The sequence below is a fragment of the Streptomyces sp. NPDC088194 genome (assembly GCF_040702025.1).
In the GTDB taxonomy this organism is placed as follows: Bacteria; Actinomycetota; Actinomycetes; order Streptomycetales; family Streptomycetaceae; genus Actinacidiphila.
The window spans coordinates 1-49,875 of record NZ_JBFBIV010000066.1; the positions used below are offsets into that span (position 1 = coordinate 1).

Annotated in this window: 36 protein-coding genes; 13 read left to right on the forward strand and 23 right to left on the reverse strand. The window is 74.2% G+C overall.

Features of this window, described 5'->3' with window-relative positions; genetic code table 11:
* The coding region (locus tag AB0399_RS29065; RefSeq protein ID WP_366413365.1) for an alpha-galactosidase at positions 1-1,127 on the reverse strand (1,127 nt) is incomplete at its 3' end.
* Between the two features lie 346 nt (positions 1,128-1,473).
* Here AB0399_RS29065 and AB0399_RS29070 point away from each other — a divergent pair.
* Entirely contained in the window at positions 1,474-2,424 is a 951-nt protein-coding gene (locus AB0399_RS29070; RefSeq protein ID WP_366413366.1) for an SMP-30/gluconolactonase/LRE family protein, read from the forward strand.
* On the opposite strand, the gene AB0399_RS29075 is transcribed toward AB0399_RS29070, so the two are convergent.
* Positions 2,307-4,352 carry an ABC transporter ATP-binding protein gene (locus tag AB0399_RS29075; RefSeq protein WP_366413367.1) on the reverse strand — a complete coding sequence of 682 codons (2,046 nt, stop codon included), beginning with the start codon at positions 4,350-4,352 and terminating at the stop codon, positions 2,307-2,309. The two genes, AB0399_RS29070 and AB0399_RS29075, sit on opposite strands and share 118 nt — an antisense overlap.
* Positions 4,352-6,289: an ABC transporter ATP-binding protein gene (locus tag AB0399_RS29080; RefSeq protein WP_366413368.1), complete on the reverse strand. Its 1,938-nt coding sequence runs from the start codon at positions 6,287-6,289 to the stop codon at positions 4,352-4,354. Before AB0399_RS29080 ends, AB0399_RS29075 begins: the two co-directional genes overlap by 1 nt.
* A gap of 112 nt (positions 6,290-6,401) precedes the next feature.
* Between AB0399_RS29080 and AB0399_RS29085 the strand changes: the two genes are divergently transcribed.
* Together AB0399_RS29085 and AB0399_RS29090 are read left to right on the forward strand one after the other, a co-directional pair.
* Positions 6,402-6,638 carry a hypothetical protein gene (locus AB0399_RS29085; protein ID WP_366413369.1) on the forward strand — a complete coding sequence of 79 codons (237 nt, stop codon included), beginning with the start codon at positions 6,402-6,404 and terminating at the stop codon, positions 6,636-6,638.
* A gap of 170 nt (positions 6,639-6,808) precedes the next feature.
* Positions 6,809-7,576 (forward strand): dienelactone hydrolase family protein, encoded by a 768-nt coding sequence (locus AB0399_RS29090; protein WP_366413370.1) that lies wholly within the window; start codon positions 6,809-6,811, stop codon positions 7,574-7,576.
* Between the two features lie 58 nt (positions 7,577-7,634).
* Here AB0399_RS29090 and AB0399_RS29095 read toward each other — a convergent pair whose 3' ends face one another.
* The 3 genes from AB0399_RS29095 to AB0399_RS29105 form a co-directional block, all read right to left on the reverse strand.
* Complete coding sequence (locus AB0399_RS29095; RefSeq protein ID WP_329372359.1) at positions 7,635-8,645, reverse strand: LacI family DNA-binding transcriptional regulator; 1,011 nt, start codon at positions 8,643-8,645, stop codon at positions 7,635-7,637.
* A 137-nt stretch (positions 8,646-8,782) separates the two neighbouring features.
* Positions 8,783-11,971: a glycoside hydrolase family 2 TIM barrel-domain containing protein gene (locus AB0399_RS29100; protein WP_366413371.1), complete on the reverse strand. Its 3,189-nt coding sequence runs from the start codon at positions 11,969-11,971 to the stop codon at positions 8,783-8,785.
* A gap of 150 nt (positions 11,972-12,121) precedes the next feature.
* Positions 12,122-13,147, reverse strand: coding sequence for a LacI family DNA-binding transcriptional regulator (locus tag AB0399_RS29105; protein WP_329372356.1), 1,026 nt, complete (start codon positions 13,145-13,147; stop codon positions 12,122-12,124).
* Positions 13,148-13,345: 198 nt separating this feature from the next.
* On the opposite strand from AB0399_RS29105, the gene AB0399_RS29110 reads away from it, so the two are divergent.
* Both AB0399_RS29110 and AB0399_RS29115 read left to right on the forward strand, forming a co-directional pair.
* Positions 13,346-15,535, forward strand: a complete 2,190-nt coding sequence (locus tag AB0399_RS29110) for a hypothetical protein (protein ID WP_366413372.1) — start codon at positions 13,346-13,348, stop codon at positions 15,533-15,535.
* Positions 15,536-15,710: 175 nt separating this feature from the next.
* Positions 15,711-16,577, forward strand: a complete 867-nt coding sequence (locus AB0399_RS29115; RefSeq protein WP_366413373.1) for an alpha/beta fold hydrolase — start codon at positions 15,711-15,713, stop codon at positions 16,575-16,577.
* Here the strand turns inward: AB0399_RS29115 and AB0399_RS29120 are convergent.
* A complete protein-coding gene (locus AB0399_RS29120; RefSeq protein ID WP_329372351.1) occupies positions 16,574-18,187 on the reverse strand; it encodes an MFS transporter in 1,614 nt (537 codons plus the stop codon). The genes AB0399_RS29115 and AB0399_RS29120 overlap by 4 nt on opposite strands.
* 404 nt (positions 18,188-18,591) lie before the next feature.
* On the opposite strand from AB0399_RS29120, the gene AB0399_RS29125 reads away from it, so the two are divergent.
* The 6 genes from AB0399_RS29125 (at position 18,592) to meaB (ending at position 26,936) form a co-directional block, all read left to right on the forward strand.
* Positions 18,592-19,542: a catechol 2,3-dioxygenase gene (locus tag AB0399_RS29125; RefSeq protein ID WP_329372349.1), complete on the forward strand. Its 951-nt coding sequence runs from the start codon at positions 18,592-18,594 to the stop codon at positions 19,540-19,542.
* Between the two features lie 91 nt (positions 19,543-19,633).
* Positions 19,634-20,302, forward strand: coding sequence for a GntR family transcriptional regulator (locus AB0399_RS29130; RefSeq protein ID WP_366413374.1), 669 nt, complete (start codon positions 19,634-19,636; stop codon positions 20,300-20,302).
* Between the two features lie 227 nt (positions 20,303-20,529).
* The gene (locus AB0399_RS29135; RefSeq protein ID WP_366413375.1) at positions 20,530-21,390 is read left to right on the forward strand and encodes a M55 family metallopeptidase; all 861 of its coding nucleotides are present in this window, start codon (positions 20,530-20,532) and stop codon (positions 21,388-21,390) included.
* A 398-nt stretch (positions 21,391-21,788) separates the two neighbouring features.
* Positions 21,789-23,678, forward strand: coding sequence for a methylmalonyl-CoA mutase family protein (locus tag AB0399_RS29140; protein ID WP_366413376.1), 1,890 nt, complete (start codon positions 21,789-21,791; stop codon positions 23,676-23,678).
* Positions 23,678-25,918 (forward strand): methylmalonyl-CoA mutase, encoded by a 2,241-nt coding sequence (scpA, locus tag AB0399_RS29145; protein WP_366413391.1) that lies wholly within the window; start codon positions 23,678-23,680, stop codon positions 25,916-25,918. The genes AB0399_RS29140 and scpA overlap by 1 nt, the downstream gene beginning before the upstream one ends.
* Before the next feature lie 7 nt (positions 25,919-25,925).
* Positions 25,926-26,936 (forward strand): methylmalonyl Co-A mutase-associated GTPase MeaB, encoded by a 1,011-nt coding sequence (gene meaB, locus AB0399_RS29150; protein WP_329372341.1) that lies wholly within the window; start codon positions 25,926-25,928, stop codon positions 26,934-26,936.
* 147 nt (positions 26,937-27,083) lie between these two features.
* On the opposite strand, the gene AB0399_RS29155 is transcribed toward meaB, so the two are convergent.
* The 11 genes from AB0399_RS29155 to AB0399_RS29205 form a co-directional block, all read right to left on the reverse strand.
* Positions 27,084-27,515 carry a heme-binding protein gene (locus tag AB0399_RS29155; protein ID WP_329372339.1) on the reverse strand — a complete coding sequence of 144 codons (432 nt, stop codon included), beginning with the start codon at positions 27,513-27,515 and terminating at the stop codon, positions 27,084-27,086.
* Positions 27,516-27,638: 123 nt separating this feature from the next.
* Complete coding sequence (locus AB0399_RS29160; RefSeq protein WP_366413377.1) at positions 27,639-28,598, reverse strand: fumarylacetoacetate hydrolase family protein; 960 nt, start codon at positions 28,596-28,598, stop codon at positions 27,639-27,641.
* Positions 28,599-28,850: 252 nt separating this feature from the next.
* On the reverse strand, positions 28,851-29,699 hold the full coding sequence (locus AB0399_RS29165) for a hypothetical protein (protein WP_366413378.1): 849 nt from the start codon (positions 29,697-29,699) through the stop codon (positions 28,851-28,853).
* Positions 29,700-30,107: 408 nt separating this feature from the next.
* Positions 30,108-31,298 carry a 4-hydroxybenzoate 3-monooxygenase gene (locus AB0399_RS29170; RefSeq protein WP_366413379.1) on the reverse strand — a complete coding sequence of 397 codons (1,191 nt, stop codon included), beginning with the start codon at positions 31,296-31,298 and terminating at the stop codon, positions 30,108-30,110.
* Positions 31,299-31,303: 5 nt separating this feature from the next.
* Complete coding sequence (pcaD, locus tag AB0399_RS29175) at positions 31,304-32,506, reverse strand: 3-oxoadipate enol-lactonase (RefSeq protein WP_366413380.1); 1,203 nt, start codon at positions 32,504-32,506, stop codon at positions 31,304-31,306.
* Between the two features lie 391 nt (positions 32,507-32,897).
* Positions 32,898-34,313, reverse strand: coding sequence for a 3-carboxy-cis,cis-muconate cycloisomerase (pcaB, locus tag AB0399_RS29180; protein WP_366413392.1), 1,416 nt, complete (start codon positions 34,311-34,313; stop codon positions 32,898-32,900).
* A 109-nt stretch (positions 34,314-34,422) separates the two neighbouring features.
* Positions 34,423-35,004 (reverse strand): protocatechuate 3,4-dioxygenase subunit alpha, encoded by a 582-nt coding sequence (gene pcaG / locus AB0399_RS29185; protein WP_366413381.1) that lies wholly within the window; start codon positions 35,002-35,004, stop codon positions 34,423-34,425.
* The gene (gene pcaH, locus AB0399_RS29190; RefSeq protein ID WP_366413382.1) at positions 35,004-35,867 is read right to left on the reverse strand and encodes a protocatechuate 3,4-dioxygenase subunit beta; all 864 of its coding nucleotides are present in this window, start codon (positions 35,865-35,867) and stop codon (positions 35,004-35,006) included. The genes pcaG and pcaH overlap by 1 nt, the downstream gene beginning before the upstream one ends.
* Positions 35,868-35,878: 11 nt before the next feature.
* Complete coding sequence (locus AB0399_RS29195; protein ID WP_366413383.1) at positions 35,879-36,817, reverse strand: thiolase family protein; 939 nt, start codon at positions 36,815-36,817, stop codon at positions 35,879-35,881.
* Positions 36,814-37,461 carry a CoA transferase subunit B gene (locus tag AB0399_RS29200; protein WP_329372323.1) on the reverse strand — a complete coding sequence of 216 codons (648 nt, stop codon included), beginning with the start codon at positions 37,459-37,461 and terminating at the stop codon, positions 36,814-36,816. Before AB0399_RS29200 ends, AB0399_RS29195 begins: the two co-directional genes overlap by 4 nt.
* Entirely contained in the window at positions 37,461-38,231 is a 771-nt protein-coding gene (locus AB0399_RS29205; protein ID WP_329372321.1) for a CoA transferase subunit A, read from the reverse strand. Before AB0399_RS29205 ends, AB0399_RS29200 begins: the two co-directional genes overlap by 1 nt.
* Positions 38,232-38,473: 242 nt before the next feature.
* On the opposite strand from AB0399_RS29205, the gene AB0399_RS29210 reads away from it, so the two are divergent.
* A complete protein-coding gene (locus AB0399_RS29210) occupies positions 38,474-40,411 on the forward strand; it encodes an IclR family transcriptional regulator C-terminal domain-containing protein (RefSeq protein ID WP_366413384.1) in 1,938 nt (645 codons plus the stop codon).
* 82 nt (positions 40,412-40,493) lie between these two features.
* Here the strand turns inward: AB0399_RS29210 and AB0399_RS29215 are convergent, their stop codons facing one another.
* The 5 genes from AB0399_RS29215 to AB0399_RS29235 all read right to left on the reverse strand — a co-directional run bounded on the left by AB0399_RS29215 (position 40,494) and on the right by AB0399_RS29235 (position 47,933).
* Entirely contained in the window at positions 40,494-41,291 is a 798-nt protein-coding gene (locus tag AB0399_RS29215; protein ID WP_366413385.1) for a FadR/GntR family transcriptional regulator, read from the reverse strand.
* A 122-nt stretch (positions 41,292-41,413) separates the two neighbouring features.
* Positions 41,414-42,871 carry a benzaldehyde dehydrogenase gene (locus tag AB0399_RS29220; protein ID WP_366413386.1) on the reverse strand — a complete coding sequence of 486 codons (1,458 nt, stop codon included), beginning with the start codon at positions 42,869-42,871 and terminating at the stop codon, positions 41,414-41,416.
* A gap of 46 nt (positions 42,872-42,917) precedes the next feature.
* Positions 42,918-44,831, reverse strand: coding sequence for a thiamine pyrophosphate-dependent enzyme (locus tag AB0399_RS29225; protein ID WP_366413387.1), 1,914 nt, complete (start codon positions 44,829-44,831; stop codon positions 42,918-42,920).
* Positions 44,832-45,305: 474 nt separating this feature from the next.
* A complete protein-coding gene (locus AB0399_RS29230; protein ID WP_366413388.1) occupies positions 45,306-46,259 on the reverse strand; it encodes an NADP-dependent oxidoreductase in 954 nt (317 codons plus the stop codon).
* A 9-nt stretch (positions 46,260-46,268) separates the two neighbouring features.
* Entirely contained in the window at positions 46,269-47,933 is a 1,665-nt protein-coding gene (locus AB0399_RS29235) for an MFS transporter (protein WP_366413389.1), read from the reverse strand.
* Between the two features lie 470 nt (positions 47,934-48,403).
* Here AB0399_RS29235 and AB0399_RS29240 point away from each other — a divergent pair.
* Positions 48,404-49,875: right-handed parallel beta-helix repeat-containing protein (locus tag AB0399_RS29240; protein ID WP_366413390.1), on the forward strand; the 1,472-nt coding region annotated here is incomplete at its 3' end.

Genomic DNA, 49,875 nt, shown 5'->3' on the forward strand with positions numbered 1-49,875 from the left:
GTGCCGGCATCGGTGGCGACGCCGGTGCCGGCACCCATCCCGGCACGGAACCCGACGTCGCCACCGACGCCGTCATCGCGGCCGGCCCTCTCACCGTCCCGGCCCGCGTAGGCCGTCGCGAAGTCCAGGAAGTCGATCTTGAGTCCGTCGAGCCCGTAGCGGCGGACCAGCTCGACGCAGGAGTCGACGGCGAACCGCCGCGCCTCCGGCCGGCGCGGGTCCAGCACCCGGCAGCCGAGCCGCTCGATCGCGTGCGGCGCGACCTCGGCCATCTCCCGGTGGGCGGCGGTGCGTTCGCCGACGAGCAGCGGGGCGATCCACGCCACGTAGCGCAGCCCCATGCCCTGCACGGTCTTCACGTGCGCGGCGAAGTCCGGGAACTTCGCCGGGTCCGGGTGCCAGTCACCGCTGCCGGAGTAGCCGGCGCCCTCCGCGTGGAGCTGCCAGCCGTCGTCCAGCAGCAGCACCCCGCAGCCGGCCGCCGCGGCCCGCTCGGCCTCGGCCTCGACCCCCGCGGCGGTCACCTGGCGGTGCATCGCGTACCAGGTGGAGTACGCGGGGGTGCGGGCCGCGTCGGGGGTGGGCAGCGCGCCGAGGTCGGGCAGGGCGCGGGTCAGGGCCCGTACGGACTCCGCCCAGGGGCGGCCCGGCGCCTGGAGGCGTATCCGGCAGGACTCGCCCGCCCGCAGGTCCATCGCGAGCCAGACGCCGAAGCGGCCCGCCTCCTCGCCGACACCGAACCGGAGCCGGGTGGTGGCCGCGAGCCGGTCGGAGCCGAACGCCAGCAGCGTGCGGCCGGCCGCGTCGTACAGGCACCCCAGCGGCGCGGAGTCGACGAGGCCGACGGTGCGCCACGGGTTGGCCCAGTCCGCCACCAGGTGGCGGTCCCAGCCGGCCCCGGGGTGCCAGTAGCCCGAGGCGTCCCCGAGCGGAACGTCCAGGCGCAGCACGGTCGTTGCGGCCGTCCCGGCGCGGAGGTGCAGCACCGTCGCTCTCTCGGCGCCCTGCGCCCCGGCGTCCTCGATGCCCAGCCGCGCGCCGTCCGTCAGCAGGCTGACCACGGCGCCCCGTACGCGCAGCGCGTCGCCGTCGACCCACAGTCGCGCCGGATCGGCGAACTCGGCCATCACCACTCCCCTCCACGGTCGGGTCGCACCCGACCATCTGAGACAACGTTGGCTGAGATCCCGGACAGCGGGGATCGCAGGGGACACTCCAGGGATCGCAACGGGCACACGTCACGGCACGAGCCGTGCGCTCACCAGTAGTTGAGGTCTTCGTTCCTGGTCAGATGAGTCATGACACCTGTCGAATCGTCAACCACCGTACGGAGGGGGGAGGTTCGGGGCTGGCGTCCCGACCCGGTCGTCCCTCGCGTTCGGTCGTGCTGAACCATAGCCATCCGAGACAACGTTGCCTAGGGTTTTCACCCGAGTTACCGAGAAATCTCTTCGCCCGCACCGGAGGACACCCGTGTCACCAGCCACTTCTCTGCCCGCCCCGGAGATCTTCGTGCGCGGCCACGCCGTCGTCGGCGAGGGTCCGGTGATCGACCCGCGCACCAACGAGCTGCTCTGGGTGGACATTCCGGCCGGGGTGCTGTCGCGGACCCCGCTCGCCGCCGGGGGTTCCGCGACCGGGTCGGCAGACGGGTCGGCAGACGGGTCGGCGGACGGGTCGGCGCCGGGCTCCGCGTCCGTGGTGGCCCGGGTCGGCATGAGCCTGGGAGCGGTCGCGGTACGCGACCGCGGTGGGTATGTCGCCGCGGTGGGCGCGGGGTTGGGGGTGATCGGCGCGGCAGGCGACGGCGGCCCCGCCCTGACCGTCGTCCACCCGCTGCTGCCCGAGCCGGACCGGCGGATGAACGACGCCAAGTGCGACCCGGCCGGCCGCTTCTGGGCCGGCAGCACCACGCTCGGATTCCCCGCCGGCGGCGGCGCGTTGCACTGCTGGGACCCCGACGGCGGGGTGCGCACCGCGCTGCGCGGCCTCGACCTGCCCAACGGCCTGGGCTGGAGCCCGGACGGCAGCCGGTTCTACCTGGCCGACAGCGTGCGCCGCGTGGTGCTCACCGCGCCGTACGACCCGGCCGCCGGCCGGCTCGGGCCGCTCCGCGAACTGCTGCGCCACGACCGCCGCGACGGCATGCCGGACGGCCTGTGCGTCGACGAGGACGGCTGCCTGTGGATCGCGGTCTGGGGCGCGGGCGAGGTACGCCGCCACGACCCGCGCGGCCGCCTCCTGGCGGTCCTGCGGCTGCCCGTCTCGCAGCCGTCGTCCTGCGCGTTCGGGCCGGACGGCACGCTCTACGTCACCTCGGCGTCCGACGGGCTGCGACCTGGGGCGGAACCGCTCGCCGGGTCGGTGTTCGCGCTGCCGGGCACGGCCTTCCGCGGGGTCGCGGTGGGCACGTTCGCGGGGTGAGCGACCCGGCCGGAGAGCAGATCCTGGGGTGAAGGGCCGTACTCCGCCGCGAGTTCGGCCGGGGTGCGGTCGTCGACGATCCGGCCGCCGGACAGCACCAGCACGCGGTCGGCGATCCGGATCGTCGACATCCGGTGGGCGATGACGAGCGCTGTCCGCCCCTGGAACACCGCACGCATGGCGGTGCGCACCGCGCGTTCGCTCGGGATGTCGATGACCGAAGTGGCCTCGTCCAGCACGATGACGGACGGGTCCACCAGCAGGACCCTTGCCAGGGAGATCAGTTGCCGCTCACCGGACGACAAACGGCCGCCGCGCCCGCCGACTTGGGTCCGATATCCGTCGTGCAGCGCCGCGATGAACGGATGGGCACCGATCGCTTCGGCGGCGCGCCGGATCTCGTCGAAGGTGGCGTCGGGGCGCGCGAAGGCGATGTTCTCCGCGATGGTGCCGGAGAAGAGAAAACCCTCCTGGGGGACCATGACCACGCCGTTGCGCAGGTCGCTCGCCGCGAGGGAGCGCAGATCGATCCCGTCGAGGAGCACCCGGCCACCGGTCGGATCGTGCACCCGCGCCAGCAACCCGGCCAGCGTGGACTTCCCGCCGCCGGAGGGGCCGATCAGGGCGACCGTCTGGCCGGCGGGGATGTCGAGAGCGAAGCCGCGCAGCACGTCAGGCCCGTCGCGGTAGGCGAAGGTGACATCGTCGTACCTCACCCGCCGTCCGCCGGGTTGGCGGGCGGGCGCGGGCAGCGGCGCGGGGCGGGCGGGCTCTGCGACCGTCGGCTCGGTCGACAGCAGCACCGCGATCTTGCCCAGCGAAGCCGTGGCCGACTGGTAGGCGTCCAGGACGCCGCCCAGCCGGAGCGGCTTGTCGTAGAGATCCCGCAGATACAGCACGACACCTGCGTAGCTGCCCAGTTCCATCGCGCCGGACGCGACGCGATATCCGCCCCACAGCACCAGACCGGCAACGGCGGTATTGGCGACCAGGCGCGAGGAGGTCACATAGCGCGCCATCTCCCGTTCGGCCTGCCGGTTCTCGTTCCGGTGCCGCTGGTTGAGACGCCCGAACCTGCGCTCGTTGGCGCGTTCGAGACGGAACGCCTGCACCGTGCGGATGCCGGCGAAGGACTCGCTCATGTCGGCGGACGCCGCGGCGGCCGCGCCGGAACGGCGCCGGTACACCTGGAGCGAGCGCCGCCGGAAGGACCGCATGGTCCAGTGGATCGGGGCCATCGCGGCCACCGCGGCGCAGCCGAGCCGCCAGTCGAGCACCAGCAGGATCGAGGAGATGTAGACCAGGGACACCGCCGCGGTGACGATCTGGTCGATCCCGCTGTCGAAGAGCGAGCGGACGGCCTCGACGTCGCTCGACGCGCGGGATGCCAGCGTGCCGGACGCGTGCGTGTCGTGGAACTCCACACTCTGCGCCTGGAGATGGGCGAACAGCCGCAGCCGGAGTTCGGCGACCGCGTGCTGCCCCACCTGGACGGAGAGCCGGATGAACGTGCGCTGGAGCAGACCCGCCGCCAGGACGCAGCCCGCGTAGCCGGCGGCCACGGCGGCCAGGGGCCGTGCGTCTCCGGCCCGCAGCGCCGGGATCGCCCGGTCGATCGTGACGGCGACGGCCACCGGCCCGGCCTGCGCGGCTGCCTGCTGGAGCAGGACGACCAGTGCGGCGAGCCGCAGCCGCCGGGCGCCGGGTCCCAGCACCGAGCGCAGCAGCCGCCGGGCCGCGCCCCTCGGCGGGGCCGCCTCCAGCGGGTCCGCCCGCTCACGGTCGGCGTGGGCGGCAGCCGCGAACGGCCGCGGCGCCCCGGTTTCATCGACTTCCCCGGTTTCCCGGGTTTCCCCGGCTTCCCCGGTCGGAGCGTCGGGCCGAGCCGCCGGCACCACGGGCGTCGAGGAGCGGGTCGACCGGCGCATCAGGCTCCCTCCTGCCCGTGAGCGGCGACGTCGATCGGGGTCATCAGTGCCGCGTACGCCGGGCTGGCGGCCAGCAGTTCTTCGTGCGTGCCGGCAGCGGTGACCCGCCCGCCTTCCAGCAGGGCGACCCGGTCGGCCATCAGCACGGTGGAGAGCCGGTGCGCGACCACCACCGCGGTCGTCGAGGCCAGCACCTCGCGCAGGGCGTCCTGGACCCGCGCCTCGGTGTGCAGGTCCAGCGCGGAGAGCGGATCGTCGAGCACCGCGAGCCGGGGCCGGCGGACCATGATCCGCGCGAGGGCGATCCGTTGCCGCTGTCCACCCGACAGTGACATGCCGCCCTCCCCGACGCGCGTGCGGGGACCGTCGGCGAGGCGGTGCACGAACTCGTCGACGCCCGCGGCCCGTAGCGCCTCGTCGATCTCGTCGGCGCCGGCTTCCGCGCCCATGAGGACGTTGTCCATGACGGTCCCGGTGAACAGCACCGGCTCGTCGAAGGCGACGGCCACCGCGGACCGCAGCTCGGCGCGGGGGACGCGGGTGATGTCGACGCCGTCCAGGGTGATCCGGCCCGCCACCGGGTCGTACAGGCGTGCGGCCAGGGCGGCGAGCGTCGACTTGCCGCTTCCGGTCGCCCCGACCACGGCCAGCGTCTCACCGGGTGCGACGCGCAACGTGACCTCGCGCAGCGCGGGCGGATCGCCGGCGGGGGCGTCGGAGTAGCGGAAGTCCACCCGGGCGAAGGCGAGTTCGGCGGGGCGCCGCGCCCCCGGTGACCGGGGCGACGCGTCGGGGCCGGGGGGCCTGGAGGTCCAGGTGGGCCGGTTGCCGCGGGCCCCGCCTTCTGCCGCCACCCGGCCCGGTTCACCGTCCCCCGGGTCCGGTTCACCGGCCACCACGTCCGGTTCGTCGTCCCCCGGGTCCGGCTCATCCGTCATCGGCCGGCCGAGCACCTCGAAGTACCGGTCGGCCGCTGCCGCCGCGTCATGGCACCCGGCCAGCAGTCCGCCCGCCCCCTCGACGGCCGGCCGCAGCGCGGCCACCGTTCCCAGGAAGGCCAGCAGCGATCCGATCGACAGTTGCCCGTCCGCCGCCTGGACCGCACCCGTCGCCAGGGCGCCCACGGTCGCCAGTCCCGGCAGCACGGTGGTGACCGCCGACATCCCGCCCAGCAGCCGCGCCTTGTCCAGCTCGGCTTCCCGCACCCGCCGGACCTGGTCACGAAATCGGGCGATCCGGTCCTCGCCGCGGCGGAAGCCCTTGATCACCCGGATGCCCGCCACCGACTCCAGTACCGCGGTGGTCAGATCGCCCGACAGGTCCAGGGCCCGGCGGGTGACGTCCGCGTACCTGGACTCGAACCGGTAGGACTCGATGACCAGCAGGGGAACGGGTGCCAGCACGACGAGCGCGAGCAGCCACTGCTGGGAGACCAGGATCGCGGCCCCGACGGCGAGCGTGGCGGCGTGCACGGGCAGGAACGTCAGCGGCCCGGCGATGAACATGTGGATGACCTGGGGGTCCGAGGTCCCCCGCGACAGCAACTGCCCGCTGGTCCAGCCGTCGTGGGCGGCGAGCGGCAGCCGCTGGGCGTGCCGGTGGAGGTCGGCCCGCATCCGCGCCTCGATGTCGGCGAGCGGGCCGGCCGCCAGCCGGCGCCGGACGCCGAAGAGCGAAGCCTCGGCAGCGCCAAGGAGCAGCAGGGCCAGCCCCCCGAGCGCCACTCCGCGCGGATCGCGCCGCGCCACGGGCCCGTCGACGATCCATTTGAGGACCTGCGGCATCGCGAGTGCCAGCAGGGAAGCCAGCGCGGCCAGGGCGGATACGGTGCACAGTCTCCAGCGGCACGGCCACAGGTACGGCCGCAGCTTCCTCAAGGACCGCGCGGTCGAACTCCCGGCCGCGGGAACGGAGATGACAGGTGTGTGCTCGTGCACAGGGGTCTCCTGACAGGAGAGCCCACCGGCGCGCCACCAGGCGGATCAACCGGTGAGCGGGGTGACTTGGACGGCGTGTTCCTCGCCCGCGTGCATGCGGGACCCGGAGACGGTGGCCATCGACAACACCCCCTTCACTCCTGTGCGGCGATCACCCGACGGCGGTCAGCGCCGATCACTCGGCGGCGCCGAGCACCATACCGCAGCCTTCGGACCGACCGGGATCGTTCTCGCGAACCGCTCGGTGGACCGGGCGGACCGGGTGGACCAGGTGGACCGGGTGAGCCGGCTGGACCGGACCGAGGGGTTGGCACCGCTTCTGTCCGGTGGCTACGGTGTGCGGCGATGACTACCGGGACGGCCTCGCGCCACACACGGATTGATGCCCCGGCGCTCCTCTGAGCGCCGTCCGGGCCGCTGCCGGCCCGCCGCGGGAAAGAGAATGCGGCGCCGCCGCGCGGGCTCCGCCTCCTGTCGTGCTGACCACCGCTCGACACGTCCACCACGACAGGAGAAGTCATGCCCACCCAACCAGTGCTGACCAGGACCGTGCGGGTTCCCACCGCGGACGGCCGGGCCGACGCGTTCGCCGCCTTCCCCGACGGCGGCGACCGGCACCCCGGGGTGCTGATGTACGCCGACGGCTTCGGCATCCGGCCCGTGCTGCGGGAGATGGCCCGCGAACTGGCCGGGCACGGGTACTACGTACTCGTCCCCAACTACTTCTACCGGCACGGTCCGGCACCGGTGATCGAACTGCCCGAGTACATCGGGGAAGAGGCCCGGCCCGCGGTCTTCGCGCAGGTGATGCCCCTGATCCAGACGCACACCACCGAGCGTGTCCTGAGCGACGCCGACGCCTACCTCGGGTTCCTCGCCGCCCAGCCCGAGGTCGGCGCCGGACCGGTCGCCGTGACCGGCTACTGCATCGGCGGTCTGCTGGCGATGCGCACCGCAGCGGCCCACCCCGGCCAGGTGGCCGCCGTCGCCGTGTTCCACGGCCCCGTGAGTGCCGACGGGCTCGCCGGGCTCACCGCCCAGGTCCACCTCGGCCACGCCGAGGGCGACTTGACGCCCGAGGCCCTCGGCGAGCTGAACCAGGCCCTGGACGCCGCGGGTGTCGCCTACACCTCGGAGATCTACCCCGGCACCGTCCACGGCTTCACCATGTCCGACACCGACTCCTTCAACCCGGCAGCGCTGCAACGGCATTGGGACCGGCTGCTGCCCCTCCTCGACCGCGCCCTGGCCGGCGGCCGGGGCCCCGGCCGGGAAGCCACCGGCTGACGGTGGCCGGATGGGGGTGCGTGCGTCCCCGGTCGGTCCGTCGGGCCCGGCCGGGGGGTCACTCCCCCGCCGGGGTGCCGGGCGCGCGGCGGCGCGCCCCGCCGTGCTCCACCAGGGTGGTGGGGATGACCACGGTCCTGGGTCGCGACGTGTCGCCCGCGATCCGCTGGAAGAGCAGTTCCGCGCCGATCCGGCCCATCGCGCGGGCGTCGTAGGACACCACGGTCAGCGGGTGGGCCATCAGTCCCGCGGTCTCGAAGTCGTCGAAGCCGACCACGGCGGCCTCCCGCCCGAGCCGGTTCAGCGCGCCCAGCACGCCCAGCGTCAGGCGGTTGTTGAGCGCGAACAGGGCGGTCGGCGGCTGCGGCCCGGTGAGCATCTCCTCGACCGCGGCCTCGGTGTCCGGCACGGTGTGCAGGCCGAACCGGATCAGGTCGGGCCGGTACGGAGCCCCGGCCCGCTCCAGCGCGGCTTCGGCGGCCGACAGCCGCGCGGACATCGGATGGATGCTCAGCCAGTCCGACACGACGCCGATCCGCTCGTGCCCCTGGGCGGTCAGGTACTCGATCGCGGAGCGCGCGCCCGCCGCGTTGTCGATGAGCACCGTGTCCGCGCGCACGTTGGTGGGCGGCCGGTCCAGGAACACCGCGGGCGTGCCCATCTCGATCTCGGAGCGCAGGTAGACGTGGTCGGCGGTGCTGCCGGCGGGTACCACCAGCAGCCCGTCGACGCGCCGCTCGCACATCTGCAGCAGGAGCCTGCGCTCCCGGTCGGCGTCCTCCTCCGAGCTCGCGGTGATCAGCAGGGTGTCGTTCTCCAGGGCGCACTGCGCCGCGGCGGCGGCGATGCCCGCGTAGAACGGGTTGGCCAGGTCCTCGATGAGCAGGCCGACAGTGGCGGAGGTGCTGCGGGTGCGCAGGTCACGGGCCATGCCGTTGCGCCGGAAGCCGAGCCGCGCCACCGCCGCCCGAACCCGTGCGGCCATCTCCGGATCGACGGTGGACACGCCGTTGACCACGCGGGAGACGGTCTTGAGACTGACGTCGGCCTCACGGGCGACATCGGTCATCGTCGGTCGCCGCGGGGCGGCCGCACTCGGGCTCGGGCTCGGTGTACTCACGTGATGTTCCCCTCGGCGACGTGGCGCCGAGAGATGGGCCAACGTTGTCTCGCCGCCCGATCATACATCCGTCCACATCGCGGGTGTCACCCTACGCCATCGCCCGCCTCCGTCCCGGCCGGTCCGAAGCCGAGCGTGAAGCGGGCCGGGAGCGCGGCCAGTTCGTGCCGAGGCTGGAGCGCGGGACCGCACGAAGCGCTGCCGAGTCCGTGGTGTTCGAGGTCCAGGTTGAGGTGTGTCCGGCCGTCAGGCCGCAGCTCCGAGGTGTGCGCGGCGGCCGCCAACTCCGCGGTGGACCACGGCTTCGCGGTCAGGTCGAACCAGGGGCTGCCGGTGATCTCCAGCCCCGGCACGGCCGGTTGGCCGCCCGCGCCCGCGGTGAGCCGGGCCCACCGCACATGGCGCCGGTTGCCGTTCTCCTGCGGGTACACGTACGGCGTCTGCAACCCGGCGACGGTGCTCGCGTACCGCCCCACGCGGACGGCCTCCTCGCTGTCCCGGTAGGACTCGCCGGGTCCGAGCCCGAACCAGTCCACCCGGTCGAGCGCGCCCGGCAGGCCCAACGCGACGCCGAGCCGGGGCAGCGGGACCGGCCAGGGCGCGGTCGGCGCGGTGTCGACGGTGAGCACGAGCCGGTTCCCGGGGGCGGTGCTCCAGTGGTAGTCGGCGAGCAGCGCCATGTCCAGACCGGCCGGGATGATCGTGGTACGCACCGTCACGGTCGCGTCGCCGGCCTCGATGCCCAGGACCTTGTGCCGCAGCCGGTGCAGCCCGGCGCGCTGCCATGCCGCGAGCAGCGGCGAGCGGCGGTCGTTGTCGATCGGGGCCCGCCACAGGTCGACGCGGGGCCCGTCGAGTTCCAGGTCGCCGAGGCGGATCAGGGTGCCGGTGACGGCGTCGAACTCGCCGGCGCCCAGGGTGACGGTGGCGCCCCGGCGCCGGACCACCGGCGTCGTCGTCGCGGTGTCCGCCGTGCCCGCGGTGCCCGCCGTGTCCGCGTGCGCCGCGGGGAGGTGCGGCGCCGCGGGCCGCGGCGACCAGGTGCGCGGGGCGCGTTCGGCGGGCTCCCCGGTGCGCGGGGCCGCACCGGCGGCCGGGGGGTCGCCGGCGACCGGAGAGCCGGCCGGGGTGAACTGCGCCCAGGCGACGGTGTGCCCGGCCGCGGCCCACCGCTCGTCTGCGTCGAGTTGCGCGCTCACGGTCAGCCAGCGCTCGCCCGGTCCCGCCGCGTCGAGCGCCTTCACCAGGTCCTCCGGCCAGTCCGACCGGCCGCTCTCGCCGGGGCCGGTCACGGCCACCTCCCACTCCCCCTCCCCGGCCTGCTCGCCGTCCACTTCGAGCAGCCAGGTCCACCGCAGGTAGCCGGTGTCGCGGGTGTGGTGCAGGTTGCGTACGTCGATGCCGCCGCCGTCCGCGCGGGCGGTGATCCGGACCGGCTCGATCACCTTGGCGTACTCCAGCAGGCCGGGCGAGGGCGTGCGGTCGGGGAAGAGCAGGCCGTCGGCGACGAAGTTGCCGTCGTGCACCGGCTCGCCGAAGTCCCCGCCGTAGGCGTGGTACAGGGTGCCCTCGGGGCTGCGCTGGGCGACGCCGTGGTCGATCCACTCCCACACGAAGCCGCCGGCCAGCCGCGGGTGCAGCTCGAACAGCTCCTGGTACTGGCGCAGTCCGCCGGGGCCGTTGCCCATCGCGTGGGCGTACTCGCACAGCAGGAACGGCATCGCGCGCCGCCGGGCGTCGTTGGCCGGGTCGCCGGTGCGCGGCTCCTGCCCCGCCCCGATCGCCGCCACCACCGGGTAGTCGGCGTACATCGCCGAGTACAGGTCGGTGAAGGCGCAGTCGTCCCAGTCGCCCTCGTAGTGGATGAGCCGGTCCGGGTCGCGGTCCCTGATCCACGCGGACATCGCCACGAGGTTCGCGCCGACGCCCGACTCGTTGCCGAGCGACCAGATCACCACGCTGGGGTGGTTCTTGTCCCGCTCGACCATCCGCTCGGCGCGGTCGAGCAGCGCGGGGCGCCAGGCCGGGTCGTCGCTGGGGTTGCGCCGCCAGCCGTTCTCGGAGAAGCCGTGGGTCTCCAGGTCGCACTCGTCGACCACCCACAGGCCGTACTCGTCGCAGAGGTCGAGGAAGGCCGACTCCGGCGGATAGTGGCTGGTCCGTACGGCGTTGATGTTGTGCCGCTTCATCAGCAGCACGTCGGCGACCATCGTCTCGCGGGTCAGGGTCCGGCCGCTGACCGGGTCCCACTCGTGCCGGTTGACCCCGCTGAGCAGCAGCGGGGTGCCGTTGGCGGTCAGCACGCCGTCCTCGACCGCGATCCGGCGGAACCCGATGCGCAGCGGCACCCGTTCGGTCGCCGTCGCCAACTCGGCTTCGTAAAGGCGCGGTTGCTCGGCGCTCCAGGGCTCGACGGACGGCAGGGTGTACGGCCCGGCGGGGTCGGCGCCGGTGATGCCGAGTTCGGGCACGCTCAGGCGGGCGCCGCCCTCGACGTCGATCCGCAGGGTGCCGGCGCCGGTGCGGTGGTCGTAGTCGGCGTGCACGAAGAAGTCGGTGATGCCGCCGGCCGGCCGGGCCAGCAGCCGTACCGAGCGGAAGATCCCCGACAGCCACCACATGTCCTGGTCCTCCAGGTAGGTGGCGGCGGACCACTGGTGGACCCGGAGGGCCAGGACGTTGCGGCCGGGGCGCAGCACCTCGGTGACGTCGAACTCGGTCGGCAGCCGGCTGCCCTTGCCGTCGCCGAGCGGCTGCCCGTTGAGCCAGACCGCGAAGCAGGAGTCCACGCCCTCGAAGCGCAGGACCACCGTTCCTGCGCCGCCGAAGCCCTCCGCGACCTCGAACTCCCTGCGGTACTCGCCGGTCGGGTTCTCGTCGGGCACCCGCGGCGGGTCGACCGGGATCGGGAAGGTGACGTTGGTGTAGGCGGGGGTGCCGAAGCGGCCGGGGCCGGGGACGCCGTCCATCTGCCAGCACGAGGGCACCGATATGCCGGTCCAGCCGCCGGCGCCGGACCGGTCGGACACGGCGTCGGACGCGGACACGGCGTCGGGCTCGGGCTCGGGCTCGGGCTCGAAGGACGGGTCCTCGAACCCGGGCGTGAGGTCGTGGAGTCCGGCGGCGAGCCGGAAACTCCACCGGCCGTCCAGGTCGATCGCGGGCGCGTCGGAGTCGAACGAGGCGCGGGGCCGCAGCCGGCCGTTGCCGGGCGAGACGTCCTCGACGTAGGCGCAGCCGTCCGGGTGGTGGGTCCGGCTCTGGGCGTGGTCCATCGGTACGACGGTCCTTTCCGGGGGATGAGCGGTTCGGGTCGCGTCAGGTCGGATCTGGTCGGATCGCGTCACGTCGGACGGATCTGCGGTTCGCGTCGGTCGGAACGGGTCGGGTCGGGTCGGGTCGGTCCCGTCAGGTCCGACGGGGGGTCAGCCCGCGGCCGGCGGCGCCGTGGACGCGCGGACCTTGAGAGTGCTGGGCATGACGTTCTCGCGCTGCGCCGGGGGCCGTCCGTCGAGCAGGTCGAGCAGGATCTGCGCGGCGCGCCGGCCCACGTCCACGCTGTGCAGGCTGACGCTGGTCAGCGAGGGGTCGACGAGGTCCGCGGCCTCCGTGTCGTCGAACCCGGCCACCGACACGTCGCCGGGCAGGGCGTGCCCGCCCTCGCGCAGCCGGCGCAGCGCGCCCAGCGCCATGCCGTCGTTGAAGGCGAAGATCGCGGTGGGCGGGTCGGCCCGAGCCAGCAGCCGTTCCGCCGCGGCGTAGCCGGAGCCGGCGGTGAAGTCGCCCTGCTCCATGAGGTCTTCGGGGACGGGGCGGTGCGCGTCGGCGAACGCGCGGTGCAGCCCGCGCAGCCGCGCGGCCATCGCGAGGCCGTTCTCCCGCGGGCCGTCGACCACCGCGATCCGTCGGTGGCCGAGGGCCAGCAGGTGCTGGGTCACCGCGTAGGCGCCGCCTTCGTCGTCGGGGTGGACGCAGGTGAGGTCCTCGTCGGTGTAGCCGATCACCACCGTCGGATACCCGGCCGAGCGCAGGGCGTTGAGCGACTCGCCGCCGGCCCCGGCCTCCACCAGCAGCCCGTCGACCTGGCGGCGCTGCACGAAGCGCCGGTAGGCCGACGCCGGGTCGTCGGGCACCTCGCGGGTGGACAGCAGCAACCCGTAGCCGCGCGTGGTGAGTTCCTGGTCCGCGCCCTGGACCAGGCGGATGAGGTGGTCGTTGGAGAAGGCGAAGCCGGGGTTGTGCGGGAGGACCACGCCGACGACCTCGGTACGTCCGCTCGCGAGGGCGCGCGCCCCGGCGCTGGGCCGGTAGTCGAGCACGCGCATCGCGGAGTGCACCCGGTCGCGGATCGTCTCGGTGACCGTGGGGTCGCCGTTGATCACCCGGGACACCGTCTGGTGGGAGACGCCCGCCTCCGCCGCGACGGTCCGCAGGGTCGGCCGGTCGGACACGCGGGACCTCGTTTCTCAGTGACCGTTCACTTGACAATGTGACGCATCCTAAGCGCGCATGCGTCCGAGCGGAAGAGGTCCGAGCCATTGACGCGGGATGCGGGGGGACCTAGCTTGGCGTCCCGTCAAGTGAACGGTCACTCGATCGACTCCCGGCCGGCCCCACAGTGCCGCCCCCACGACGAAGGACCCCTTTTCATGAGCGAGCAGGAACCCGCACAGACTCCACCCGCGCCTCGCACCGGTGCCGTCAGCCGCCGTCAACTGCTGACCTACGGACGGAACGCCGCGATCGTCGCGGGCACGGCCCTGGCGATCCCGGCCGCCGCCGGCGGCTCGGCCTCCGCCGCCACGGCCACCACCGCCAAGGGCAGCCTGGCCAAGGCACGGCCGGCCGCGTCCCTGGACACCACCCTCACCAACGTCGTCACCTCCTGGACCGGGAACACCTTCTCCGGTGCCACCGAGTGGGTGCAGGACTTCGTCTTCAACATCGCCGTCACCGCCGACGGCGCCGTCTACACCGTCAGCTTCTGGGACGAGGGCGGGGACTACGCCGGCATCTACAAGGACGGCCACCTCATCGGCAACTGCCACGGCGCGAACGGCGACGCGGTGGCGGTCAACAGCTCCTACGCGTACCTCAGCGTGGGCAACGGCCTGACCCGGTTCGGCCTGGACGGCACCGTCACCTCGCAGACGTACGCCGTCGGCAGCCCGCCGGCCGCGGCGGCGGCCTCCGACACGCAGGTGGTGGCCACCGACCGCACCAACAACAAGGTCCTGGTCTTCGACGCCGCCACCGGCGCGGTGCAGCACTCCTGGAGCGTCAACCAGCCCGGCTCGGTGACGATCGCCGCCAACGGGGACATCTGGGTGGTCGCGAACATCACCCGCGACACCAACGACGGCCACTTCTGGCACGTCGACCCCACCAAGCCGGCGCAGATCCTGCACTTCTCCAACGCCGGTGCCGCGCTGGGCGGGACGATCAGCGGACCGTCCGCCGACTGGATACCGACCTCGCTGGCAGTGGACGTCAACGGGGACCTGCTGGTCGGCGACAACGGCCCGCTGCGCCAGGTGCACACGTACACCAACCTGTCCGGGACGCCGTCACTGGCCCGCAGCCTCGGCCAGGCCGGCGGCATCGGCGCGGGCACGCCCGGCCGGGTCACGCCGGACAAGCTCTTCGGGATCGTCGGCGTCGGCGGCGACTCGGCCGGCAACGTCTACGTGGCGATGTTCGAATTCGGCGTCTGGCTGCGGAAGTTCTCGCCGGCCGGTGCGGTGGTCTGGCAGTTGCAGGGCAGCGCGTTCGTGGACGCCGCCGACTTCGACCCGGCCTCCGACGGCGTGGAGATCTACACCAAGCAGTGCCACTACAGCGTCGACTACGGCAAGGCGCCGGGCAGCGACTCGACCTGGCGTAGCTACACCCTGGACTCCGTCAAGTACCCCCAGGACCCGCGGCTGTTCCTGACCGGCCACACCCACTCCGCCACCTCGCCGTTCCTCAAGCGCCTGAACGGCTCCTTGTACATGTACGTCACCGGCATGTACTGCGGGCACCTGCTCATCTACCGCATGGACGGGGAGATCGCCAAGCCCTCCAGCGCCATCTTCAAGGCGCGCTGGAACGGCGACGACCCGACCTGGCCGCCGAACCAGCCGGCGACCGGCCAGTGGATCTGGCGCGACCTGAGCGGCAACGGGGCTTTCGAGGCAGGGGAGTTCCTCCAGCCGGGCGACGGCACCAGCTCCCCCAGCAACTGCTGGGTGTGGTACGTCGACGACCGCGGCGACATCTGGGAGGGCGGCGACCGCAACCTGCGCCGCTACCCCTTGCAGGGCTTCGACGCCCAGAAGAACCCGATCTACACCTACGAGAGCATGGAGACGATCGCGCTCCCGGCTCCGTTCAGCGTCGTCCGGCGGCTGCACTACGACGTGGCCACCGACGTGATGTACATGGTCGGTTACACCCCTGACCAGCCGTTCGACAACGCGCACTGGAAGGAGTGCGGCAAGGTCCTGGTGCGCTACGACAAGTGGAGCACCGGCAACACCACGCCGACCTGGACCCTGCTGCTGCCCTGGGACACCGACGCGACCATCGTGGTGACGATGGTGAGCCTGGCCTTCGCGGGCGACTACATCTTCGCGGCCGGCATCGAGACCCGCGGCCAGGTGTGGGTGTGGAAGGCGTCCGACGCCAGCCCGGTGGGGACCTGGCAGGCGGGCTCCATCATCGGCACGCCCGACCGGTCGGGGTGGGTGGACGTGCCGTACGGCATCTCCGCGACCAAGCGCTCCGACGGCGACTACCTGGTCCAGGTCGAGGACGACCTCTACAACAAGGTGCTGCTCTACCGCTGGACGCCGTAGCCTGCGGGCCGCGCGCCCGTGTCCCGGAAGCCCGCCCGCGCCGGCGCCGCTTCCGGGGCACGGGGCTCGCCGAGGTGGGGGACGTGCCCGACGCCTTACGGTCTCGGCGCGCGGAAGTCGTACGGCGCGGCGCGCACCGCAGACAAGCAACCGAGCCCAGGAGGCGAGGAGTTCCGTGACGGACGACGTGGAGCGGGTGCGGGTGGTCGCACCGGACGGGATCGAACTGGACGCCGCCGTGCACCGCCCCGCGTCCGACGGGTCCGATGCGCCCGACGGGTCCGGCCGGTCCGGTGCCCGGGGCACGGTGCTGCTGGTGCACGGCATCTCCGCGGACCTGGACGAGGGCGGGGCGTTCGTCCGGCTGGCGGAGCGGCTGGCCGGCGAGGGCCTGACCGCCGTACGGTTCAGCTTCCGCGGGCACGGCGCCAGCGGCGGCAGCCCCCAAGGGGTCACGATCGCCGGGGAGATGCTCGACCTGGAGGCGGTCGCGGCTTACGCGGCACGGGAGTTCGGGGGTCCGACCGCCGTGGTGGCGGCGAGCTTCGGTGCCGTCGCCACCGGGTTGTCGATGCCGTGGCTGGGCCCGCGACTGGCCCGGCTGGCGCTGTGGAACCCGGTCCTCGACCTGCGGCGGACCTTCCTCGCACCCGAACTGCCGTGGGGCCTAGCGAACTTCGGCCCCGGGCCGATGAAGAGCCTCGCCGAGACCGGGGAGTTGCCGCTGGGTGGCCACTTCCCGCTGGGCCGGGTGCTGTTCGCGGAGATGGCGTGCCACCGCCCGATCGAGTCGTACGCCGCCGGCGGCCCGCCCGCGCTGGTGGTCCACGGCGACCGGGACAGCTACGTCTCCTACGACATCGCCCGGCAGGTCGCCGGGACGCTCCCCGGCTGGCAGTTCCACGCCCTGCCGGGCGCGGACCACGGCTTCCACACCCCCGCGCACGAGTCGGCGGCCATCGAGGTGACCGCGCGGTGGCTGACCGCGGGGTGCGCGAAGGACGCGGACCGGGCAACCGACGACACGTCCCCGCGCGGCTAGAGCGCCGCCGGTGCGGCCGGTGCGGCGAGCGGCGGGGTGTCCGGTTGCCGCGCGGGGCGCAGCAGCAGCGCTGTCACCAGGCAGCAGGCCAGCGCGGCGACGGCGCAGACCTCGAAGCCGAGGGCGTAGGCGTGCCCGAGTGCCTTGAAGGCGAGGCCGGACGCCGGCGGGTCGGCGTGCAGCACGGCGACCGGGCCGCCCGAGGAGAGGATGCCGTGGGCCTTGGCCTGGTCGGCGGCGCCGAGCGTGGAGGCGGCCAGCGAGCCGCTGAAGTGGTGGACGGCGTTCGCGGTGGCCACCGCGCCGATCACCGCGGGGCCGAGGGTGAAGCCGAAGTCGCGCAGCATGCTGGTGGTGGCACTGGCCATGCCGGCCAGGCCGTGCGGCACGGTCTCGACGGCGGTCGCGGTCACCGCGGAGACCGCGAAGCTGAAGCCGACGCCGACCAGGCCCATCGGCACGATCAGGGAGGGCAGCGCGCTGTCGGTGATCGGCATCCGTCCGGCGAGGAAGTCGCCGACCGCCATGAGCAGGAAGCCCAGGCCCAGCACCCAGCGCGGCTCCAGTACGGCCATCAGCCGGTGGGTGAGCGGCAGCAGGAAGATGGTCAGCCCGCTCAGCAGCAGGAACGCCACCGCGGTGCGCATCGAGCTCTGCCCCTGGATCGGGCCCATCCGCAGGCTGATGGAGTAGGCGGTGCCGAGGAAGGCGAACATGCCGACCACGGTGACGGCGGAGGCGAGCGCGAAGGTGCGGGAGCGGAACAGGTCGAGGCGCAGCAGCGGGTCGCGCACCCGCAGTTCGACGACGACGAACGCCGCGAGGCACACGGCGGACAGCGCGAACGCGCCGACCACCGTGCCGCTGCCCCAGCCGTCCGAGGCGCCCTGGATGACGCCGAACAGCAGCGCGCACAGGCCGAGTCCGACCGTGGTCTGGCCGAGCGGGTCGAGTGAACGGCCCGCGGGCGAGCGGGAGTCCTGCGCGGCGAGGTAGGTGATCACCGCGTCGCCGAGCGCGAGCACCACGACGATGAGGAACGCCCAGCGCCATTGCAGGTAGGTGGCGGTGATGCCGCCGAGCAGCGGGGCCAGGAAGTTGCCGGTGGACAGGATCGCGGCCCACAGCGCGATCATCTTCGCCCGCTGGGCGGGGGTGCGTTCGCCGGCCACGAGCATGGCGAGCGTGGTGGGGAACAGGGCCGCGCAGCCGATGCCCGCGATGATCTGGCCGGTCCACATCACGCCGATGCCGTGGGCGGCGGCCGATATCGCCTCGCCCAGCGCGAGCATCGCGGCGCCGCCCAGCAGCAGCCGCTTGCGGCCGAAGAGGTCGCCCAGCACCCCGCAGGTCAGTTCGAGCACCGTGATCGGCAGCAGGGAGCAGTCGGAGATCCAGGTCAGTTGGGAGCTGCTCGGCTCGAAGACCTCCTGGAAGGTGCCGTTGAGGGTGGCCGGCATGGCCAGGCCGATCTGGGCGAGGCACACGGCGAAGAGCGCCGCGACGATCGTTCCCGTTCGCAGTGCGCTGCCCGTGCCGGCACCGCCGCCCTCGCTGCCGGCGTCGCCGTCAGCGTCACCGGAGGCGTGTTGCCCTGTCGCTGTTGTCATCGCGTCCTTCACTCACTCCTGTGGGGGCGGACCGCGCGTTCGCCGCGTCAACGGACCGTAAACTCGCGCTGATTTTGGCGCAAGAGTTGCGACTGAGATTGTTGACGATTTTGTGGGGCGCCCCTAGAGTCGCGCCGAACCCGCCCTGCGCGGCAGCGATGTCCCGACCCCTGGCAACGATCCTCCGGCCACGGCGACGATCCAAGAGTGGAGAAGGCAGCTGTGCACGACCTGTGTGCGCCGGCCCCGAGGGGTGCGCACCGCACGCAAACTCTCCGGCGGCACGGCCCTCCCCCGCGCCGCCGCCCTGAACGCCTCCGCGTCCGCGACGCCCCGACTCCCGTGCGACGTAGGCGACGTCCCCGCCAGGACCCCGTCCCACCCCCGAACAAAGGACCCCGACCGTGGCACCCGCACACGAGATCGCCCACCTCGCCCACGTCGAACTGCTCACCCCCCGGCCCGAGGAGAGCCTCGACTTCTTCACCCGGGTGATGGGGCTGACCGAGAACGGCACCGAGGGTGACTCGGTCTACCTGCGCACCTGGGACGACTACGAGCACCACTCGCTGAAGCTCACCGCCCACCACACCTCCGGCATCCGCCGCACCGGGCTGCGGGCCGCGGGACCGGAAGCCCTCGACCGCCGGGTGAAGGCGATCGAGGCGGCCGGCCTCGGCATCGGCTGGCGCGACGGCGACCCCGGACTCGGACCGACGTACGTCTTCCGCGACCCGGACGGCCACGAACTGGAGGTGTACTGGGAGAGCGAGTGGTACCAGGCTCCCCCGGAGTCGGCGCCCGCGCTGAAGAACCAGGCCCAGGCGTACCCGGCCCGCGGGGTGTCGGTGCGGCGGCTGGACCACGTCAACTTCCTCGCCGCCGAGGTCGAAGGGGCCACGGAGTTCGTGCAGGACGTGCTCGGCGCCCACGCCACCGAGCAGATCCGCCTCGACAGCGGGATCATCGCCGGACGCTGGCTGACCTTCACCAACAAGTCCTACGACGTCGTCTACACCCGCGACCGGACCGGCAGCCGCGGCCGGCTGCACCACATCGCCTTCGCCACCGACACCCGCGAGGACATCCTGCGCGCGGCGGACATCTTCCTGGACAACGGCGTCTTCATCGAGACCGGCCCGCACAAGCACGCCATCCAGCAGACGTTCTTCCTCTACGTCTACGAACCCGGCGGCAACCGGGTGGAGTTGTGCAACCCGGTCGCCCGCCTGGTGCTCGCGCCGGACTGGAAGACCATCACCTGGACCGAGGCGGAGCGGGCCAAGGGCCAGGCGTGGGGGCTGAAGACCATCGAGTCCTTCCACACCCACGGCACCCCGCCGGTGGAGCCGTAGCAACCGCGGGCGCCCGACCTCCGGCGGCACCCGGACCCGCTACGATACGGGAAACAATATTGTCACCAATGTGAGGAACGGGGGACCGGTCATGGCTGTGACCGCGAGGACGGCCGCAGCGGCGGACCCGGCCGGGTCGAAGGTCGCCGACGCGATCCGCGAGGCCGTCACCGCCGGGGACTTCGCCCCCAACCAGCGCCTCGTGGAGGCCGAGCTGTCCGAGCAGTTCGGCGCCAGCCGGGCGAGCGTGCGCAACGCGCTCGCCCAACTGGCCACCGAGGGGCTGGTCGAGCGCATCCAGAACCGCGGTGCCCGGGTCCGCGCCGTGTCGCTCGACGAGGCCGTCGAGATCACCGAGGTGCGGATGGCCCTGGAGGGCCTGTGCGCGGCCAAGGCCGCGGAGCGCGTCACCGACGACGACCGCGAGGCGCTGCGCGACCTCGGCGCGCGGATGAAGGCGGCGGTGGCCTCCGGCGACGTGCTCGGCTACTCCGACCTCAACCGCCGGCTGCACGCCCGCGTGCTGGCCATGAGCGGCCAGCACACCGCCTGCGCGGTGCTGGAGCGCCTGCACGGGCAGAACGTCCGCCGCCAGTTCCGGCTGGCCATGCACCCGGGCCGCCCGCAGGTCTCGCTGCCCCAGCACCTCGCCGTCATCGACGCGGTGTGCGCGGCCGACCCGGACGCCGCCGAGGCGGCGATGCGGGCCCATCTGCGCTCCGTCATCGAAGCGCTGCCCGGGCTGGAGAAGCCCCGCTGACCCCGCACGCGTATCGGCACCCGCACCCGGAGGGGCGCGAGAGCGGACGGGCGGACAGGCGTAACGCACCCCGCCGGCCCCGCCGGACGCACGCAGCCGGTCGCACGAAGCCGGACGCACGCAGCCGGACGCACGCAGCCGGACGCACGAAGATCGCCACCGGCCCGAACCGCGGCGCACCCTCCCTGCGTCCGAGCAAGTGATCGACCACCAGGGAGAGTGCAGCTTTGCGGATCTACATCAGCGCCGACATGGAAGGCGTCACCGGGCTCGTCGACGCCGACGACGTGCAGCCCGGCGGCCGGGACTACGAACGCGGCCGGGTGATGATGACCGAGGACGTCAACGCGGCCGTCCGCGGCGCCCTGTCGGCCGGCGCCACCGCGGTCACCGTCAACGACGCGCACGGGCCGATGCGCAACCTGCTCCCCGAACTGCTGCACCCGGCCGCGCGCCTGGTCCGCGGCCGGCCCAAGGCCATGGGCATGCTCGAAGGGCTCGACGCGGGCCACGACGCGGCGCTCTGCGTCGGCTACCACTCCCGCGCCGGCGCGCTGGGCGTGATGAGCCACAGCTTCATGGGCCACGAGATCGAGGACATGTGGCTCGACGACCGGCCGGTCGGCGAGATCGGGCTGGCGCACGCCACCGCGGCGGCACTCGGCGTCCCGGTGGTGATGCTCTCCGGCGACGACACGGCCTGCGCCGAGACGGCCGCGTGGGACCCCGCGGTCACCTGTGTCGCCGTCAAGCGGGCGGCCGGACGGTTCGCCGCCGAGCTGTCCCCGGTCGCCGAGGCCCGCCTGGCCATCGAGACCGCGGTCGCCACCACCCTCACCGCCCGGCGCGCCGCCACCACCGACCCCGCCCCCGAACCCGCCGAATCCGCCGCCGGCCACGCCCCGTCCACCCTCACCGTCCGCTGGCAGTCCGCGTCGGTCGCCGCCACGCTGCTCGGCATCCCGGGCGTCACCTCCGCCGACGACCGGACGGTCCGGGTCTCCGGACCGCTCCCCCAGCTCTACCGGCTCTTCGGGGTGTGGACGCGCGTGGCGACCGCCCTCACCAACCAGGCGCCCTACTGCTGACCCCGCCGGCGGACCGCCGGTGCCCCGACGGAACGGTCCGCCCGGTGCGCGGTGCCCGATGCTCCCGAGGACCGTCGATGCGGGGGTCCCGGTGAGCCAGACGGCCGGTCCGCTCCCAGCCGCCACGCCGGGGAGAGGTCACCCTCGTACGGGGCGCCCGGGCACCCCGCGCCGTTAAACCGTTCCGAACCTCACAGGACGGAACCGCCCGGCATTTCCCCAGTCTCCGCGGCCCCGCCGGTCCCCCGCCGCGCGGGCGTCACTCGCCGTGCCCGGCGAAGCCGCACGTCAGGCCGGGCGGCCAGGCCCGTGGAAGTGGGCGATGTCACGCTACGGGGCGGTAGCTGTTCACCTCGCGAGGCAGACATCGGGCAGGTGGCTTCCCTAGCATCGGTGCCATGACAGTTCTGCCGGACGACGGGGTCTCAGAACCCGACGTGTTTCCGCACGCCACGCGCGAACAGTGGCAAGCGCTCGTGGCAGGTGTACTGCGCAAGTCGGGTCGCGAGGTCTCCGGCGAGGAGGCCGAGCAGGCGCTGTCGACCGAGCTGGCCGGCGGTCTCACCGTGCACCCGCTCTACACCGCCGACGACACCTCGCCCGACCCCGGCCTGCCGGGCTTCGCACCGTATGTGCGCGGCAGCCGGCCGCTCGGCGGCTGGGACGTACGCCAGCGGCACCGGTCGCCGCAGGCCGCCGCAGCCAACGAGGCGGTGCTCGCCGACCTGGAGAACGGCGTCACCTCGGTGTGGCTGGCGGTGGGCGGCGCGGGCCTGCCGGTGACCGGCCTCGGGCAGGCACTGGCGGGCGTCTACCTCGACCTGGCCCCGATCGTGCTGGAGGCCGGCGCCGAAACCGGCGCCGCCGCCGAGGAGTTGCTGAGCCTCTTCGACCGGGAGGGCGTCGACGCCGGCCAGGCCCGCGGCAACCTCGGCGCGGACCCGCTCGGCCTGGCCGCCCGGACCGGCGCGGCCCCCGGGTACGACGACGCGGTGGCGCTGGCCGCGCGGACCGCCGAGCGGTATCCGCACCTGCGGGCCCTGACCGTGGACGCGCTGCCGTACCACGAGGCAGGAGCGTCGGCCGCGCAGGAGCTGGGCGCCTCGCTCGCCACCGGCGTGGCCTACCTGCGTACGCTCACCGCCGCCGGGCTGGACGCCGACACCGCCTGCGGGCAGCTGGAGTTCCGGTACGCGGCCACCGCCGACCAGTTCCTCACCATCGCCAAGCTGCGCGCGGCCCGCCGGACCTGGGCCAGGGTCACGGAGGTCGCCGGCGCCCTGGCGGCGGGCGGCCAGCGGCAGCACGCCGTCACCTCGACGGTGATGATGACCCGGCGCGACCCGTACGTGAACATGCTGCGCACCACCCTCGCCTGCCTGGGCGCCGGGGTGGGCGGCGCCGACGCGGTGACCGTGCTCCCCTTCGACGAAGCGCTCGGCCTGCCCGACGCGTTCGCCCGCAGGATCGCCCGCAACACCTCCACGATCCTGCTGGAGGAGTCCCACCTGGGCCGGGTCGCCGACCCCGCCGGCGGGTCCTGGTACGTGGAGCGGCTGACCGACGAACTCGCCCACAGCGCCTGGGAGTTCTTCCAGGAGCTGGAGGCGGCCGGCGGCCAGGAGAAGGCGCTGTCCTCAGGGCTCGCCGGCGAGCGCATCGCGGCCACCTGGCAGGCCCGCAAGCGCGCGCTGGCCACCCGCCGCGAACCGGTGACCGGCGTCAGCGAGTTCCCGCACCTGGCCGAGCGGCCCGTGGTGCGCGAGCCCGACCCGGCCCAGACCGCACCCGGCACGGCGGACAAGCCGTCGCGGGACGTGCCGCAGGGCCGTGCCCGCGCCCTTCCGCAGGTCCGCCGCGACGAGGCGTACGAACAGCTGCGCGCCCGCTCCGACGCCCACCTGGCGAGCACCGGGGAGCGCCCGAGGGTCTTCCTGGCCGCGCTCGGACCGCCGTCGGTGCACACCGGGCGGGTCTCCTTCGCGGCGAACCTGTTCCAGGCCGGCGGCGTCGAGCCGGTGCACGACCCGGTGACCGTCGACGCCGACAGCGTCGCCGCGGCGTTCGCCGCCAGCGGCGCGGAACTCGCCTGCCTGTGCTCCAGCGACGCGCTCTACGCCGAGCAGGCCGAGCCGGTGCTGGCGGCGCTCCGCTCGGCCGGGGCGCGCTGGATCGGCCTGGCGGGGAAGCCCGCCGCCGGCCCGGGCGCCGACGCCCACCTCTTCCTGGGCTGCGACGCCGTCGCGGTCCTGACCTCCGTCCTCGACCGTGCGGGAGTGGCGGCGTGATGCAGACCCCGGACTTCTCGCAGGCACCGGACTTCTCACAGGTTCCGGACTTCTCGCAGATCCCGCTGGGGCCGGGCGCCCCCGCGCAGGCCACCGAGGAGCAGTGGCGTGCGGCGGTGAAGGAGGCCGCCGGCGGCGGCGACCCCGATCCGGTGTGGGAGACCCCGGAGGGCATCGGGGTCAAGCCGCTCTACACCGGCGCCGACCTGGAGGGCCTGACCTCGCTGGGCACCTACCCGGGCATCGCGCCCTACCTGCGCGGCCCGTACCCGACGATGTACGTCAACCAGCCCTGGACGATCCGGCAGTACGCCGGCTTCTCCACCGCCGAGGAGTCCAACGCCTTCTACCGGCGCAACCTCGCGGCCGGCCAGAAGGGCCTGTCGGTCGCCTTCGACCTGCCCACGCACCGCGGCTACGACAGCGACCACCCGCGGGTGACCGGCGACGTCGGCATGGCGGGCGTGGCGATCGACTCGATCTACGACATGCGGCAGCTCTTCGACGGCATCCCGCTGGACCGGATGACCGTGTCGATGACGATGAACGGCGCGGTGCTGCCCGTGCTCGCCCTCTACATCGTGGCCGCCGAGGAGCAGGGGGTGCCGCCGGAGAAGCTGGCCGGCACCATCCAGAACGACATCCTCAAGGAGTTCATGGTCCGCAACACCTACATCTACCCGCCCCGGCCGTCGATGCGGATCATCTCCGACATCTTCGCGTACACCTCGCGGAAGATGCCGCGCTACAACTCCATCTCCATCTCCGGCTACCACATCCAGGAGGCCGGGGCGACGGCCGACCTGGAGCTGGCCTACACGCTGGCCGACGGCGTGGAGTACCTGCGGGCGGGCCAGGCCGCGGGGCTCGACGTGGACGCCTTCGCGCCGCGGCTGTCGTTCTTCTGGGCGATCGGCATGAACTTCTTCATGGAGATCGCGAAGTTGCGCGCGGCCCGGCTGCTGTGGGCCCGGCTGGTGCGGCAGTTCGACCCGAAGAACCCCAAGTCGCTGTCGCTGCGCACCCATTCGCAGACCTCCGGCTGGTCGCTGACCGCGCAGGACGTCTTCAACAACGTCACCCGCACCTGCGTGGAGGCGATGGCCGCCACCCAGGGCCACACCCAGTCCCTGCACACCAACGCGCTCGACGAGGCGCTCGCCCTGCCGACGGACTTCTCCGCCCGGATCGCCCGCAACACCCAACTGCTGCTCCAGCAGGAGTCGGGCACCTGCCGGGTGATCGACCCGTGGGGCGGCAGCGCGTACGTCGAGCGGCTCACGCACGACCTGGCCGGGCGGGCCTGGCAGCACATCCAGGAGGTCGAGGCGGCCGGCGGCATGGCGCAGGCCATCGACGCGGGCATCCCGAAGCTGCGGGTGGAGGAGGCCGCGGCCCGCACGCAGGCGCGGATCGACTCCGGCCGGCAGCCGGTCATCGGCGTCAACAAGTACCGGGTGGAGACCGACGAGCAGATCGACGTCCGGTCGGTCGACAACTCCTCGGTGCGCGCCCAGCAGGTCGCCAAGTTGCGACGGCTGCGCGAGGAGCGCGACGAGGCCGCCTGCCAGGACGCGCTGCGGGCGCTGACCGCGGCGGCCGGGCGCGCGCCGGGCGCCGACCTCGACGGCAACCTGCTGGCGCTCGCGGTGGACGCGGCCCGCGCCAAGGCGACGGTCGGCGAGATCTCCGACGCCCTGGAGCAGGTCTACGGGCGGCACGCGGGCCAGATCCGTACCATCACGGGTGTGTACCGCAACGAGGCCGGCCAGTCCCCCACCGTGCAGGGCACCCGGGACCTGGTCGAGCGGTTCGAGAAGGCGGAGGGGCGCCGCCCGCGCATCCTCGTCGCCAAGATGGGGCAGGACGGGCACGACCGCGGCCAGAAGGTGATCGCCACCGCCTTCGCCGACCTCGGCTTCGACGTGGACGTCGGCCCGCTGTTCCAGACCCCCGCCGAGGTGGCGCGGCAGGCGGTGGAGGCCGACGTGCACATCGTCGGCGTGTCCTCGCTGGCCGCCGGGCACCTCACCCTGGTGCCGGCGCTGCGGGAGGAACTGGCCGCCGAGGGGCGGGAGGACATCATGATCGTGGTGGGCGGCGTCATCCCTCCGCAGGACATCGCCGCGCTCCACGAGGCGGGCGCCACCGCGGTCTTCCCGCCGGGCACGGTGATCCCCGACGCGGCGCGCGATCTGGTGGCCCGCCTCGGCGCGGCCCTAGGCCACGGGGAGTTGTAGCCGCGGCATGCTCAGGGATGTCGAGGGTTACGCGAAGGGCGTGCTGGACGGCCGGCGGGCGTTCGTCGCGCGGGCGATCACGCTGGTGGAGTCCACCCGCGCCGAGCACCGGGTGCTGGCGCAGCGGCTGCTGACGGAGCTGCTGCCGTACAGCGGCGGGGCCCGGCGGATCGGCGTCAGCGGGGTGCCGGGCGTGGGCAAGTCCACCTTCATCGACGCGTTCGGAACGATGCTCACCTCGCTCGGGCACCGGGTCGCGGTGCTGGCGGTGGACCCCTCCTCGACCCGGACCGGCGGCTCCATCCTCGGCGACAAGACCCGGATGGAGCGGCTGGCGGTGGACCCGGCGGCGTTCGTGCGGCCGTCGCCGAGCGCGGGCACCCTGGGCGGCGTCGCGAAGGCCACCCGGGAGTCCATGGTGGTGATGGAGGCCGCCGGATACGACGTGGTGCTGGTGGAGACCGTCGGCGTCGGCCAGTCGGAGACGGCCGTGGCCAGGATGGTGGACTCCTTCCTGCTGCTCACGCTCGCCCGCACCGGCGACCAGCTCCAGGGCATCAAGAAGGGCGTGCTGGAGCTGGCCGACGTGATCGCGGTCAACAAGGCCGACGGGCCGCACGAGCGCGACGCGCGCGGCGCCGCCCGCGAACTGGCCGGCGCGCTGCGCCTGATGCACCCCGCGGACGCCAACTGGACGCCGCCGGTGCTCAGTTGCAGCGCCCGCGAGTCCACCGGGCTCGACACCGTGTGGGAGCGGCTGGAGCAGCACCGCGCGCTGCTGGAGGCCGGCGGCCGGCTGGCGGCCAAGCGCCGCGACCAGCAGGTGGACTGGGCGTGGGCCATGGCCGACGACGAGCTGCTCGGCCGGCTGCACGGCCACCCGGGCGTCCAGGCGCTGGCCCCCGGCCTCGAGGAGCAGGTCCGGGCCGGCACGATGACGGCCGCGGCCGCCGCCGAACGCCTGCTGAGCGTCTTCGACGGCCACACCCCGGCCCCGCCACCCACCCCTGACCGCTGACCGCTGACCCGCCCGACTCGGCGCCCGCCAGGCGGAGCACGTCAGCGCGGGCGGTCAACGGGCTTACGGCGAGCGGCGGTTCGGCTCGGAAGGGTACGGCGGCGGCCGGGACCTCCCGCCGGTCCGGGCCGCCCGCGCGGGCCGCGCTCAGCCCGCGTCGGCCACCAGCCCGGCCTTCCGCACGCCGAAGACCGCGACGGCCTCGTCGTTCTCCGGCCGCTCACCGCTGACGCCCACCGAGCCGAGCAGCGCGCCGTCCTCGTCCCGGATCAGCACCCCGCCCCGGGAGGAGGCGATGCGGCCCTCGGAGATCGCCGCGAGCGCGGCGAAGAACGCGGGGTCGCGCGTCGCGTGCCGCGCTCCCGTGGCGCCGCCCGAGCCGGTGCCGAGGCAGCCCCACGCCTTGGCGTGCGCGATCTGCGGGCGCAGGATGCCCGCGCCGTCCTCCCGCTTGACCACCTGCGGGTGGCCGCCCGGGTCGAGCACGGTGATGGTCAGCGGCCGCAGCCCCAGCTCGCGTGCGTGGCCGAGTGCGGCATCCACGATCTCGGATGCCTGGGCCAGGGTCAGGTATGCCATGTCGGTGACTCCTTGTACGGGTTCGTCGGGTACGGGTTCGTCGCGTCGATCGCGACCGGTGCGGTCGTACGGTCGTGCGCCGTGTGCGCCGCGGGGCGGGGCGGGGCGGGCGGCGGGCGGCCCTCAGCGGTCGGCGACGACCGCGGTCTCGATGACGCCGAGCCCCTCGATCTCCCCGCGGACCACGTCGCCGGGCTTGACGAGGGGGTGGCCCAGGGGCGTTCCGGTCGAGAGCAGGTCACCGGGCACGAGGGTGAGGGCCTCGGTGAGCCAGGCCAGCTGGTCGGGAACGGAGTGGAACATCTCGGCGGTGCTGCCGTCCTGCCGCGGCTCGCCGTTGACCCAGGAGCGGATGCTCAGCCGGTGCGGGTCGGGGATCTCGTCCGCGGTGACGAACCAGGGGCCGGCGATCCCGAACGTGTCGAACCCCTTGCCGCGGTCCATCCGGTTGCCGTCCCGCTCGGAGACGTCCCGCGAGCCGACGTCGCAGAAGCCGACGTAACCGGCCACCGCCCGCATCGCGTTCTCGGGGGTGAGGTGGCGCGCGCGGGAACCGATGACGACGCCCAGCTCCATCTCCGGGTCGACCTTCTCGCAGATCGCCGGGTACCGCAGGTCGTCGTGCGGCCCGGCCAGCGCACTGGCGGCCTTCAGGCAGCCCTGCGGGCTCCGCCGGGCCGGCGCGGGTGCCGTACCGGACGGTGCCGGTCCGGCGGCGCCGGGCCGCTCGCGGGGGTAGTTGGCGAGCATGCACCAGATGGTCCCCGGCCGGCCGATCGGCGGTCCGAGCCGGGCGGGTGCGTCGGACCACAGGCAGTCCTCGTCCAGATCGCCGCCGCCGGCATGGCCGACCGCCCACTCGAACACCTCACGGACGGACGTCAGTTGAGGGTCCGCCCGCAGCAGCGCGGGCAGGTCGCCGGCGACGGCGAGGCGGGCCCGGGCCAGGGCGTCGTCCCGATGCACGCCGCCGGTCTCCAGCCGACGGACGAACGCGGCCTGGATATCGACAAGTTGACCCGGAACGACGTCGGGGAAGCAGAGCCGGTCGCCGAAGGGCGTCCGCCGGGAGGCTATTTTCACGGGGATCTGGGGTGCTTTCCGTGGGTGCGGATGAGGGGGCGTGCGGGAGGAACGGGAGTGGTGCGAGCGGGCGTTCGGGCGTTCGGGCGTCCGGGCGGCCCGGCGGAGGGGCGACCGGGCGGGGCAGGGCCCGGGACCACCCGCGCGCCCCGAGCCGCCGACCGCCGACCGCCGACCGCCAACCGCCGGCGGCCAATCGCCCAGCTGCCGGAGCCGGAGCCACCGGCGCACCCGGCCGCGAACGCGCCGGGCTCAACCGGCGTCGGCGTCCCGGGAGTTCTCGAACCTGATCCCGCCGTCGGTCGTGACGAGGTCGAACTGGTCGGAGGGCACGGCCGGCACGTGGATCGGCGGCAGGCCCACCGTGAAGAGCAGCAGCTCCGAGGTCGCGACGTAGCGCGCCTTCTCCCCCGGGTCGGCCTCGACCGCTCCCAGCCGACCGATCGCGGTGTCCTCGACGGTGCCCGCGCCCGAGAGCACCACGGTCAGCCGGCGCGCGTCCTCGCTCGCGCAGATCCACTCGGCGCCGGCCTCGATCTTGAGGAACTCGATCCAGAACCGCCGCTCGGTGTAGGTGCCGATGTGCTTGCGCTCGACCCCGGTCGCCCCGGCCACCGGCACCCAGTTGAAGTGCACGGGGTTGCTGATCACCACTCCGTTGTAGCGCGGCCGCGGGAACTTCATCGGCCGGCGCTCGCGCCGCTCGGCCTGCGCCTCCTTGTTGTCCGGGCCGCGGCCGCGGCCGGCCCCCATGCCGAGCGCGGAGGCGCCGCCGAACTGGAGCACCAGCTGGAGCTGCTTCGGGTCGCCGAGCGGGTCGTCCTGCGGCCCGTAGGTCTGCCCCTCGGGGAAGTAGCCGACCTCGCCCTCGCGCAGAATCCCCTGCTCGCCCAGGTTCATGTCGCCGACGATCGGCAGGCGGATCTGCTCGAAGGTGTGGCAGTGCCGGGGCATGCGGAAGTCGGCTTCCTGCCGGCCGAGGATGTAGCGGTAGTTCTCCAGGGGCTTGCCGCGGTCCCCCATCAGCAGGTAGTTGAACGAGACCGTCCCTCTGGGGTGGTCCATCTTGTACGCGTTCTCGTCGTACGGCGCGATCTTCATCGCTGTCCTCCGGTGTCCGGTGTGAGCCCGTGTGCGGCCGGGGTGGGGTGGCCGGCTCGTGCGGCCGGCGTGGACGCGCGAACCGGCGGTCCCGTGAACGGCACGTCCCGCCGAGGGCGTCCTGGCGTCGCGATCCACACAACCTTCTTGGTAGCTTGGTGTCAAGGTAGCCGACGGTTTTCCGCCGCATCCTGTGCGGAGCGGCCCACCGGCCCACCGCGCCCCGGGACGCACAGAAGCCGCCGCACCCGCCGGGACAGGCGGGTACGGCGGCGACGGCGGCGACGGCGGCGACGGCGGGCAACCGTCAGCGGGCGACCGGCAACGCGTCGCGGCCGGCGGCGGGTTGGGACGAGAGCGGAGTGGGGCGAAAGCGGGTTGGAACGAAAGCGGCGTGCAGCCGCAAGGTCAGCCGATCGGCAACCCCGCGTAGTTCTCGGCGAGTTCGGCGGCCGCGTGCGGGGACGCCGCGATCCGGTCGAGCTGGGAGATCTGGAGCCGGGTCTCGAACGGGCCCTGCGCCGGGTCGGTGTGCAGCGTGCTGGTCATGAAGAAGGAGAAGTGCTCGGCCCGCCAGACCCGCCGCAGGCAGGTCGCCGAGTACGCCTCCAGTCCCGCGGTGGAGCCGGTCTCCTTCAGCTCGGCGAACGCCCTGGCCAGCACGATCACGTCGGCCGCCGCGAGGTTGAGCCCCTTGGCGCCGGTGGGCGGCACGATGTGGGCGGCGTCGCCGGCCAGGAAGACCCGGCCGTGGCTCATCGGCTCCGAGACGAAGCTGCGCATCGGCAGCACCCCCTTGGAGGTGATGGGCCCGCGCTTCAGCGTCCAGCCGCTGCCGTCCACCGCGAAGCGCGCGTCCAGCTCGTCCCAGATCCGCTCGTCGGGCCAGTCGGCGGGATCGGTGCCGTTGGGGACCTGGAGGTAGAGCCGGCTGACGGTCGGCGAGCGCATGCTCAGCAGCGCGAAGCCGCGCGGCGAGTGGGCGTAGACCAGTTCGTCGCTGGACGGCGGCACGTCGGCGAGGACCCCGAACCAGGAGTAGGGGTAGACGCGTTCGTAGGTGCGGCGGACGCGGTCCGGCACCGCGTCGCGGGTGACGCCGTGGAAGCCGTCGCAACCCACCACGTAGTCGCAGGTGAGGGTCCTGGCCTGGCCCTCGTGCGTGTAGCGGACCACCGGCCGGTCGGTGTCGGCGCCCTCGACCGCCCGCACGTGGGCCTCGAAGAGCAGCGGGGCGCCGTCCTCCAGTTGGAGGGCGATCAGGTCCTTGCAGACCTCGGTCTGGGCGTAGACCCAGACCCGGCGGCCACCGGTGAGGGACGGGAAGTCGATGCGGTGCGACCTGCGGTCCCAGCGCAGTTCGATGCCGTCATGGACGAGGGCCTCGCGGTCGAGCCGCTCGCCGGCGCCGGAGGACCGCAGCACGTCCACCGTGGACTGTTCGAGGATGCCGGCGCGTTGGCGCTGCTCGACGTAGTCGCGGTCGCGGCTCTCCAGGACCACGCAGTCGACGCCGAAGCGGTGCAGCAGCCGGGCGAGGAGCAGCCCCGCCGGACCGCCGCCGATGATGCCGACGGTGGTGTGGTTGGGGGTGTGCATGAGGATCAGTGCCCCTCTTCTTCTTCGGCCCGGTCCTCTTCGAGGACCCGGTTGGCGATGGCGAAGGCGGAGTTGGCCGCGGGCACCCCGCAGTAGACGGCCGACTGGAGCAGGACTTCCTGGATCTCGTCGGGGGTCAGGCCGTTGCGGAGGGCCGCGCGCACGTGCATGGCCAGTTCGTCGTGATGGCCGCGCGCGACCAGCGCGGTGAGGGTGACGCAACTGCGGGTCCTGCGGCTCAGGCCCGGGCGGGTCCAGATCTCGCCCCACGCGTAGCGGGTGATGAGGTCCTGGAACGGCGCGGTGAAGTCGGTGCTGCGGGCCGCCGCCCGGTCGACGTGCGCGTCGCCCAGCACGGCCCGGCGCACCGCCATCCCCGCCGCGTGCCGGGAGGCGTCGTCGGAGGGGCCGCCGGAGGGCCCACCGGAGGCACCGCCGTCCGGCCCGTCCGCCAAGTGCGCGGTCAGCGCCGCCAGTACGGGCCCGGGCCGTTCGACGTTCGCCAGGTGGGCCGCGTGCCCGACCTCGGTCAGGCTCGCCCCGGCGATCCCGTCGGCCAGCTCGCGCGCGTGCGCGGGTGGCGTCGCCGGGTCGTCCCGGCCCGCGATCACGCAGGTCGGTACGGTGATGCCCGCCAGCTCCGCGCGCAGGTCGAAGGCGGCCAGCGCGTCGCAGCAGGCCGCGTACGCCTCCGGGTCCGCGGCCCGCGCGTCGGCCACCAGCGCCGCCGCGGCCGGCGCGCCGGCGAACGCCGGGGTGAACCACCGGTGCACCGCGGTGTCGGCGACCGGCCCGGTGCCCTCCGCCCGTACCAGCGCCGCGCGCTCCCGCCAGCCGGACGGCTCGCCGAACCGCGCCGACGTGCACACCAGCGCGAGGCTGCGGACCCGCTCGGCGTGATGCACCGCGAGCCACGTGCCGACCGCGCCCCCGAGCGACACCCCGCCGTACGCGAAGCTCTCCACCCCGAGCCGGTCGGCGAGTTCCAGCACCATGCGCCCGAGGTCGGCGACAGTGGCGCCGGTCGCGGGCAGCCGCGCCGGCGAACGGCCGTGCCCGGGCAGGTCGTAGCGGATCACCCGATGCGTACGCGCCAGCGCCGGGACCTGGGCGTCCCACACCGCGAGCGACGTGCCGAGGGACGGGCCGAGGACGAGCGGCGGCGCGCCGCCGGCGCCGTCCACCCGGTGGTGCAACAGGTTCGTCATACGTTCTCCTCGGTCCGCTCGGTGACGCCGCCAACGGGCCGGCGGCGCCTGCTTCCGCGCTGGTGGCGTGGCCGGAAGGGCCGGCCTGGTTCGCGGTGTCCGGTGGTCCACCACGGCCTTCGGCCTGGGGCACCCCCGCATCGCAAGGCGGTGCGGGCATCTCCCGGCCGCCAGGCGCGGGCGTACCCGGGTGGCTCCGGCAACGCCGGGGCCGCTCCCCCTGGCTTCGCCGGAGGTGCCCCCACCCGGCGAAGGCTGGGGACGAGTGCGCGTGCCAGGCGCCGCGAGCCCGGGGGCACCTCACGGCCGTCAGGCCAGGGGGAGGGACTTCCCCCACACGGCCTGGCCCCGCGCCCGGCCGGTCGGCGCCGCGTCCGCCGCGCGCGCCTGCTCACGGTCCGGTGGGGCGCAGCGCGCGGTCGACCAGGGCGGGGGCGGAGCCCAGGTAGGTGACGGGGTCGAGGAGGTGGCGCAGGCGCTGGGGGGTCAGCGCGGCGGCGAGGACCGGGTCGGCGCGCAGGGCGTCCTCGAGTTCGACGTCCTCCTCGACCGCGCGGCGGACGGCGCGGTCGAGGAGGGATCGGGCCTCGCCGCGGCCGATCAGGGCAGTGAGGGCGGCGGCGAGGTGCTCGGTGGCGATGAGGCCGTCCGTCGCGTCGAGGTTCGCGCGCATCCGGTGCGGGTGGACCCGCAGGTCCTCGACGAGTTCGACGGAGTCGCGGGCGGCGCCTCCGACGAGGCGCAGCGCCTCGCGCAGCGGCTGCCACTCGGCGTGCCAGGCGCCGGCGGGGCGTTCGTCCTCGGCGGCGAGCGAGCCGAACAGGACGGCGGCGAGCGCGGGGACCTGGCGGGCGGCGGCCGCGATGAGGGTGGCGCGTACGGGGTTGGCCTTGTGCGGCATGGCGGAGGAGCCCCCGCCGCTGCCTTCGGACAGCTCGCCGATCTCGGTCCTGGACAGCACCAGCACGTCGGCCGCGACCTTGCCGAGGGCGCCGGCCGCGAAGGCCAGCGCACCGGCGAGGTCCGCGACGGGGGTGCGGAGCGTGTGCCAGGGCAGGTCGGGCTCGGCGAGGCCGGTCTCGGCGGCGTAGCCGGCGAGCAACCGCAGGCCGATGTCGCCGTCGCGCGCGCTGTCACTGTCGTCCGCGCCGGCCCGGTCCCGCGCGCCGGCCCCCTCCCCCGCGCTGCCGTCGTCGGCCCCGGCGAAGGCCGCGACGGCTGCCAACGTCCCTGCCGCACCGCCGAGTTGAGCGGGCAGCGAGTTCCGTACGGCCGCCAGCCGGTCGTGTCCGGCGAGCAGCAGTGACCGCCAGCCGACCGCCTTCAGCCCGAACGTGGTGGGGACGGCGTGCTGGGTCAGGGTGCGGCCGGGCAGCGGCGTGTCGCGGTGCTCGGCGGCGAGCCGGGCCAGCGCGCCGGCCGCGCGGCCCAGGTCGGCCAGCACCGTCGCCAGCGTGCGGGAGGCGACGAGCATCGTCGCCGTGTCCAGGATGTCCTGGCTGGTCGCTCCGCGATGGACGAACTCGCCTGCGGCCGGGTCGAGTTCGGCGGCGGCGGCCGTCAGGTCGGCGACCAGCGGGATGACCGGGTTGCCGCCGGCGCGGGAGCGCAGCGCCAGGTCGCGTACGTCGTAGCAGCCGGTCACCGCGGCGGCCGCCGTGACCGCGGCCGCCGCCGACGCCGGGGCCAGCCCCAGCGCGGCCTGGGCGCGGGTGAGCGCGGCCTCGGCGTCGAGCATGGCGCGCACGTACGCGGCGTCGCCCGTGGCGGCCTCGGCCGCGGACCCGGCCCGCCCCGGGGCGAGCAGGCCGAAGTCCCCGGCGGGGTCCGCGTGGGCGGCGGCGTCGGCGGGTTCCCGCGAGGGCGTGGGTTCACAGGAATCGGCGAGATCGGTGGAATCGGTGGAATCGGTGGGATCAGTCGAAGGCAAGGAAGACCGTCTCCTCGTGCACGCCGTCGGACTGCAGACGGATGTCGAACCGCAGGACGCCCGGCGCCGCGCCCTCGTCGGGGGTGGCCAGCAGCGTGGCGCGGCGGGCCGGGCTCAGCGCGGCGAGCAGCGGGTCGGCCGCCACGTCGGCGCGCCCGGGCAGGTAGACCCGGGTGTGCAGGTGGTGCAGCAGGCCGCGGGCGAAGACGATCAGCGCCAGGTACGGCACCCCGCCCGGCGGCAGCGTACGGATCGCGTAGCGGCCGTCGGCGTCGGTGGTGACCCGGCCGAAGCCGGTGAAGACCACGCCGTCGCGGCCGATCACCCGGCCGTCGACGGGGTCGCGGCGCAGCGAGCCGGGCGCGCCGGTGCGGGAGCCGTCGGGGGCGGGCTGCCAGACCTCCAGGAGGGCGTCGGGCACGGGCTGTCCGGCGCCGTCGTGGACCCGGCCGTGGACGGTGAGGGTGTCGGGGTGGCCGGTGGGCGCGATGTCGCCGCCCTTGGCGAAGGGCAGGGCGTAGCCGTAGAACGGCCCGACGGTCTGCGAGGGGGTGGGGGCGAGGGACATCAGCGGCCCTCCTCGATCCAGGTGGCGGCGGGACCGTCGAGGACGATGTCCCAACGGTAGCCGAGCGACCATTCGGGGGTGGACAGGTCGTGGTCGTAGGCGGCGACCAGCCGGGCCCGCGCGGACTCGTCGGTGACGGACCGCAGGATCGGGTCGTAGTCGAAGAGCGGGTCGCCGGGGAAGTACATCTGGGTGACCAGGCGTTGGGTGAACGCGGTGCCGAACAGCGAGAAGTGGATGTGCGCCGGGCGCCAGGCGCCCCGGTGGTTGCGCCAGGGGTAGGCGCCGGGTTTGACGGTGACGAACGTGTAGCCGCCGTCGTCGCCGGTCAGGGTGCGGCCGACGCCGGTGAAGTGGGGGTCGAGCGGGGCCGGGTGGTCGTCGCGCTGGTGGGCGTAGCGGCCGGAGGCGTTGGCCTGCCAGATCTCGACGAGCTGGCCGCGGACCGGGCGACCTTCGCGGTCGAGGACCCGGCCGGTGACCGTGATGCGCTCGCCGAGCGGCTCGCCGAGGTGCTGCCGGGTGAGGTCGTGGTCGAGGGCGGTGAGGTCCGTGGCGCCGAAGACGGGGCCGGTCAGCTCGACGGCCTCGGGGTCGCCGCTCACGGAGACGAGCGGCTGCCGGGGGTGGCGCAGGGCGCTGCTGCGGTAGGGGGCGTAGCCGCGGTCGGGGTGGTGCTCGGCGGGGGCGCCGGCCGCTCGCCGGGTCGCGTACGCCTGCTGCTCGGCGGCTATTTCGGCGCTGATGTCGTGCTGCGTGAGGGGGTTGGGCGGGGTGGGCGGGGCGGCCCCGGGGGGAACCGCGCCGGGCGCGGGCGGGGCGGAGGGACCGGACGGGGTGAGGGAGGTGGGCGGAGTGGGCATGCGGGACGCTCCTACCTTTCCAGGACGAGGGCGAGGCCCTGGCCGACGCCGATACAGAGGGCGGCCACGCCGGTGCCGGAGCCCGCCGCCTTCAACTGATGGGCGACGGACCCGGCGAGCCGGGCGCCCGAGGCGCCCAGCGGGTGGCCGATCGCGAGCGCGCCGCCGCGCGGGTTGAGGATCGCGGGGTCGAACGCGGGCCATTCGGCGACGCAGCCGAGCACCTGGGCGGCGAAGGCTTCGTTGAGCTCCAGGGTGGTGAGGTCGTCGAAGGTCCGGCCGGCGCGGGCCAGCGCGCGGTTGACGGCTTCGACGGGGGCGAGGCCGAAGTAGTGCGGCGCCACGGCGGACACGCCGGTGGCGCGGATACGGGCGAGCGGCTCGCGGCCGGTGGCCTTGAGCCCGTCCTCGTCGACGAGGAGCAGGGCGGCGGCGCCGTCGTTGAGCGGGGAGGCGTTGCCGGCGGTGACGGTGCCCTCCTCGGCGCGGAAGGACGGCTTGAGCGCGGCCATCGCCTCCGCCGAGGCGTCCGCCCGCACGGACTCGTCGCGGTCGACGACGACCGGTGCGCCCTTGCGCCGCGGTACGGGCACCGGGACCGTCTCGTCGTCGAACAGGCCCTGCTGCCAGGCCCGGGCGGCCTGGACGACGGCTTCGAGGCCGGAGGCGCACAGCCGGTTGACGGTGACGCCGGGGACGGTGACCGGGAGCCCGGCCAGCAGCCCGGCCATCCGGCCGACGTTGCGGTTCTCCTCGCCCGCGCCGTTGGCGTTGCCGAGGTAGACGTCGCCGATCAGGGCCGGGTCGAGTGCGGGGGTGCGCGCCAGCAGTTCGCGGATGGCGTGCGCGGCCAGGTCGTCGGGGCGGACCGCCGCCAGCGCGCCGCCGTACCGGCCGACGGGGGTGCGGACGGCGTCCACGACGTAGACGTCACGCGGGAAGGTGCTCATCGGGTGATCCCGTCGGCGATCCGGATCGCGGCGGCCGTCTTCCGCTCGATCTCCTCGACGGTGGCGCCGGGCGCGGTCTCGACCAGCAGCAGGCCGTCGTCGGTGACGTCCAGGACGCCCAGGTCGGTGATGATCCGGTCGACGCAGGCCCGGCCGGTGAGCGGCAGTGCGCAGCGGTCCAGGATCTTGGGGCTGCCGTCCCTGGCGGTGTGGGTCATGGTGACGATGACCCGGCGGGCGCCGTGCACCAGGTCCATGGCGCCGCCGATGCCGGTGACCAGCGTGCCGGGGATGGCCCAGTTGGCGAGGTCGCCGGTCGCGGAGACCTGCATGGCACCCAGCACCGCGGTGTCGATGTGGCCGCCGCGGATCATGCCGAAGGACAGCGCCGAGTCGAAGAAGGAGGCGCCGGGCAGCACCGTGACGGTCTCCTTGCCGGCGTTGATCAGGTCGGGGTCCAGCTCGTCCTCGTACGGGAACGGGCCGGTGCCGAGGATGCCGTTCTCCGACTCCAGCACCACGTGGACACCGTCGGGGAGGTGGTTGGGGATCAGGGTGGGCAGGCCGATGCCGAGGTTGACGTACTCGCCGTCGCGCAGCTCCCGGGCGGCCCGGGCGGCCATCTCGTCTCGCGTCCACGGCATCAGACCCGCACCTGCCCGGGCGTGACGGTGACCTTCTCGATCTTCTTGTCGGCGGCCTGCGCGCGGGTGAGCGCCACCACGCGCTGGACGAAGATGCCGGGCAGATGGACGTGGTCCGGGTCGATCTCGCCGGGTTCGACCAGCTCCTCGACCTCGGCGACGGTGATCCGGCCGGCCATGGCGGCGAGCGGGTTGAAGTTGCGGCTGGACTTGTTGAAGACCAGGTTGCCGTGCCGGTCGCCCTTGGCGGCCCGGACGAGGGCGAAGTCGGTGGTGATGGCGCGCTCCAGGACGTAGGCGGTGCCGTCGAACTCGCGCACCTCCTTGGGCGGGGAGGCCAGCGCGACGCCGCCGTGGCCGTCGTAGCGCCAGGGCAGTCCGCCGTCGGCGACCTGGGTGCCGACGCCGGCCGGGGTGAAGAAGGCGGGTATGCCGCAGCCGCCGGCGCGCAGCCGCTCGGCGAGCGTGCCCTGCGGGATCAGCTCCAACTCCAGCTCGCCGCCGAGGTACTGGCGGGCGAACTCCTTGTTGCCGCCGATGTAGCTGCCGGTGACGGCGCTGATCCGGCCGGCGGCGAGCAGTACGGCGAGGCCGGAGTCCATGGCGCCGCAGTTGTTCGACACCACGCTCAGGCCGCCGACGCCCTTGGCGTGCACGGCCGCGATCAGCGTGTTCGGGACGCCGCTGAGACCGAAGCCGCCGACCGCGAGCGACGCTCCGTCCTCGACGTCGGACACGGCCTCGTCGGCCGAGGCGACCACCTTGTCCATCCGCGTTCTCCCCAGTAGCCTGTTCGCCAGGTGAACTTAAGTTCATCAATTTTGCCGCCCGAGTGTGATCCGGAGGGGTCCGCCCTGTCAACGGCTTCGCGCGGCTTGGTACGGCCCGGTGCGGCTTGGTGCGGCCTCGTGCGGCCTCGTGCCAGGAGACCCGCGCCGCGAAATCCCCTCGGCACCCGCCCCCGCCCGTACCGTCCCGACCCCCGTCCCGACGTCCCTCGTGGAGCCCGCCGATGCCCCGTCCCACCGCCACCGCCGAGCCGGCTCCGCCACCCGCGGAGGCCGTCGGCCCGCTCATCCGCGGGCTCGCGGTGCTCCGCGTGCTCGGCGCGACCGACGGCCGGCGCTCGGTGGGCGACCTGGTCCGGGACACCGGCCTGGCCCGCTCCACCGTCGACCGGGTGGTCAGCACCCTCGCCAGGACCGGATACCTGCGCGTCGAGGGCCGGGACGCCGTCCTCGCCCCGCGCCTGATGGAACTGGGCAACGCCTACCTGTCGGCCTGCGGGCTGCCGGACCGGCTCGGCCCGCTCGCCGACGCCCTCGCCGACCGGCTCGACGAGTCGGTGTCCCTCGCCGTCCCCGACCGGGACGGGGTGCGCTTCGTCGCCCAGGCCACCCGGCGCCGGGCCATGTCGCTGGTCTTCCGGATCGGCGACCTGCTCCCCGCGGAGTGCGGCGCGCCGGGCGCGCTGTTCGCCGCCGAGTGGACCGGCGCGGACTGGGAGCGGTGGCGCCGGGGTCGCGCCGCCGACCCGGCCGGCAGCCGCTTCCCCGCGGTGCCGCCGTACCCCGCCGCCGACGCGGCCGGTTCCTTCGACCGGCGCGCCGCCGACGCGCGGCGGCAGGGCTGGTCGGTGGACGACCAGCTGATCGAGCCCGGCCTGGTCGCGATCGCGATGCCGGTACGGGACGGGAGCGGCCGCGCGGTGTGCGCCGTGAGCGTGGTCAGCCACACCAGCAGGCACAGCGCGCGGTCCCTGGGCAAGGCGGTGCTGCCCCGGTTGCGTACGACGGTCGCCGCGATGGAGGCCGCGCTGTCCGGTACGGCCGAGGCCGGCGAAGGTACCGAGGCGGGTGGGCTAAGCAAAAGTACCGAGGCGGGTGCGCTCAGCGGCGATGCCAAGGCGGGTGCGCTCAGCGGCGATGCCGAAGCGGGTGCGCTCAGCGAAGGTACCAAGGCGGATGCGCTCAGCGAAGGTACCGAGGCCGGTGCGCTCAGCGGCAATGCCGCGTCCGGTGGGCCCGCCGAACAGGCCGAACAGGCCGTGCGCGGCGGACCTGCCGAGCCTGCCGCTCCCCCGCCGGACGGCCCGGCACCGGACGGCCCGGCCCCGGAAAGCCCGGCCCCGGCCGCCTGGACCCGCGCCTCCAAGCAGGAACTGGGCCCGGAGTTCGTGGAGTCCCTGGCGCGCGGGCTCACCGTACTGACCGCCTTCGACCGCGGCCCCCGCGCCGCGCTGCCGCTGACGGCCGTCGCCGAGGCCACCGGCCTGGCCCGGGCCACCGCCCGGCGCTCACTGATCACCCTGGAGCACCTCGGCTACGTCGCCCACGACGGACGGCTCTTCCGGCCGACCCCGCGCGTCCTGGAACTGGGCTTCGCGCACCTGTCCCACCTCGCCCTCCCCCAGATCGCCCAGCCGCACCTGGTCGCGCTCGTCGGGCAGGTCCGCGAGTCCGCGTCGATGGCCGTCCTGTCCGGCGACGACATCCAGTACGTCGCCCGCGTCCCCACCGTGCGGATCATGAGCGTCAACATCACGGTCGGCACCCGATTCCCCGCGTACGCCACCTCGATGGGCCGGGTGCTGCTGTCCGGGCTGCCCGCGGCCGAGCGGGCGCGGCGGCTGGCGGGCGCGGACCTCAAGCCGCTCACCCGGCACACCGTCACCTCGGCGGACCGGCTCGCGACCGTCCTCGACCTGGTCGAACGGGAGCGGTACGCGCTCGTGGACGAGGAGTTGGAGGAGGGCCTGCGGTCGATCGCGGTACCCGTACGCGACCGCGCCGGGCGCGTCGTGGCCGCAGTGAACGTCTCCATGCACGCCGCCGGCGGCACCGCCGAGCAGGCCACGACCGACCTGCTGCCGCCACTGCGGCAGGCGGCGGAGCGGATCACGGCAGACCTGCGGGTCGCCGGGCGCTACGGGCGGCTCGCCCGGGAGTGAGGGCGCACGCGCGGGAGTGCTCACGCACGTGAGTGAGGGCTCACGCCCGAGGCTGCGGTCCGCCCCCCGATCCGCCCGCGGGTCACCTCTCCTCCGGCTCCCCGCCGCTGGTCAGCAAGGACGCCATCAGCTGGGAGAACCGCGGGTCGGAGGAGGTCATCTCGTCGCCGCGCCGGGACTTCTGGATACGGTCCACCACCCGCTGGTGGTACTCCTCCACCAGCTCCGCCGCGGCGTCCGCGTCGCGCCGCTCCACCGCCTCCACGATGTCCATCCTGGCCCGGTGCAGCGTGCCCGCGATCCGTTCGAGCTTCCCGCCCGACATCTCGACGGCGAGCCCGATCTGCACCTCGGTGATGAACCGGCACAGCGAGATCAGCAGCGGGTGGTGGGAGAGTTCGGCCAGCGCGTGGAAGTAGTTCTTGAGCTTCGCCGCCGCCTCCTCGACGCTGTCGGCGTCCAGGTCCGCCGCGCGCTCGGCGGCTTCCCGCAGCCGGGCGACCTCCTCGTCGGTGGCGCGCTCGGCCGCGAGCCGGACCGCGTAGGTGTTGAGCACCGCGAGCAGCCCGAAGACGTCGCGGGCGTTCATGTTGCCGAACTGCACGACCGCCGCGATGGACACGGCGATGAGCGTGTCGCTCTGCGCCGTCACGGTGCTGCCGCTGCCGTTCCTGGACGAGACCAGGCCCATCGCCGTAAGCACCCGGATCGCCTCGCGGATGGTCGGGCCGCTGACGCCGTACTGCGCGGCGAGGTCGCGCTCGGACGGGAGTTTCGCGCCGTGCGGCAGCGCCCCGCTGAGGATCTGCCCGCGGAGGTCTTCCAGGATCTGGTCGGCGACCCGCTTCCGGTAGATCTTGCCGGGCTGGTTCATGGTCATCCTTGGCCTCTCCGCGGCGCCAATCATCCTGTGAGCTTGATGTCAAGGCTAACAGGGCGCATCGCCCCGCGGGCGGCCCGGCGGTCAAGTCCCGCTCCCGCCGGGCCCTTTCGGCGGCCGGCTCAGAAGGGGTACTGCGCCGCCTCGCCCCGCAGCGTGATCCACCGCGTCTCGGTGAACGCGTCGATGTTGGCCGCGCCCCCGAACCGGGCGCCGGTGCCGGAGCCCGCGACGCCGCCGAAGGGCGCGACCGCCTCGTCGTTGACGGTCTGGTCGTTGATGTGGACCAGGCCGGTGGGGATGCGCTCGGCCAGGGCCAGGCCGCGCATCACGTCGCGGGTGAGGATGCCCAGCGACAGCCCGTAGGGGCCGTCCGTCGCCAGGGACACCGCCTCGTCCACGTCCCCGAAGACGCGGACGGGCGCGACCGGGCCGAAGACCTCCTCGGTGTAGGCGGGCGAGGAGTCGGTGACGCCGGTCAGGACCGTCGGGCGGTAGAAGAGGTCCTCGTAGGTGCCGCCGGCCGCCACCGTGGCTCCGCCCTCGACGCTCGCCCGCACCATCCGGTGGATCTTGTCGCGCTGACCCGCGTCGATCACCGGGCCCAGCGCGACCGGGTCCTTGGCCGGGTCGCCGACCGGCAGTTGCTCGGCCTTCGCCACCAGCCGCTCGGTGTACTCGGCGGCTATCGACTCGTGGACGAGGTGGCGCCCGGTGGTCATGCACACCTGGCCCTGGTGGAAGAAGGAGCCCCAGGCGGCGATGGAAGCGGCCCGCTCCAGGTCGGCGTCGGGCAGCACGATCAGCGCGGAGTTGCCGCCCAGTTCCAGGTGGGCGCGCTTGAGGTGGTGCGCGGCGGCCGCGCCGACCTTGCGGCCGGCCGCGGTGGAGCCGGTGAACGAGACGACCCGCACCCGCGGGTCGGCGACGAGCGCCTCGCCGGCCTCCGCGCCACCGGGAACCAGCCCCAGCACGCCCTCGGGGAGGCCGGCCTCCTCGAACACCCGCATGATCGTCACACCGCCGCCGACCGCGGTGCGCGGGTCCGGCTTGAGCACCACCGCGTTGCCCAGCGCCAGCGCCGGAGCGACCGAACGGATGGCCAGGATCAGCGGGACGTTGAACGGCGCGATCACCCCGACCACCCCCGCGGGCACCCTGCGCGCCATGCTCAGCCGCGGCTCGGCGGACCGCAGCACCTCGCCGGCCGGCTGCGAGGCCAGCGCCGCCGCCTCGTAGCACTCCTGGGCGGCCGTGGACGTCTCGAAGGCGGCCTTGCCGCGGACGCTGCCCCCCTCGCGGATCAGCCACTCCTGGATCTCGTCGGCCTTCGCCAGGAACAGGTCGCCGGCCCGCCGCAGCACCGCGGCCCGTTCGGTGTACGGCAGCCGCGCCCAGCCCGGTTGGGCCCGCGCGGCCGTGCGGGCGGCACCCGCCACGTCGTCGGCGTCCGCGTGGCCGATCCGCTCCAGGGTGTCGCCGGTCGCGGGCTCGGTGACGGCGCCGGTGCCGCCCGACGCGGCCGTCCAGCCGCCGATGTTGATGTTGCCGGACCAGGTCGCGGGGTGCAGAAGAGGCATCACGACAGCTCTTTCTGTGCGGGTGGAGAGGGAGGGAGAAGGGCGGTCACGGGCGGAACTCCGGGTCGGGTACGACCACGACTTCGAGGACGACGGGTTCGGTACGGGAGTACAGCGTGGGCACGATCTCGTCGAGGGCCGAGAGCAGTTCCGGATACCGCGTGACCGTCCGGGCGGGGCACCCGAGTGCCACCGCCATGCCGCTGACGCTCACTTCGCCGAACGCGGGCCAGGGTGCCTTGCCCCCGTGCTGCTCGGCGAGCCGGTCCATGATCGCGTACCGCCCGTTGGCGAGGACGACGAAGACGACACCGACACCGTAGTGCGCGGCGGTCCACAACGACTGGATCTGGTACAGCGACGAGCCGTCGCCGACCACCGCCACCACCGGGCGGCGCGGCTGCCCCATCCGCAGCCCGACGGCCGCGGGCATGGCGAAGCCGAGGCCGCCCATGGCCGCGCTCAGGAAGCCGAGCGGTCGCCGGGCCGGCAGCAGCGCGTGCAGGTCGGGCCGGGACGACGGGGTCTCCTCCACGATCACCGTCTCGACCGGCAGCCGCCCCGCCAACACAGCCAGCACCTGCGCGGCACGCAACGGCCCACCGGAGCCAGGAGAGTTCGCGACGGCGGGCGAGGCCGGCGGGGTCGGCTCGGCCGGCGTGATCAGCGGGGTAGTCGGGTTCAACGCGTCAGGCACGCTCGGCCCACCCGAGGCGCTCGACACACTCGGCACGTCCACCCCGGCCGACGAGTTCAACGCGTCCGACACGGTGGACGCACCCCGCGAACCCAACGCTTCCCGCACGCTCAGCACATCCGCCGAGCGCGGCGCGTCCAGCACGTCAGGCACACTCGGCACGTTCACCGCTTCCCCCGAGTTCAGCGGCTTCGCCGCTTCCCGCTCGGAGTGCGGCGCCAACTCCCCCGTGGGCGGCCCCGTGGGCGGGGGCGCGTGATCCGGCGCGCGGCCGTCGCGGGGCGGGACGCGACGGGCGAGCCGGTCGCAGAAGTCGGGCAGCGGGGTCACCACCGCCAGGTCGGCCGGCGCTCGGTGCGCCTCGTCGGGGTCGTCCGTGACCACCGCGACCCGCGTACCGGGCCCCGCCAACGGCCCCTGCCCGTAAGGGTATTGCCGCAGGAAGGGAGCGCCGACGACGAGCAGCAGGTCGTACGGCGCCAGGGCCTCGCGCAGCCGGGCGCGGGCGGCGGGCAGGTGGCCCGCGAACAGCCGGTGGTCCTGCGGGAACCCGGCCCGCGCGCCGAACGGCTCCTGCCAGACAGGGCAGTTGAGGCGCTCGGCGAGCGCGGTCAGCGCTGCCCACGTGTCGGCGCTGTCGGCGCCCGCCCCCACCACGAGCGCGGGGTTGCGGGCCCGCGCCGCGAGCGCGGCGACCTCGGCGACCGCCGCCGGGTCCGCGGTGGTGGCCCGGCGCAGGACGGCGGGCGCGGGCACGGGCAAATCCTCCGCGGGCTCCGCCCAGTCGTCCATCGGCACGATGACCAGCGCCGGGCCGCGCCCGGCACGGGCGGCGTGCACCGCCCGGCCAACCGCTCCCGGCACGTCCTGGGCCCGCGCCGGGACCGCCACGCTCACCGGGTAGTCACCGGCGAGCCCTTCCAGGCGTCCGGCGAGGAACGGCTCCTGTGCCAGGTGCCGGCGGTCCTGCTGGCCGACGAGGACCACCAGCGGGGCCCGGTTGGCCCGCGCGGTGGCGAGCGCGCCCACCGCGTTGCCCAGCCCGGCCGTGGTGTGCAGCAGGACCAGCGCCGGCTCGTCGCGGGCGATCGCCCAGCCCGTCGCCGCCCCGACGACCGAGCCCTCGTGCAGCGCGAGGACGAAGTGCAGGTCCTCGGGGAGGTCGGTCAGGAACGGCACCTCGGTCGAGCCGGGGTTGGCGAACATCGTGGTGAGCCCGTGCAGGCGCAGCACGTCGAAGGTGGCGTCACGGACGGTGGGCATCGCGGCAGCACTCTCTGGTCGAAGGGACGGACCAGGACCTGTCGTCCGGGTCCGCGTGGAGCGGGGTACGGTGCCCGGCGCGTGCGGACACCACGCGGAACGGGCGGTGCGCGGCGACGCGGGGGACGCGCGCGCCGCCCGACGATGCGCCGGGCGGCCGCCCTCCCACGGCGAGCCGGCGGATACGCTCGGGCGTCCCGCCGCCATCCCGACGCCCGACGGCGACCCCGCGGACGCCTGTGCCGGTCACCACCACGCGGAGCCGACCCGCGGCGACGGCACGGGAGACGCGCCCGCCGGATGCCCCGCCGCCAAGCCGCCTCCCCACGGCGACCCGACCCACCGGGCGTACCCGGCACGCGCCTTCGCCCGGCGACGCGCCCCCGCGGAGGCCCGTACGGCAGGCCGCGGCCACCCCGAACGTGGCCGCCCCGACCATCGCGACGCGGGCCGTCCGCGGCGCCGGTTCGCCGGTCACCCGCTGATCCGCACGGCCAGTTTGCCCACCGCGCCGGCGGCGAGCGCCGCGAAGGCCGCGTCGATCCGGTCGAAGTCGTACGCGGCGGTCACCGGCGATTCCCGCGGACCGTCCTGCGCCAGCTCGGCGAGCCGATCCAGCAACTCCGCGTCGACGCGCGGCCGTACGTTCACCGCCGGGATGCCGTGCAGCGACTGCGGGTCGGCCGCGCGCAGCGTGGACGCGGCCCGGCCGCCGGCGGCCAGCGTCGCCGTGACGAGCGGGGCGAACGCGGCGGGGTCCCGGTCCACCAGGTCGATCACGGCCGTCACCCCCGCCGGGTGCCGGTCCCGTACCGCCGCGGCGACGTCCCCGGCCGACCAGTCGACGGTCTCGGCGGCGCCCGCGGCGCGGACGTGCCGTTCCTCGGCGCCGGGCCGGGCGGTCGCGACCACGCGCACGCCCCGGGCGGAGGCGAACCGGGTCGCGAAGCTGCCGACCCCGCCGCTCGCCCCGACCACCAGCAAGGTGTCCGCCTTCCCCACCCCGACCGCGTCGAGGCAGGACAGCGCGGTCACGCCGGCCAGGCCGAGCGCGCCCGCGGTCAGGTCGTCCAACGCGGCCGGGATCACGGCCAGTTGCCCCTGCGGCACGGTCACGTACTCGGCGAACGCGCCGGACCGTACGGTGTCCGCGTGCAGCAGGCCGAACACCCGCTCCCCGACGGCCGGTCCGGTGACGCCGGGGCCGGTCGCGGCCACGACGCCGGCGAAGTCGGTGCCGAGGACGGCGGGGAAGGCGTACCGCTTGTAGCGTCTGGCGCGTCCGGCGGCGATGTTGGCGTCCAGGGGGTTGACCGAGGAGGTGCGTACCTCGACCAGGACCTCGCCCTCGCCGGGGGTGGGCCGTTCGACGTCGGTGATCCGGGGGCGGGCGTCGAAGCCCGTGAGTTGGTAGGCCCGCATGCGCATGGTGTGCTCTCAGTCCTTGATCCGGCGGGTGGTCTCGGCGGTGGCGTCCTCGCCGGCACGGGGTGGCTCGGCCGTACGGCGCGGCTCGGCCCTACGGCGCGGCTCAGCCGTACGGGATGACTCGGCCGTACGGGATCGCTCGGCCGGGGCCGCCCGCCTGCCGCCGAACGGCGCCTCCTTCAGGGCCATCGCCACATCGTGCGGGTCGCGGTCGCCGCCCTCCGGGACCTCCCGGCTGCCGCGCTGCTTGGTGCGCACCAGTCCCACCGCGGCGACCAGCGAGGCCGCGAACGCCATGCAGGCGGGGATCATCAGGCCCGCGGACACCGCGTCGGCGAAGTTCCCGCGGTTGTCGGCGAGAGTGGAGAAGAAGACCGAGGTGGCGATGGGGATGCCGATCGCCGAGCCGATCTTCACGCCCACCTGGTAGGTCCCGCCGGCCGTGCTCGCGTCGGTCCTGGGGATGTCGTACAGGCCCAGGCTCTGGTTGGAGGAGATGACGAAGCCGGCGCCGAGCCCGCAGACCAGCAGGCCGGGCGAGAGCACGAAGACGATGTGGCCGCCGTCCCAGTTCAGGCAGGCCAGCGAGGTCGCGGCGAGTCCGGCCGTCATCATCAGGCACCCGGCCACGATCATCCGGCGGCCGAAGCGCGGCACCAACCGCCCGCTGATCAGCGCCCCGGACATCGAACCGACCGGGAAGAGCACGGTGCCCAGCGAGGAGTGCAGGGCGGAGTAGTGCAACCCGGCCTGGAAGTAGAGCTGGAGCAGGATGAAGATCGGCGGGAAGGCGGCGTAGAAGAAGAGGCAGGTGACGAAGGAGAAGGTGAAGCTGGGCAGCACGAGCAGCCGGGGTTTGATCATCGGGTGCTCGCCGCGCCGGTCGAGGGCCCGCTCCCACAGCACGAAGGCGGCCAGCAGGACGGCGCCCACGCCCAACAGCCACCACGGCGGGGTGACGCCCTTGTCGCCGTTCTCGGCGAGCGGCAGCACGATCGCGACGAGCGCCAGGCCCAGCAGCGCCATCCCGCCGAGGTCGACCCGGCCGTGGCCCGCGCCCTTGTGCGGGGTCTGCGGCAGCCGCCGGTAGCCGAGGACGAGGGCGACCAGGCTGATCGGCATGCCCAGCAGGAAGACGTAGCGCCACCCGTCGTGGTGGCCGAAGCCGTCGACGGTCTGCCCCGCGATCAGCGGACCCCACGCGGTGGACATGGCCACGATAGCGGCGTACACGCCGAACGCCTTGCTGCGGCCCCTGCCGGTGAACATCTGCTGCATCAGCCCGATGACCTGCGGGATCACGATGCTGCCGGCCACCCCCATGGCGAAGCGGGAGCCGACCAGCCAACTGCCGTCCGGTGCCAGCGCGCAGGACAGCGAGGCCAGCAGGAAGAGCACCATGCCGATGACGAACATCCGCCGCCGGCCGAAGTCGTCGCCCAGCCGCCCGGCGGGCACCAGGGTCACCGCGCCGGCCAGCGAGAATCCGGCGGTCGCCCAGGTCACCTGGGTCGGCGACATGTGCAGGGCGGTCTGCATGGTCGGGAGGATCGCGTTCATCATGCTCGTGTCGAACATGACCATGAACGCGCCGACGAGACCTATCGACAGGACCCGCCACCGTCCGGGGTCGGGTTGCCCTGTCGCGGTCATCGCTGATGCCGTCGTTGCCATCGGCTCTTGTCCTTTCGGTTCGTTCCTTGGCTCGACGCGTACGGCCGCCGGTCGGCATTCGGCTGTCAGCCAGGCGCGGGCACCGCGTTCCGAGGGTTTTCACGCATCGCCGTGCGTGAAGGGAGATGACATGGAGGTGAGTTGACGTGGACTGGCGTGGACGGACGTGAACTGGCGTGCACGGACGTGAACTGGCGCGCCGCCTGTCCGCGTGCGGCGACGCCCTGACGCTGAACGGTCCTCTGCATCCCGTCGTGGACCCGGCCGAGCAACCCGAGCCATGGCCAAGGAAGCTAGCTTCTAGGTAGGTAAGCGTCAAGGACTCTTGCACGCTTCCGCGCACTTCTCATCTCCGGCACAGATCCCGCCGCGTCGCGTCCGGGCCGCGGCGCCCTCCCGCGCCTCGCGCCGCCGGCCGGGAGGGGTCCCGAAGGGCATCTGCTCTGCTCGGGTCATCCGAGAGGAGCGCCATGCCGGCCACCGTCCACGTCTCCCGCTCCAGGCGCGGCGCCTACCGATCGATCGGCGCCGCGCTCGAAGGGACCCGCAAACGCCCGCTGTCGGTGCTGATCGAGACCGGGACGTACCAGGAGGCGCTGACCGTCACCGGCGACGTCGAGTTCGGGGCGGTCGGCGGACCGGTCAGCATCGTGGCGGCGGAGGGCACCACCGCCACCTGCTCCGGCACGGTGGTCTTCCGCGGCCTGTCGCTGACCAACTACGCGGGCACGGTGCTGCACTGCCACAGCGGCAGCCTGACCGTCGAGAACTGCGAACTGCGCGGGCTGGGGAAGACCGGCGCGAGCCTGCGGGCCGAGCACGGCACCGGCGTGACGATGCGCGGGTCGACGGCGCGTTCCGGGCCGGTGTACCTCACGGGGGCGTCGGGGGTGCTGGAGGACTGCGAGCTGCTGGCGTCCCGGACGAACGGCGTGTGGGTCAAGGAGGGCGGCTCGCTGCGGATCTCCGGCGGGGCGATCACCGACCCCTCGGGCCACGGCGTCCGCGCGGAGAGCGCCACGCTGCGGATCAGCGGCTGCACCCTGACCGGCACCGGCAGCGCGGCGGTGGTCGTGTCCGACGACTCCCGGCTCACCATGACCGACACCGTCGTACGCGACGCGCACAAGTCCGGCGTGGACGTGATGCAGCAGTCGCAGGCCGAGATCGGCGACTGCACGATCGAACGGTGCGAGCGCGGGGTGTGGGCGACCGACGGCAGCACCGTGGAACTCTCCCGCGTGACGGTGGCCGACGCCCGGGTCAGCGCCCTGACCGTGAACACCCGCAGCAGGGTCGAGGCGACGGACTGCGAGAGCCGCGGCGCGGTCCGCTACGGGCTGTACCTCGGCGGAGGAGGCATCCTGACGGCGCGTCAACTGCGCATCCAGGGGAGCGAGATCGGCCTGTGGCTGGAGGAGGGGCGCGGCGAGGTCACCGGCCTGCGGCTGTCCGGCGCCGACGTGGGGGTGCGGGTCGGGCAGGCGATGTCCGCGCGGATCACCGACGGCCTGCTGACCGGCTGCGGGCAGGGCGTGGACGCGCCGAAGGGCCGGGCGCTGCTGGAGCTCACCGGCACCACCGTCGAAGGACCGCGCCGCGAGGGCGTCTCGCTGGCGGGCGACGCGCGGCTGACCGCCCGGAACTGCGAGGTCACGGGCGCCGGCGGCACCGGTGTCCTGCTGTCCGGGTCGGCCCGGCTCGACGCGACGGAACTGACGGTGCGCGACGGCGCCGCGGCGGGCGTGCGGGGCACCGGGACGGCCCGGCTGACGCTGCGCGACAGCGTCCTGACCGGCAACGCGGGCGGGGACCTGGCCGTCGAGGACGACTGCGTGCAGGAGGTCATCGGCTCCACCGCGGGCGGGCGCCCTCTGCCGCCGGGGGCGGCGGGGGCGGCGGGGGCGGCGGGGGCGGCGGGGGCCACGGGCCGGCCCGCGCC

What these genes read in the sequence shown, in the direction of transcription:
- AB0399_RS29205 (WP_329372321.1), bottom strand. Translation starts at nt 38,231, where the DNA reads ATGGACAAGGTGGTCGCCTCGGCCGACGAGGCCGTGTCCGACGTCGAG.
- AB0399_RS29130 (WP_366413374.1), top strand. Translation starts at nt 19,634, where the DNA reads ATGGCTGTGACCGCGAGGACGGCCGCAGCGGCGGACCCGGCCGGGTCG.
- AB0399_RS29110 (WP_366413372.1), top strand. Translation starts at nt 13,346, where the DNA reads ATGAGCGAGCAGGAACCCGCACAGACTCCACCCGCGCCTCGCACCGGT.
- AB0399_RS29195 (WP_366413383.1), bottom strand. Translation starts at nt 36,817, where the DNA reads ATGAGCACCTTCCCGCGTGACGTCTACGTCGTGGACGCCGTCCGCACC.
- AB0399_RS29220 (WP_366413386.1), bottom strand. Translation starts at nt 42,871, where the DNA reads ATGCCTCTTCTGCACCCCGCGACCTGGTCCGGCAACATCAACATCGGC.
- AB0399_RS29235 (WP_366413389.1), bottom strand. Translation starts at nt 47,933, where the DNA reads ATGGCAACGACGGCATCAGCGATGACCGCGACAGGGCAACCCGACCCC.
- AB0399_RS29210 (WP_366413384.1), top strand. Translation starts at nt 38,474, where the DNA reads ATGCCCCGTCCCACCGCCACCGCCGAGCCGGCTCCGCCACCCGCGGAG.
- AB0399_RS29155 (WP_329372339.1), bottom strand. Translation starts at nt 27,515, where the DNA reads ATGGCATACCTGACCCTGGCCCAGGCATCCGAGATCGTGGATGCCGCA.
- AB0399_RS29200 (WP_329372323.1), bottom strand. Translation starts at nt 37,461, where the DNA reads ATGCCGTGGACGCGAGACGAGATGGCCGCCCGGGCCGCCCGGGAGCTG.
- AB0399_RS29095 (WP_329372359.1), bottom strand. Translation starts at nt 8,645, where the DNA reads ATGACCGATGTCGCCCGTGAGGCCGACGTCAGTCTCAAGACCGTCTCC.
- pcaG (WP_366413381.1), bottom strand. Translation starts at nt 35,004, where the DNA reads ATGTCCCTCGCCCCCACCCCCTCGCAGACCGTCGGGCCGTTCTACGGC.
- pcaH (WP_366413382.1), bottom strand. Translation starts at nt 35,867, where the DNA reads ATGCCCACTCCGCCCACCTCCCTCACCCCGTCCGGTCCCTCCGCCCCG.
- AB0399_RS29140 (WP_366413376.1), top strand. Translation starts at nt 21,789, where the DNA reads ATGACAGTTCTGCCGGACGACGGGGTCTCAGAACCCGACGTGTTTCCG.
- AB0399_RS29225 (WP_366413387.1), bottom strand. Translation starts at nt 44,831, where the DNA reads ATGCCCACCGTCCGTGACGCCACCTTCGACGTGCTGCGCCTGCACGGG.
- AB0399_RS29075 (WP_366413367.1), bottom strand. Translation starts at nt 4,352, where the DNA reads ATGCGCCGGTCGACCCGCTCCTCGACGCCCGTGGTGCCGGCGGCTCGG.
- scpA (WP_366413391.1), top strand. Translation starts at nt 23,678, where the DNA reads ATGCAGACCCCGGACTTCTCGCAGGCACCGGACTTCTCACAGGTTCCG.
- AB0399_RS29165 (WP_366413378.1), bottom strand. Translation starts at nt 29,699, where the DNA reads ATGAAGATCGCGCCGTACGACGAGAACGCGTACAAGATGGACCACCCC.
- AB0399_RS29090 (WP_366413370.1), top strand. Translation starts at nt 6,809, where the DNA reads ATGCCCACCCAACCAGTGCTGACCAGGACCGTGCGGGTTCCCACCGCG.
- AB0399_RS29215 (WP_366413385.1), bottom strand. Translation starts at nt 41,291, where the DNA reads ATGACCATGAACCAGCCCGGCAAGATCTACCGGAAGCGGGTCGCCGAC.
- meaB (WP_329372341.1), top strand. Translation starts at nt 25,926, where the DNA reads ATGCTCAGGGATGTCGAGGGTTACGCGAAGGGCGTGCTGGACGGCCGG.
- AB0399_RS29230 (WP_366413388.1), bottom strand. Translation starts at nt 46,259, where the DNA reads ATGCGCATGCGGGCCTACCAACTCACGGGCTTCGACGCCCGCCCCCGG.
- pcaD (WP_366413380.1), bottom strand. Translation starts at nt 32,506, where the DNA reads ATGACGAACCTGTTGCACCACCGGGTGGACGGCGCCGGCGGCGCGCCG.
- AB0399_RS29120 (WP_329372351.1), bottom strand. Translation starts at nt 18,187, where the DNA reads ATGACAACAGCGACAGGGCAACACGCCTCCGGTGACGCTGACGGCGAC.
- AB0399_RS29100 (WP_366413371.1), bottom strand. Translation starts at nt 11,971, where the DNA reads ATGGACCACGCCCAGAGCCGGACCCACCACCCGGACGGCTGCGCCTAC.
- AB0399_RS29170 (WP_366413379.1), bottom strand. Translation starts at nt 31,298, where the DNA reads ATGCACACCCCCAACCACACCACCGTCGGCATCATCGGCGGCGGTCCG.